The sequence below is a fragment of the Paenimyroides tangerinum genome (assembly GCF_003865405.1).
GTDB lineage: Bacteria > Bacteroidota > Bacteroidia > Flavobacteriales > Flavobacteriaceae > Flavobacterium > Flavobacterium tangerinum.
The window spans coordinates 57,672-115,342 of sequence record NZ_RQVQ01000005.1; the positions used below are offsets into that span (position 1 = coordinate 57,672).

The window sequence follows — 57,671 nt, forward strand, 5'->3', positions numbered from 1 at the left end:
ATATGCAACAGAAATACAACGAACTGCTATAAATGCAGATGAATTATTTAATAAATAAACTGATTTAAAAATAAGAAAAACATTAAAATACGAAAAACGTATATCCAATTAATTTGTATGGTTTTTATTCTGATAATAAAGACAAATTCGAAGAACGAACGAATAAAGTCAAAAAAGCAATTTCTTTTTTAATACTTGCTTTATGCCTATTCTTGATGTTTATGCATGGTGTTATTCCATTTTCAAGTCTTGTAGTACGAATAGTTGCTGGAATTGGAATTGTTATTTCAGGATTAGCTGCTTTATACGGAGGAACAGAATTTTATAACAAAATGAGTGGTGGGAAAATCAAAAGTATTGCCATTAAAAAATTTGATAGTAGTGCAATTTCAGAAAATGAATTGGCTTTAATGTTTGCAAATAGCGATTATGCGGGTTTGGTAAATGCAAGCAGTGCAGATAATCAACCTATTCAACTATATGTTGATGAAGATGAAACTGGAAAAGTATTTTACATTCAATTGATGAAATATTATTCAAAATCAGATTTTAGTGGAATGAGTGAAGTAAAAGTGATTTCTGAACCAGAATATTCACAAGTTTACAAAAACATAAAAAATATCAAATCAACATAATTGAAAGTTTTATGTTGATGAAAATACACAGCGAAACACACAAATTACTCAATTATTATTTATAAACAGTGTGTAAAAAATGTTATGAAAAAGAATTTTTTCGTTGTGCTAAAAGTTAGATTCGATACTGAATCTAACTTTTTTTGTTTAGCAGATTTTTATCCACCAATTTGAATGGCTTCAAAAATAGAATCCGCATTTTTATTTCTTTGAATCACGCGTTCAGCTCCTTTCATAATCAACCAAAGTTTTATAACGTCAGAAACTTGAAGGTTTTTTTCTTCAATTGTAATTCGGTTTCCGTAACAAGAAATCTTAATTTCGTATTTGGAATCGTTCTTTTTTGTGAGTTTCATTTTGGAAAAAACGGGCTTTTCTAAATCGAAAGTTTCATCATAAACGGTGATTTCATTTTTAGAATATTTTCCGATAATTTGTTCATAATCTGTGTCGATTTCATAAATGATACCATCTTCAAACCAATAATAATCATTTACGATTTTTTGTTTTTCTAAATCAATTTCACAAACACTTAAATCATTATAATAAACTTCTAGAATATTATCTGAGGCGATGTCATATTCAAAAACGCTTCCGTTCAAATATTGCGCATTTGCATTTTGAATCAGTAAAAAGAAGGTAAGTAAAAGATGTTTTTTCATTTCGAAATCCGTTTTGAATTTATCGGTATGTGAAATTAATAAATTTATCTTTGTAAAAAATTATCAAGTGCAAAATATTCAAGTAATATTATATACCGATGGTTCTTCTCGTGGAAATCCTGGTCCTGGCGGATATGGATTGATTTTGGAATGGGCGGGTAAAAATGTTTTTAAAGAAGTTTCTCAAGGTTATCGAAAAACCACTAACAATCGAATGGAACTTTTGGCTGTGATTACTGGTTTAGAAATGTTGAAAAATCCAGGAACTACAGTTTTGGTTGTGACTGATTCTAAATACGTGGTCGATGCGGTTGAGAAAAGTTGGGTTTTTGGTTGGGAAAAGAAAGCGTTTAAGGATAAAAAAAATCCGGATTTGTGGAAGCGTTTTCTGAAAATTTATCGTCAACATCAAGTTGCTTTCAAATGGATAAAAGGACATAACAATCACAAAATGAATGAACGTTGCGATGTTTTGGCTGTGAATGCTGCGACCAGTGGCGATTTTTTAATAGATGAATATTACGAAAATATTGAATGTAAATAATTTGTGAATTATTAACAATTTCAGACGTTTAAAAAAGTTGTAGAAATTTGAATTTTAAGTATATTTGCGTCTTCATTTAGAATAAAGAATATGAATAAATTATTGATTGTAGGAACGGTTGCTTTTGATGCTATTGAAACGCCATTTGGTAAAACAGATAAAATACTTGGTGGAGCAGGAACTTATATAGGTTTGTCGGCTTCTCACTTTAATGTTGCATCTGCTATTGTTTCGGTGGTTGGAGATGATTTTCCTCAAGAATATTTAGATCTTTTAACAAGTAAAAATATCGATACAACTGGTATCGAAGTAGTTCCAGGCGGAAAAACATTTTTCTGGAGTGGAAAATATCATAACGATTTAAATTCTCGTGATACATTAGATACACAATTGAATGTATTAGCAGATTTCAATCCGATTGTGCCTGAAAATTTTAAGGATGCTGATGTGGTTATGTTAGGAAATTTACATCCAAACATTCAAATTGGTGTTTTAGATCAAATGACAAGAAAACCAAAATTAGTTGTTTTAGATACAATGAACTTTTGGATGGATTGTGCTTTGTCAGAATTAAAAGAAGTAATGAAACGTATTGATGTAATTACAATTAATGACGAAGAAGCACGTCAATTATCTGGAGAATATTCATTAGTTAAAGCTGCTGAGGTAATTCATCAAATGGGGCCGAAATATGTGGTGATTAAAAAAGGTGAACACGGAGCATTGTTATTTAACGATGACCACGTGTTTTTTGCACCAGCTTTACCGTTAAAAGAAGTATTTGATCCAACAGGAGCTGGAGATACATTTGCTGGAGGATTCTCTGGTTATTTAGCTCAAAGCGAAAATATTTCTTTCAGTAATATGAAAAATGCCATTATTTATGGTTCAAATTTAGCTTCGTTCTGTGTTGAAAAATTCGGAACTGAGCGTATGGTCAACCTTTCTGAACAAGAAGTTGATGCTCGTTTACAACAATTTAAAATGTTAACGCAATTCGATATCGAATTAGCTGACTAACTATATACAAACTAAAGCCTCCTCGTGGGGCTTTTTTTCATCCAACAACACAACAACAAAAAATTATGAGTGACGCGATCAAACACGAATGCGGAATTGCACTTTTAAGGTTAAAGAAACCTTTAGAATATTATAAAGAAAAATACGGTTCTTCTTTTTATGCAATACAAAAAATGTATTTGCTTATGGAAAAACAGCACAATCGCGGTCAAGATGGAGCAGGTTTGGCGAGTATTAAATTGGATATGGAACCAGGTGAACGTTACATTAGTCGTGTACGTTCAAATAAAACGTCTCCAATTCAAGATATTTTTTCTCAAATTAACGGAAGAATCAATCAAGAATTAGAAGATCGTCCAGAATTAGTAAATGATGTTGCAGCCCAAAAAGCTGATTTGCCATACATTGGTGAGGTTTATTTAGGACACGTTCGTTATGGAACTTTCGGGAAAAATAACATCGAAAGTGTTCATCCATTTTTACGTCAAAACAATTGGATGCACCGTAATTTAATAGTTGCAGGAAATTTCAATCTTACGAATGTTAAGGAGTTATTTGCAGATTTAGTTCGTCTGGGACAACATCCAAAAGAAATGGCGGATACCGTAACAGTGATGGAAAAAATCGGTCATTTCTTAGATGATGAAGTTACTGATTTGTATTTCGATTGTAAAAATGAAGGTCTTTCAAAACGCGAAGCTTCTCCTGTTATTGGTGAACGTTTGGATATTGGAAGAATTTTAAAACGTGCATCTAAAAACTGGGATGGTGGATTTGCTATGGCTGGAATGATTGGTCACGGTGATGCTTTTGTTTTACGTGATCCAGCAGGAATTCGTCCAGCTTTCCATTATGAAGATGATGAAATTGTTGTTGTTGCCTCAGAACGTCCGGTTATTCAAACAGCTTTCAATGTTCCTTTAGAGAGTATAAAAGAGTTAAATCCTGGAGAAGCTATTATCATTAAGAAAAGTGGTAGTGTTTCTTTTGAGCAAATTTTAGATCCATTAGAAAAAAGATCGTGTTCATTTGAGCGTATTTATTTCTCAAGAGGAAATGATGCTTCTATTTACCAAGAGCGTAAAGCTTTAGGTAGATTGATGATGCCATATATTCTTGAAGAAATTAAAGGAGATACAGAAAATACGGTATTCTCTTATATTCCTAATACTGCTGAAACTTCTTTCTTTGGTATGATGGAAGGTGCTCAAGATTATTTGAATGAAAAGAAAATCGCTGCAATTCTTGCAAACCAAAACGATTTATCTGCTGAGAAATTAAGTGAGATTTTATCTACTACAATTCGTACAGAAAAAATCACAATTAAAGATGCAAAACTTCGTACGTTTATTACAGATGATAGTAGTCGTGATGATATGGTTGAGCATGTTTATGATGTAACTTATGGCGTTGTGAAACCTACAGATACTTTAGTTGTTATTGATGATAGTATTGTTCGTGGAACTACTTTAAAGAAATCGATCATTAAAATGTTAGATCGTTTAAATCCTAAAAAGATTATGGTTGTTTCTTCTGCGCCACAAATTCGTTATCCTGATTGTTACGGAATTGATATGGCTAAAATGGAAACGTTAATCGCATTTACTGCTTCTTTAGAGTTGTTGAAAGATCGTAATATGTATCATATCGTTGATGAGGTTTATACGAAATGTAAAGCGCAAGAAAACTTACCTGATGCTGAGGTTGTGAATTTTGTAAAAGAAATTTATGCTCCATTTACAGATCAAGAGATTTCTGATAAGATTTCTGAAATGTTACGACCTATTACTGTGAATGCAGAGGTAAAAATTGTTTTCCAAACGGTTGAGAATTTACATCAAGCTTGTCCTGAAAATTTAGGAGATTGGTATTTTACAGGAAATTATCCAACTAATGGAGGAAATAGAGTTGTAAATCGTGCATTTATGAATTTCTATGAAGGAAAAGACGCAAGAGCGTACTAGAAAAAAAATAAATATTTAAGTTAAAAGCATCAAGTTTTCTTGATGCTTTTTTTGTTTACCGCAATTTTTTATCGGTTTACCTATGTTTTGTTTTGATTTTTTGTTTTGGCACAAGTATTGAAATTACAAAATCAAATAACAATAAAATATATTTAAAATGAAAAAATTAATGACAATTGCAATGTTAGCTTTAACAGTTGGAGCTTTTGCACAATCAGGAAATAAAGTAAATAACCAAGAAGGTAAAAAACAATCTACAGAAATTAGAGCTAAAAAAGACGGCGATAAAAAAGAAGGTTGTAAGAAAGATGGGAAAAAAGGTGATAAAAAACGTGGAGATAAGAAAAAAGGTGGCGACAAATTTGCTGATTTGAATTTGACTGAAGCTCAAAAATCACAATTGAAAGCTTTGAAAGGTGAAAGAAAATCAAAAGGTGAATTGGCTCAAAATACAAAACCTTCAAAAGAAGAAATGCAGGCTAAAAGAGCAGAACGTGATGCAAAAATCAAAACGATTTTAACTCCAGAACAATATGCAAATTTTACTGCAAAAAAAGAAATGAAATCAAAAGATAAGAAACAAGTTAAAAGCTAATTTGAATTGTTTCGATAAGTAAAAATAAAACAACAAAATCAGAATAAAATAAAAAATCTAAATGTCCAAAACAATGAAAAAAATAATGACAATTGCAATGTTAGCTTTAACAGTTGGAGCTTTTGCACAATCAGGAAATAAAGTAAATAACCAAGAAGGTAAAAAACAATCTACCGAAATTAGAGCTAAAAAAGACGGCGATAAAAAAGAAGGTTGTAAGAAAGATGCTAAAAAAGGTGATAAAAAACGTGGAGATAAGAAAAAAGGTGGTGATAAATTTGCTGATTTGAATTTAACTGAAGCTCAAAAAACACAATTGAAAGCTTTGAAAGGTGAAAGAAAATCAAAAGGAGAATTGGCTCAAAATACAAAACCTTCAAAAGAAGAAATACAAACTAGAAGAGCAGAACGTGACGCAAAAATCAAAACGATTTTAACTCCAGAACAATATGCAAAGTTTACTGCAAAGAAAGAAATGAAACAGAAAAAGGTAAGTAGAAGTTAATCCTTCTGCTTACCAAATAAAAATAAAAATTATGAAAAGTTTATATGTAATCGCAATGATGGCTCTTTCATTCGGAGCTTCAGCACAGCAACGTTCGGTATATCAAGTTGGGCAGCCTCCAAAATACCAACAAGAAAGAAGAGAAGTAGGACGTGAACAACGTTACGATTCTTACAATCACAAATATGATTCGAAAGATTTTGATTACCGCGGATTGGATTTGTCTTACAGTCAGAAACGTGATTTAGATGATATTATGTTTCGAATGCATCAAGATATAAAAATTGCACAACGTAATTATCGTCGTCCTGAGGCGCAGATTAGAAAAATTGAAAAAGCTTATGATTTAAAAATCTCAAAAGTTTTAACTAAATATCAATATGATAAATTTATGAGAATGTATGCTTATCAATATCCAGGTTTCGGTTATGGAAGAGTATAATTGTAGATTTTTAAAGCTTAAATATTATTAAACCCAATAAACATCAATTTGTTTGTTGGGTTTTTTCTTGCTTTCTTTAAATCGATTTGTATTTTTACGATATTGTTTAAATTGATTATGAACTCAATTATGAAAAATATACTTACGCTTTTTTTGGTCTTTTTTGGGATTTCGACTTTTGCTCAAGAAGTAAAACCGTATCAAATATATAATTCAAAAGGAAAGAAAATATCATTTGAAAAAATGGTAAAAGAACTTCAAAAATCTGATTTGGTTTTGTTTGGAGAATTTCATGATAATTCAATTGTACATTGGTTGCAATTAAAAACTATAAAAGCTTTAGCTAATAAAAAACCTTTGATTTTAGGAATGGAAATGTTTGAAAGAGATAATCAGGTTTACCTGAATGAATATTTAAGCGGGAAGTTGTCTGAAGAAGATTTTGCAAAATCAGCTCGTTTGTGGAATAATTATAAAACCGATTATAAACCAATTGTTGATTTTGCAAAAGAAAATCAAATTGAGGTTATTGCTTCAAATGTCCCACGTAAATATGCAAGTTTGGTTTATAAACAAGGTGAAGAAGCTTTATTAGACTTACCAGAAGAAGAGAAAAATTGGATAGCGCCACTACCGTTTCCTTATGATGCGACTTTGCCTGCGTATGTAAAAATGATGGAAATGTTTAAAGATAGCGATCACGCAAATCCTAATTTTCCTAAAGCTCAAGCGATAAAAGATGCAACGATGGGATATTCGATTGTTTCTAATTTTAAACCTAATAATTTGTTTGTTCATTTCAATGGTTCGTATCATTCAAACGATTATGAAGGGATTTATTGGTATGTAAAAAAATATAATCCTGAGATAAAAATCGCAACAATCACTGTTTTAGAAAAAGCTAATATTTATGAGATTTCTTCAACAGAAAAGCAACTTGCTGATTATATTATTATTGTAGATGAAGATATGACGAAAACTTTTTAATATTTAAGGTTGATTTGCTTTTATTTATAATCATTTTAAATACACAATAATTAAAAGAATTTACTTTGGTATTATTTGTAATTAGCCTTACTTTTGTATGATTTTTTTAAGGAAAAAAACTACTAAAATTACATTATGGCAAAATCTGCACTTTTAAAGTCGTCAATCGGTAAGAAATACTGGATGGCGCTTACGGGTTTATTTTTATGCGTGTTTTTGTTAGGTCACTTAGCAGGTAACTTACAGTTGATTTTTGGAACTGATTTGCAGTTCAATCAATATGCTTACTTTATGACAACAAATCCAGCAGTAAAAGTTTTATCTTATGTTACTTACATCTCAATTTTATTCCACGCTATTGATGGAATTATGTTGGCTGTACAAAACAAAAAAGCAAGACCAATTGGTTATGCAAAAAACAATGCGGCAGCAAATAGTACTTGGGCATCAAGAAATATGGCTGTATTAGGAACATTGTTGTTGGTATTCATCGCTACTCACATGATGAATTTCTGGGCGAAAATGCATTTTGAAGAAATGCCATTACAAACCGAAGTTATCAAGATTGCAACTCCAATGGGAGAACAACAATTTGATATCCACAACACAACTGATGGTGCTTTTGTATTAATCCAAGTTGATCAAGAAGGAAAAACAGTTTATGGAGATCCAGCTTTAGGTCAATTAGAATTGCAAGATGGTAGAGATTTCTATTTAGGTGGTGTGAAAATCAAAGAAGGATATAAAGATTTATACAAAATCACAGTAGATTTCTTCAAAGATCCAACTTATGGATTAGTATTCACATTATTCTATGTGTTTTCTATGATAGTTTTAGCTTTCCACTTGTCTCATGGATTCCGTAGTGCTTTCCAATCATTAGGAGCTAATAATCCTAAATATAACGGATTAATTAATGTATTAGGTTTAGGTTTCGCTTATTTAGTTCCGGCTTTATTTGCAATTATTCCTCTTTACCTTCATTTTATTAAATAATCTACCAAAGTTAATTGATTATGAGTTTAGATAATAAAATACCTCAAGGTCCAATCGATACGAAATGGACAGATTATAAAGATCACATCAACTTAGTGAATCCAGCTAACAAACGTAATATTGATATTATTGTTGTTGGAACTGGTTTAGCAGGTGGTTCTGCTGCTGCTACTTTAGCTGAGTTAGGATATAACGTAAAAGCTTTTTGTTACCAAGATTCACCTCGTCGTGCACACTCAATCGCTGCTCAAGGTGGTATCAATGCAGCAAAAAACTATCAAGGTGACGGTGACTCTGTTTACAGATTATTTTATGATACTGTAAAAGGTGGAGATTACCGTGCTCGTGAAGCTAACGTTCACCGTTTAGCTGAGGTTTCTGTAAATATTATTGACCAATGTGTGGCTCAAGGTGTGCCTTTAGCTCGTGAATACGGAGGTTTATTAGATAACCGTTCTTTTGGAGGAACACAAGTTTCTCGTACTTTTTACGCAAAAGGACAAACAGGACAACAATTATTATTAGGAGCTTATTCTGCAATGAACCGTCAAATCGGTCGTGGAAAAATCAAAATGTACAACCGTCACGAAATGTTAGATGTTGTATTAGTTGGTGGTAAAGCTCGTGGTATTATTGCACGTAACTTAATTACTGGTGAAATTGAGCGTCATTCTGCTCACGCTGTTGTTGTTGCAACTGGTGGATACGGAAATGTTTTCTTTTTATCAACAAATGCAATGGGTTCTAACGTAACTGCTGCTTGGAAAATCCATAAAAAAGGAGCTTACTTTGCAAACCCTTGTTATACACAAATTCACCCAACTTGTATTCCGGTTACTGGAGATCACCAATCAAAATTAACTTTGATGTCTGAATCTTTACGTAATGATGGACGTATTTGGGTTCCTGCAAAATTAGAAGATGCTCAAGCTATTCGTGAAGGGAAAAAGAAACCTACTGATTTAGCTGAAGCAGATAGAGATTATTACTTAGAGCGTCGTTACCCATCTTTCGGAAACTTAGTGCCTCGTGACGTTGCTTCACGTGCTGCTAAAGAACGTTGTGATGCTGGTTTCGGTGTTAATGCAACAGGAGAAGCAGTTTACTTAGATTTCGCAGCAGCTATTGAGCGTTACGGAAAAGAGCAAGCTCGTATCAACCATTTAAATGAAAATGATGCTAAATTAGTTTATGATTTAGGTCAAAAAGTGGTTGAGAATAAATATGGTAACTTATTCCAAATGTACTACAAGATTGTAGATGAGGATCCATATACAACTCCAATGATGATTTATCCTGCAGTTCACTATACAATGGGTGGTGTTTGGGTTGATTATAACTTAATGACAACTATCGAAGGATGTTACTGTATTGGTGAAGCTAACTTCTCTGATCACGGAGCAAACCGTTTAGGAGCTTCTGCTTTAATGCAAGGTTTAGCTGATGGTTATTTCGTTTTACCTTATACAATCGGAAACTATTTAGCTGATGATATTCGTACAGGTAAAATTCCTACAGATACTCCAGAATTTGATGAAGCTGAGAAAAATGTAAAATCGTTAATTGATCATTTAATGAACTCTAACGGAACGCATTCAGTAGATTATTTCCATAAAAAACTTGGAAAAGTTATGTGGAATAAAGTAGGTATGGCTCGTAATGCAAAAGGTTTAACTGAAGCAATGGATGAAATTGCAGCAATTAGAGAAGACTTCTACAAAAATGTAAAAGTTTCTGGAACTGCAAATTCTTTCAACCAAGAATTAGAAAAAGCTTTACGTGTTGCTGATTTCCTTGAATTAGGTGAGTTATTTGCTAAAGATGCTTTACACCGTGAAGAATCTTGTGGTGGTCACTTCCGTGAAGAACACCAATCTTCTGAAGGAGAAGCAGAACGTGACGATGCAAATTTCGCTTACGTAGCTGCATGGGAGTATAAAGGAAACCCAAGAGAAGCTGTTCTTCATAAAGAAGACTTAGTTTACGAAAACATTAAAATGGTAACTCGTAGTTATAAATAATATTTGAAAGTCAGATTCGGCTTTTTATCAAGTCGAATCGATTTTCACTGTAAAAATTCTGTACACATGAATCTTACATTAAAAATTTGGCGTCAAAAAAACGCACAAGATAAAGGTCAAATGGTCGATTATAAAATCGGCGGTATTGAACCAGATATGTCTTTCTTAGAAATGCTTGATGTATTAAACAACGAGCTTGTTGAGAAAGGTGACGAACCTGTAGCTTTCGATCACGATTGTCGTGAAGGAATTTGTGGAATGTGTTCTTTATTCATCAATGGTGAAGCTCACGGACCAGATCGTGGAATTACAACTTGTCAATTGCACATGCGTAAATTCAAAGAAAATGATACAATTTATATAGAACCTTGGAGAGCTAAAGCATTTCCAGTAATTAAAGATTTAGTTGTTGACCGTTCTTCTTTTGATCGTATCCAACATGCAGGTGGATTTATTTCTGTGAATACTTCTGGAAATACGCAAGATGCAAACAATTTACCAGTTAACAAACATGATGCAGATCGTTCTTTTGATGCTGCAACATGTATTGGATGTGGTGCTTGTGTGGCAACTTGTAAAAACTCTTCAGCAATGTTATTTGTTTCTGCAAAAGTTTCTCAGTTTGCTTTGTTGCCACAAGGTAGAATCGAAGCTACTGAACGTGTATTAAACATGGTTGAAGCTATGGATAACGAAGGTTTCGGAAACTGTACAAATACTGGTGCATGTGAGGTTGAATGTCCTAAAGGTATTTCTTTAGAAAACATCGCTCGTATGAACCGTGAATATTTATCGGCTTCTATTAAATAAAACAGAATATTTGTTTATATATTTAGGCTCTCTATGAAAATAGGGAGCTTTTTTTAATTATAACCAAATTTATTTATGAAAAACCTTTACAAACTTTTACCACTTATTTTATTTTTCTTTGTTTTTAGTGCAAATGCACAGTTTTTACATTTGAGAGCTGGTCAAGAATCTAAAGATCCAGTTACTATTATTTTTGAAGATGGCTCTGAAAAAAATGGCTTTATTAAAAATAATGAGCCCAAAAATAAAGTTCTACGCGCAATTTCTTTTAATAGTAATACTAGTGCATTTTCGAACCCAGAATTAAGTATTGATTATATATTGTTTAAAGCATCTGAGGATGCTGTTGATTATTCTAATATTGATGTAACAACTATTAAACATGTTATATTCTCTAGAAACAATTCATTAGTTTATGATAGATTTGTCTTGTATGATATTAATGAAAAAACTCTTGAGATAGATTATTCAAACCCCAAACAGATTTTTTTTCAGGCGAATAATTTAAATGGTTTTAAACGTTATATTATTTTTACAAGAATGACGGAACGTGGAAAAACTGTTATGTACACTCCATATTATTATATTAAATCTCCAACTAAAAATGAATTGGTTGCGCTTAATCCTTGGAGTTTGATATCTTATAATCGTGTGATAAATTATTTTAAATTTTTAGGAAGTGATTGTAAGCCTTTCTTAGATTATCTTGTGAGATCAGAAGATAGGAACTCTGATGAATTTAAGGAGTTTAAAAAAATTCGAAAAGAATATAGACGTTCTTTTGATAAAGAAATAAAAAAAACCTTTAAAGAAAATAAGAAAAAGAAAATTGATAATGAATATATTTATCAAGAAAAGAGTACCAGAGATTTCGAGTTTTTATTCGATTATATGTATCAAAAGTATTTGGATTTTAATTGTAAATCATAATTTATTCTATTCAAAAAAATCTTTAGTATTTTTACGTTTTAAATTCTTACTATGAAAACCGTCTTGATTTAATACAGTCCACTTTGGGAAAATAGTAATGCTATTTTACAAACGCTTATTTTTAAAATAAGGCTTATTGATGTTTTTTATTTATATTTAGGCTCTCTATATTCATAGAGAGCCTTTTTTAATTTTAATAATTATGAAAAATTTCAAAATACATTTTTTTGTTATCTTATTTCTTTTTGCTTATAAGACAAATGCACAGTTTGCACATCTTAAAAATAATGAAGAAGATGATCAACAAGTTTTGGTTGTGTTTAATGATGGTGGTACAAAAACTGGATATATTAAGAACGATAAAACAAATGCTGCCCTAGGTCGTACTTTATCTTTGTTGACAACAGATCTTAATGCATTCAAGCACACAAATACCATAGCTGATCATATTTTATTTAGAGAAGAAGGTTCTAATGATTTTAATAAAATCGATGCGAAAAACATTAAGCAAGTTCGTTTTAATTCAAGCGATAGCCTTTCATACGACAGGATTACAGTCTATAGATTTAAAAGGAAAAATTTTGAATTAAAAAAGGATGAGCCCGAAATGATGTTTGCTATTTCGCAGGTAGATGATGTGTTTAAAATGTATTCTAAATACTATTTGTCCGAAGATTCAACTGGGAGAGAAAATGAACAATACTTTTTCTTTGTGAAATTAAGAGATAGCGATATGACCTATTTTTTCTCAAAGTCTAGTTTGGTTAATAGAGCTTATTTTTTAGAATATTTTAAAATTTTTGCGCCAGATAATGTTGAATATACGACTTATATCGATCGTTTAAAAAAAAAAGGAACTCCCGAGTTTAAAGAGTTTGAAGAAGCTGGTAAAGCTATTACAAGTAAGTTTTTGAAGGAAAATAATATTGATGAAAATAATTTGACTAATGAAATATTCGATATTGAATTTAGGGTGAAATCTATAAGCAATCATTATAATTTTATGTTTTATTATATGGGAAAAAAATATGAAGAAATTGTTTTAGGTAAATAACAGAAGACTGTTTTTTAATCTTTTGTATCAAAAATATGTTTCATTAGGTTGTGAATCTTGATTTTTTTGAATTAAAACTTTATTTTTTTAAGGTTTTATTTATTTCGTAATTTTACATCTTAAATAATTACTATGAAAATCGCCTTGATTCAATACAGCCCAGTTTGGGAAAATATTGATGCTAATTTACAAACGCTTACTTATAAAATAAACCAATTAGAATCTGATGTTGATTTAGTGGTTTTACCAGAAATGTTTTCGACTGGCTTTTCTATGAAACCCGAGCCAATTGCAGAAACCGAAAACGGTAAAGCGGTTCAATGGATGATTGAAATTGCAAAAAGTAAACAGGTTGCAATCACAGGAAGTTTGATTATCGAAGAAAATAAATCTTATTACAATCGTTTGTTTTTTGTTTTTCCTGACGGAAGTTATAAAACGTATAACAAGAAGCATTTGTTTTCATTAGCTGGAGAAGAAAAAATCTATGAACCTGGAAGTGAAAAATTAATTGTTAGCTATAAAGATTGGAATATTTGTCCACTTATTTGTTACGATTTACGCTTTCCTGTTTATTCTCGAATTGTCGATGAAGCTTATGATTTATTGATTTATGTTGCTTCTTGGCCAGACCAACGAATTTACGCTTGGGATTCGCTTTTAAAAGCACGTGCGATTGAAAATATGAGTTTTGTGATTGCAGTTAACAGAAGTGGAGAAGATGCTTTCAATAACAATTATTCAGGGCATTCTCAGGTTATTGATTATATGGGTCAATATCTTCAAGAACCGATGATTGATGAGCAATCGGTAATTCTAACTTTTGAAAAGGAAGGTTTGGTAAAAGCACGTAATCGATTTGCTTTTTTGAATGATGCTGATAAATTTAAACTATTATAAAATTAAATAAATCCGAGTTTCAAGCTCGGATTTATTGTTTTAATTCGGTATAACCAATGTTTCATTAACTTCCCAATTGGCTCGGACATCAATTGGTTTTTCAAAGAGATAAACTTTTTCTGGTTGTATTTTTTTCAAATAATTCCCAGTGTCAAATTTCCCATTTTTGTTTTCATCAACAATGATTCTTACAAAGTATTTGTTTGGTTTTAAATACGGAAATTCAATTGGTATGTTTTCTTCAATGGATTTAAATATGATAATTTTTCCCTTCTCATCTAATAATTCTATAATCAAAGGGAATTGCGACGTATTTCCTAAACTTATAGTAAGATTTCCGTATTTTGTATAAGCTTCAGTTTGAAACGACGTTGATAAACTATCGTTTGATTTGTTGTAAAAATCGATTATTGCACCTGGTAACATTTCAAATGAATATCTTTGATTTTCCAGCTTTTCAAAATCGATAAACATTTTCAAATTCAATTCATCATTTATGATGTTAAACGGAATCTGAACAGAATCTTTATCAATTAAGTTCATCTTTGTTTTGTCAAAAGTTGAAACTGGTGTGGTTGTTAAAAGTTCAATTTTATCTGTAAAATCAATTCCTCCCGATTTATTAAATGAAATACTAAGTGAATCAATTTCTTTTAATTTTCGAGATTTATTTACGTATGATTTTTCGTAATCTCCATTTTTAAAATTAAATTGAATCGAATCGTAAGCAACTTTTGGAACAAAAATATGAAGTGAATCTTTTTCTTGAATTTTAGAAAATCTTATATCAATAGGTTCATTGTTTGCTAAAGCTTCTATTTTTAGATTTTTATAATCTCCTTCAAACGGAACCAACCATTTATTTTGACTAACCATAGATGGTTTCACTGCATTCGGAAGTTTTTCTTCTTTGAATAAAACAAGTTCTCTTAAAGAATCGTTTGGTAATTGAATTGGAGTTGCATAAAAACCAATTTTCTCTGTTTTTGCTTCGAATTTATTGTTGTTATTTCGATCTTTCATTGCAACCAAATAATACGATCCTTCTTTTACGTTTTCAATCGAAAAAGTTGTCAAACTATCTAAAGTATTTGTAATATAGATTGGTTTTTCTTTGTAAACCGTAGAATCGTTAAACGTTGTTGCATCATACAGCATTACCGAAATAAAATTATCTTTCTTGAAATTATAACTTTCTTTAATTGAACCTTGAACTTTTAAAGAATCGATATAACTTCCTGTAGAAAAAATGTATTTAAAATCTGTTAAAACATTTCCTTCGTTATTATCTGCAATACTTTGACCGAAATTGAAGCTATAAGTTGTATTTGCTTTTAAAGAATCAAGAAGTTTTATTGTAACCGTTTTTGTAGCAGAACCTGCAGGAATAATTTCCGGTTGCGTATCAAATGGAGGAGAAATAATTAAGTTCTGATTGATTTTGTTTAATTTGATGTATTCATCAAATGTGATTTTAATTTCTTTTGCGTCAAAATTCGTTGAAAAATTTTCAGGAATACATTTCAAAACAACTGGTGGAAGTGTGTCAGCTAAACCTCCGGTAATATATCCGCGTTTTGCACAACTTGTTAGAAGTAAGCATGAAACAAAAAAGATTGCAAGTGTGTATGTTAGAAATTTCATTAATTACAAATTTCTACAAAGTAACTATTTTATTTTAGAGTTTGAAAATGTTTTAGCAACTTGTTATTTTGTAACTGCCATAAAAAAAGTGCTTATTTTACTGTTTGGGATTTTAAGTAATTCTTTTCCTAATATTTCTAAGGTTGAACCTGTTGTAACAACATCATCCAAAATCATAAAATGTTTTCCGTAATCAGATTCGTTGTAATTTACTGTGAATAAATCCGATTTTAAAGAACTACGTAAGAATAGATTTTTTTTCATCGCCTGTGGAGTTGTATAAAAATTCCGAGTTAATCTTTCTTTGTTATAAGGAATTCCCGTTAGTTCAGATAATCGTTTTCCAAACGAATCCAATTGATTGTATCCGCGTTCTTTTTCTTTTTTCTTATGAAGTGGAACTGCCACTAGTTCATCAACTTCTTTGAATGCGATGTGATTTTTGTATTTTTCAAAGGTCAATTCCGCAAATAAAATTCCAATATTCTGTTGGTCTTTATATTTTAATTCATGAATCAAGTTATGAGAAACTTCTTTTTTGTCATAATAAATCAATCCGTTTGCGCAAACTAAAGGAAGCTTTCCGAAGAAACGAGTTAACAAAGTAGGATTTGAATGGTTGCCGACCGTTACAAAATCTAAACTATGCAAACATTCAGGACATATATAATGCTTGGTGTTGATTATTGTTTCATTACAACCCAGACATTTTTTTGGAAAAACTAAATTGAAAAGATGTTGAAACATAAGCGTTTTTTTTTAGCAATGTTAAGTTACAAAAAATAGTTTAATTCAATTTTTAATTTTTTACAAAGAACAAATAATTATAAACTATTTGCTATTTTTGCATCATGGCAAAACAAGAAGATATTTTTAAGAATGTAGTTTCGCATGCAAAAGAGTATGGATATATTTTTCCATCTAGCGAAATTTACGATGGTTTGAGCGCGGTTTACGATTATGCTCAAAATGGAGTAGAATTAAAGAAAAACATCCGTGAATATTGGTGGAAATCAATGGTTCAAATGCATGAAAATATTGTAGGTATTGATGCTTCAATTTTTATGCATCCAACCACTTGGAAAGCATCGGGTCACGTTGATGCTTTTAACGATCCATTAATTGATAATAAAGATTCTAAGAAAAGATATAGAGCAGACGTTTTAATTGAAGATTATTGCGAAAAACTTTGGCAAAAAGCTCAAAAAGAAATCGAAAAAGCTCGTGGTCGTTTTGGTGAATCGTTTGATGAAGAACAATTTATTGCAACAAACGGAAGAGTTGTAGAATATCTTTCAAAAAAGAAAGAAATTTTAGAACGCATGGCTCATGGTTTAGAAACTGGAGATTTGGCAGATGTGAAATTGTTAATTGAAGAATTAGGAATTGCAGATCCAGAAACTGGTTCTAAAAACTGGACAGATGTTCGTCAGTTCAACTTAATGTTTGGTACAAAATTAGGAGCTTCTGCAGATACAGCAATGGATTTGTATTTACGTCCAGAAACGGCTCAAGGTATTTTTGTAAACTTCTTGAATGTTCAGAAAACAGGACGTATGAAAATTCCTTTTGGAATTGCACAAACCGGAAAAGCTTTCCGTAATGAAATCGTTGCACGTCAGTTTATTTTTCGTATGCGTGAATTCGAACAAATGGAGATGCAATTTTTTGTAAAACCAGGAGAAGAAATGAAATATTACGAGTATTGGAAAGAAACTCGTTTAAAATGGCATTTGTCTTTAGGTTTAGGAAAAGAAAATTATCGTTTCCACGATCATGAAAAATTAGCACATTATGCAAATGCTGCTGCAGATATTGAATTTAACTTCCCGTTCGGATTTAAAGAATTAGAAGGAATTCATTCTCGTACAGATTTCGATTTGAAAGCACATGAACAATTTTCAGGAAAGAAATTACAGTTTTTTGATAACGAAACAAATTCATCTTATGTTCCTTATGTTGTAGAAACATCAGTTGGTTTAGATCGTATGTTTTTGTCTGTTTTTTCAAAAGCTTTGCAAGAAGAAACTTTGGAAGATGGATCTACAAGAACTGTTCTGAAATTACCAGCAGTTTTAGCTCCAACAAAAGCTGCAGTGTTGCCTTTAGTGAAAAAAGATGGTTTACCAGATGTTGCTCGTGAAATTATCGAAGATCTAAAATGGGATTTCAATGTCGCTTATGACGAAAAAGATGCAGTTGGTCGTCGTTACCGTCGTCAAGATGCGTTGGGAACACCTTTTTGTATTACGGTTGATCATCAAACATTAGAAGATAAGACAGTTACCATTCGTCACAGAGATACGATGCAACAAGATCGTGTTGCGATTTCGGAATTAAGAAGTATTATTAACGAAGAAGTTTCTATGAGAAATTGGTTAATGAAAATGTAAAATAAAAAAAGTTGCTAAAAATAGCAACTTTTTCTTTTTTAATTAAAAAAAAGTTTTATATTTGAACTGTCGATGAAATATAAACTATTTCAGAGGCAAAAATGAATATTTGATTCATTTTATAAGTGGTTGGTTAGGTTGCTCATTTATGGGCAACCTTTTTTTTGTAAATAACATTTCTTTAAGAGTATTTGGAGTAGTTATTTCTAAATTAGTTTTTTAACTTTGTGCTATAACTTAATTTTATTATTATGTATCCAGAAGAAATGGTAAAACCAATGCGTGAAGAATTAACTTTAGCTGGTTTTCAAGAATTATATACAGCGGAAGATGTTGAACAAGCTTTAGCTAAATCAGGTACAACTTTAGTAGTTGTTAATTCGGTTTGTGGTTGTGCAGCACGTAACGCACGTCCAGGAGCTCGTTTTAGTTTAGATAACGACAAAAAACCAGATCAAATTGTAACTGTTTTTGCTGGAGTTGATAGAGAAGCTGTAAATGCAGCTCGCGAAAAGATGTTTCCTTTTCCTCCATCATCACCTTGTATGGCATTATTCAAAGATGGAGAATTGGTTCATATGTTAGAACGTCACCACATTGAAGGACATCCTGCGGAGGTTATTGCTGAAAATCTGAAAGAAGCTTATAACCAAAATTGTTAATCTTCTTTTTAAAAACAAAAACAAACCACCTTTTTTGAGGTGGTTTTTTTGTAAAATCGTATATTTGAACCAAAATATTCATTAAAGTGGAAAAAATTATTTCTTACCCAATAAGTGCGGTCTTTTATTTATTGCTTGGATTATGTTTGGTTGTTTTTCAACCTATTCAATGGATATGCTATAAATGTTTTGGATATCAGGCGCATAAGCAAAGTGTTGTGGTCTTGAATTGGTTTTTATTACGATGCGCTAATGTTTTAGGAACAACTATTACTGCTAAAAATGTAAATGTAATTCCAGAAAACAAACCTATCATTTTTGTATCTAACCATCAATCGATGTTTGATATTGCAGCAATGATTTGGTTTCTTAGAAAATCGCATCCTAAATTTGTTAGCAAAAAAGAATTAGGTAAAGGAATTCCAAGTGTTTCTTTTAATTTGAAATATGGAGGTTCTGTTTTGATTGATCGTAAAGATCCAAAACAAGCTTTACCTGCTATTAGAGGTTTAGGAGAATATATTCAGAAATACAATCGCTCGGCTGTGATTTTCCCTGAAGGAACACGTTCTAAAACAGGAGTGCCAAGAAGTTTTTCTGAAAACGGATTAAAAATGTTGGTAAAATATGCTCCAGATGCATATGTTGTACCTTTAACTATAAACAATTCTTGGAAATTATTCAAATTTGGAATGTTTCCGAATGGTTTAGGAGCAAAGATTTCTTTGTTCGTTCATGAACCAATGAAAGTATCGGATTATGATTTTAAAACACTGTTTGATAAAACACATGAAGCGATAATTTCAAAAATCGAATAAAATAATGTTATCATCGAGATAACGAATTAAAATGATTATATGTCAATAAAAAATGTGCGTTTAGAAGTAATGCAATTTCTGGAAAAAAACATAGATAGTTTTGTAGAAAACTATTTGATTCCAGTTGAGAAAATTTGGCAACCATCGGATTTATTACCTGATTCGGAAAGTGAAAATTTTTTAGAAGAAGTAAAAGAATTACGTGAGTATGCCAAAGAATTGCCTTACGATTTTTGGGTTGTTCTTGTTGGAGATACAATTACTGAAGAGGCTCTACCAACTTACGAATCTTGGTTGTTAGATGTTGAAGGTGTTGATCAAAGAGGTGGAGAAGATGGAAGTGGAAATGGATGGGCAAAATGGATTCGCCATTGGACAGGTGAAGAAAATCGTCATGGAGATTTGTTAAATAAATATTTATATTTATCAGGTCGTGTAAATATGAAAGAAGTTGAAATCACAACACATCATTTAATTAACGATGGTTTTGATCCAGGAACGGATAGTGATCCTTACAAAAATTTTGTATTTACGAGTTTCCAAGAATTGGCTACTTATGTTTCGCATAATCGTGTGGCACAATTAGCTAAAAAAGGAGGTGATCATAAATTATCTAAGATTTGTAAATTAATTGCTGGTGATGAAATGCGTCATCATCATGCATATTCTGAGTTCGTTGATCGTATTTTCAAAGTTGATCCATCTGAAATGATGTTAGCTTTTCATTATATGATGAAGAAAAAAATTACGATGCCAGCAAATTTAATCCGTGAATCGGGTGGTAAAATTGGAGATGCTTTTCATAATTTCTCAGATTCAGCTCAAAGAATTGGTGTTTATACTTCAATGGATTATGTTGATATTCTTGAAAAATTAATCAAGCGTTGGGAAATTGATAAGATTAATAATCTTACCGATGATGCTGAAAAAGCTCGTGATTATCTGATGAAATTACCAGATCGTATGGCGAAATTAGCAGACCGAATGAAAATTGCTGAAGAATCTCATGTTTTCAAATGGGTGACACCTGCGATTATAAAATAGTATAAATAAAGAGCTGATGAATTCATCGGCTTTTTTAATTTGATCGAATGAATAAGTTTGAACAAACGATTGCTTTTGTTAAGCAAGAACTTAAAAATGCCGAATCTGGTCATGATTGGTTTCATATAGAAAGAGTTTATAAAAACGCTTTAAATATTTTAAATTCTGAAGAAGGAAATAAAGAGATTGTTATTTATGGCGCATTATTGCATGATATTGCTGATAGTAAATTTCATGATGGAGATGAAACTATTGGTCCTAAAAAAGCAGCTGAATTTCTTAGAAGTATTTCTGTAGATGAATCGATTGTGGGACAAGTGGTTAAAATCATCGAAAATATCTCTTTTAAAGGAGGTAATTTTGAACGTAATTTCGAATCACCAGAATTGTTTATTGTTCAGGATGCTGATCGTTTAGATGCGATTGGAGCAATTGGAATTGCTCGGACATTCAATTATGGAGGATTTAAAAATAATTTGATTCATGATCCTGAAATTGCTCCTAAGATGCATATGTCAAAGGAAGAATATAAAAATCATAAAGGAACTACGATTAATCATTTTTACGAAAAGCTATTGTTGCTTAAAGATTTGATGAATACGCAAACAGGGAAAGAAATTGCTAAAAAAAGACATCAATATATGATAGGTTTTCTTTCTCAATTTTATTCAGAGTGGGACGGTGAATTATAATAAAAAAGGCGAACATTAGTTCGCCTTTTTTATTTAATTATTTTTTGATAATCTTCTTAGTTGATTGGTTTGAACCATCTTTGATTTTAACTAGATAGATTCCAGAATCGTAATGAGATAAATCAATTTCACTTGAGATTGTTCCGATGTTCTCGATATTAACAGATTTCAATTTACGACCTCTAATGTCAAAAACTTCCATGTTAATTTCATTTCCAGATGTTGATGTAAATGATATGGTAACGATGTCTGAAGTTGGATTAGGATATAATGAGAAATTGTCAAATTCAAAATTGTCATTAGTGGCTGTAACGCTAATTCCGATTGGTTTAGAAACGGTATAGAAAATATTTCCTACCGCTTCAATCTTTATACGTGCCGGTAAAGTTGCATCTGTCAAAGCAGGAACCGTAATAGATTGGCTACCGTCATTTGGTGTGTTTGCTGCTAAAACAAAAGGATAGGTTTGCCCGTTATCTTGAGACATTAAAATGTTTACTTGAGACGTATTTATTCCGTTTGCTGTTGTACCGGCCACATTCCATGTGATTGTTTTTTGTTGACCAACCGACCAGTTTGGTTCTGTAGTGGTAGTGATATTATTTGGATATGTGATCACAAATGGACCAACATTAGCAAAAGTTATATTAACTTCAGCTGATTTAGTTTGACCTCCATTAATACCATTATTATCTCTAACTGTTGTTGCAAATTTCATTGTTCTAGCTACTGTAGGGAGTCTTTCCCAAGTTGACGATACAATTCCGTTAGCATTTGTAGTTCCAGCTAAAACAGTTGCTGTTGAAGGGAATGATCTACTTGGATTTGATGTTGGTATAACAGATCTGAAATTAGGTCCTGTAGTTGCATTTGCTAAAGGTGGTTGTTCTGAAATATTATTGTTCATTTGCTCCCAAGTATATGTTAAGCTATTTGGGTTGTTAGTGTCAGTTGCATTTGTAGTTAAAATAAATGGAGTTCCATTAGGAATTGTTTTATTTCCAGATGTACTTGTGATTGTTGGTGAAGGATTTGCTGTAGATATAATTGTAGGACAATTGTTCCAGTTGGATTGTAAAAATTCAGAGATCTCTTGAATACTTATTTGGTGAAAATAGGCATCTGAATTATCTTGTATGTTTGGAGCGCAAATTCCCGCATATGCCATAATTGTTGTTCCACTACCTGGTTCTACAGCGGTTGCGTTGTTTCTGTTTCCAAAACATAAATTGTTGTAAGTATGACTTGCCCAAAATTGATGACCAACTTCGTGAGCTACATAATCAATGTCAAATGGATCTCCGACTGGAAAAAATACTCCAGTTATTCCACTTGCTTTTGAAGAAGCATCACATGGCGATGGAGAAGCTAATCCACCACCTTCAGTACTAACCGTATGGCCAATGTCAAAATTAGGTGTTCCGATAATATTTGTAATTACAGCTTGACTTTGATCAATTAATATTTCTGGATCATCGTTTGCAAAATTATCTGAATTGATAAAAATTATATTAGTATTGTTAGCTACTAAAACAAAACGAATTGAAAGATCACGTTCGTAAATTGAATTTAATCTATTGATAGTAACGTTCATCGCTGCCAAAACGATTTGCTTTTTTTGTGCTTCTGTAGTTTGCGGAACGTTGTTTGGTGCGGCGTTTACATGAAAAGCAGCATATTCAGTTGTACAAGCCATCGCAAAGCGGTATCTTCTAAACTTACTATCTGTGCTTAAAATTTGATTTTCTGAATTAATTTGATTGTCAGAAGTTAAATGATCTTCTGTATCTTCAACTAAACATTTGAACGATTTATTTGAATTCTCAATATTACTTCTTTTGTAAAAAATGTAAGTATTAAAATCTGTAGTATAAGTGTCAACGTAATACGTTGTTCCTTCTCCGTTATAACCCATAATATGCATTCCGAAAGCTGGAGTAATACTTATTTTGATTACGTTTGAAGGGTCTTTACGATTGATTCCTGTAAAGTTGTGGATGTTTGGATTTTGAGCTGCCAATTCTGGCTCTAACATTTGTGATTTAAAAATTTCAAAACTTGAAATATTTCCGTTTCCATCAGGGAAATTTACATAAGTTGTTGATGAATCCGTTGTTGTATCATCTGGGGCGATAATTAGTTTGCTAGTTAATTCTGTAAGATTAACATCAAACAATTGATAGGTGTGAGGTACATTACCTCGGTTCATTTTTTCTTTAATTAAAATCTGATTTTCATTAATTTCTTTCCATTGTGAGGATTGGGCGAAATTTGTAAAAATTGAAAATAATACAAAAATGAACGCGAATAAAATAGGCTTTTTAATCATTTTATTTTGTTTGTTGGATTATATCCATTAAAAATAATTTATTTTTTCCAAAATTGCGAATTTTTTATTTTATAAATAAATTTTTTAACGCTTAGATTTGTTAAATATTTTAAATTTGCCAAAAAAAACTTTGAAGGTATTTAATTCCATTTTTGATTTTAAATCAGATAAAAAAACAGTTGTAACCCTTGGTACGTTTGACGGTGTACATTTTGGTCATAAATCGATTTTAAATAAATTAATTGAGTCAACTATTAATTCTGACGAAGAAAGTCTTGTTTTGACTTTTTTTTCGCATCCAAGAATGATATTAGAGCAAGATTCTGATATCAAACTTTTAAATACAATCGAAGAAAAGGCTCAATTGCTAAAGGAACTTGGTATTCATAATTTGGTTATTCAAAAATTTGATAATTCTTTTTCTCAATTACTCCCAGAAGATTTTGTAAAACAAGTTTTAGTTGATATCTTTAATGTTAAAAAAATAATAATTGGTTACGACCATCGCTTTGGGAAAAATCGTGCTGCGGATATTAATGATTTAATTGCATTTGGTAAAAAATATAATTTTGAAGTGGAACAGATTTCTGCTGAAGAAATTGATAATGTTTCCATAAGTTCAACAAAAATTAGAACAGCTTTACAATCTGGAAATATAAAACTGGCAAATGAATATTTAGGATATCCTTATTTTATCAACGGAAAAGTTGTGAAAGGTAAGCAACTTGGTAGAACCATCGGATATCCAACAGCTAATATTGTTGTGAGTGATAAATATAAATTGATTCCTGCGATTGGAGTTTATGCTGCTTACGCTATTATAAACGATGTTAAATATTATGGAATGCTAAACATTGGTACAAATCCAACAATAGGCGATAATCCATTAACAATTGAGATGAATATTTTTGATTTCGATGAAGATATTTATGACCAAGAAATTGAAATTGGTTTTATTGATAAAATTCGAAATCAGCAAAAATTTAATTCTTTAGATGAGTTAAAACTGGCACTATCTAAAGATAAAGAATTTGCATTAAATGTAATAAAATAGAAAATATGGTACAAAGACTTTTTAAATCTGTAGATAATGCCCCTTTGGTTTTGTTCAGAATCTTTTTCGGGCTTGTTTTTGTTTTTGAAAGTTTTGGTGCGCTTTCAACAGGCTGGGTTAAACATAATCTTGTTGAGCCGCGTACAAATTTTACGTTTATCGGATTTGAGTTTCTTTTAAATTTGATGGGTGAATATATGTATGTTCATTTTGCGATAATGGGAGTTTTTGCCTTGTTTGTAACATTTGGTTTTAAATATCGTTTTAGTATTATTGCTATGACAATTATGTGGGCTGCAGTTTATTTTATGCAGAAAACATCATACAACAATCATTATTATTTGATGATGTTGGTTGGTTTGATAATGAGTTTCTTACCAGCACATAAATTTGCTTCAATTGACGCGAAGTTAAATCCATCTATTAAGAAAAATTTTATGCCAAATTGGATTCTTTTGGTATTTATAATTCAAATAACTTGTGTTTATTTTTATGCTACCGTTGCTAAGTTTTATCCAGATTGGTTAGATGGAACGGTAACTTCAAATATGTATGCATCAATGAAAAAGTTTCCTGCTTTTTCTGAGCTATTTAAGAATCATTATTTTCATTTAGCAATTGCTTATATTGGTATTGCATTTGACGGATTAATTGTACCCGCTCTTTTGTGGAAACGTACTCGTGTTTTTGCAGTTCTTTTATCTTTGGTTTTTCATATCAGTAATTCAATTACTTTAGAAATTGGAGTTTTTCCTTATTTTGCTTTGGCTTTGTGTGTTTTCTTTTTTCCTCCAGATCAAATTCGTCGTGTGTTTTTTAGAAGAAAACAACCTTTAAATAATGAAACTCCTGCGTTAGATTTTGAATCAAAAAAGATATTTCAATATTTCTTTGTTCCGTATTTGATAATCCAAATTTTATTACCAATTCGTCATTGGTTTATCAAAGGAGATGTGCTTTGGACAGAAGAAGGTCATCGTTTAAGTTGGCGAATGATGCTTAGAAGTCGTACTGGATATGCTAGATTTCATGTAGTTGATAAAGCAACTGGAGAAAGAGTGCTGTTTAAATTAGATGACTTTTATAATAAAAAGCAACGAAAACGTATTAATACACCAGATATGATTTGGCAAGCTGCACAATATATTAAAAGTGAATATGCAAAAGAAGGAAAAGATGTTTCTGTTTTTGCAGCTTCAAGTTATGTTTCTATTAATAAAAAGCCGGGTTGTCAATTAATTGACCCAGAAGTTGATTTAACTACGGTTGAATGGAGTCATTTTAAACATCATGACTGGATTTTGCTTTTAAAATGCACTGAAGATTCATCATCACGAAAATTCATTAACTCAAATTTACCATTAAAAGTTATAACTCCGTAAGTAAAATATTGAATCCAATCACCAAGATTTACGTAGGTTGTGTTATTTCCAATGTTTAAAGTCATTGGTAAATGGCGATGTCCAAAGATGAAATAATCGTTCGGATGCGTTTGCATTTTTTTCTTTGCGTAAAGAATTAGCCATTCTTTTTCTTCGCCTAGATATTTTGCATCCTCATCACCCGAAATTAATTTGTTTTTTACAGAAAGATATTGAGCTAATTTTACTCCTAAATCTGGATGAAACCAACGAAACAGCCATTTAGAAAACGGATTTGTAAAAACCTTTTTCATGCGTTTATATCCAAAATCACCTGGACCTAAACCATCTCCATGACCTATGAAGAATTTCTTATCGAAAAATTCAAATTCTTTTGGTTCGTGATAAACAGGGATGTTTAATTCGGTTTGGAAATAATCTTCCATCCATAAATCATGGTTACCTACAAAAAAGAAAATTTCAATTCCGTTGTCACGCATTTCGGCTAATTTCCCTAAAATACGAACGAAACCTTTAGGGACTACGGTTTTATATTCGAACCAAAAATCAAACAAATCTCCTACAATAAATAAAGCGGCAGCATCTTTTTCGATAAGTTGTAGCCATTTCAAAAATTTCTTTTCGCGTGGTAAACTTAGTTCACGAGTTGGTGCACCGAAATGATGGTCCGATGTGAAATATACTTTTTTATCTGTAGGAATGTTTAGTTTCAAATCTTATAAATTATCAGATTGATACCATTCTGCGTACGAACTTTCAGTTTCTTGAAGTCGTAAAGAAAATAACTTAATGTTTTGTGGTAAACGATTTTTAATTTTCTGTGCAAAATCAATAACCATGTTTTCACTTGTTGGTTGATAATCTACCAATATTACATGATGACCTCTTTCTTCAAGTTCTTTTGCTAGCTCAACATGTGGCGTGTTTTTGTTGAAAACTGTTGCATGGTCAAAAACTTCTACAATTTCTTCTCGTACAATTTTCTTTAAATCACTAAAATCAATCACCATTCCAAATTTTACATTGCTTGAATCTGTAATCGGAGAACCAATTACTGTAACTGAAAGTTTATAGCTATGTCCGTGAACGTTTCTGCATTTTCCATCGTAACCATATAAGGCATGACCAGTTTCAAATGTAAATTGTTTGGTGATTCTAATATTACTCATTGTGAAAAAATTTATGCAAAATTACTAAATAAAGCCGAACTAAATCTTAATGTAAACAAAAAAAGCACCATGAATAGATGCTTTTGTAAGTGTTATTTGTTTTTGAATGCATTTAGCGCATTTACTGTAAAATCAGAAAGAACTAATTTGCCTGAAATACCAGCGCGTTCTTTTAATAAAACATCCCAATGTTCGGTGTTTTTCCATAAAACTTTTTTCATTTCGGAAAGTGCTTCAGGGTTGTAGTTTGATAAGCGGTTTGCGAATTTTTCAATAGCTTCGTCCATTTCTTGAATAGAAGAAAAAACTTGCGTAAACAATTGTTTTTCTTTTGCCCATTGCGCTGATTTCCATGTTTCGGCTTCTAAAGTCATTTCGCTCATTGCTGGGAAACCAATTTTTCTTGTTACAGCTGGTTCAATCACAAATGGTCCGATTCCAATTGCTAATTCTGAAAGTTTAATTGAAGCATTTTCTGTTGCAAAACAATAATCACAAGCTGCAGCTAATCCAACACCGCCGCCAACTGTTTTTCCTTGAACACGTCCGATTATTAATTTGTTTGAAGTTCTCATCGCGTTGATAACATTTGCAAATCCACTGAAAAACTTAGTTCCGTTTTCTAAATCATTAATTTGTAAAAGTTCATCAAATGAAGCGCCTGCACAAAAAGCTTTTTCTCCTTCACTTGCTAAAATGATAAGTGTAACTTCTTTGTTGGAATTTAGTTCGTTTATTGCGTTTGTTAGCGCTTGTAATTGTTCACTTGGGAATGAATTACTAGCTGGATGATAAAAATTTATAGTTGCAATTTTTTCTGTAATTGTTGTGTTTATAGTACCTGTTGTTTGCATTTTGAGTTGTTTAATGCGACGAATTTAATCATTTTAAAATTAATGTTAAATTATTATCTATTTATTTAACTTTGTAATTAAAAAAAAATGCTGTTATGATTAAAGGTTTAGTTTCTATTGTGTTAGGATTGTTTTTTATAAATGCGAATTCTCAAAGTAATTTTGATTTTTACAAAGTTTATGAATTAAATATTTCTGACTTAAATACATTAACGACTAATGAGAATTATGATTTTGGATATAATTTCTCTGAAGATGCTTCTAAGTCTATTGAATTAGGTTATTATTTATGGATTGAAAATACGTGGTATAAAATTGCAAATGATAATGAAATTTTCAAAGTTGAGGATAAATCGCCATTGTATTTTAAAATTGATAAATCCAATCAAAAGGAATTACAGATTAAAGATTCTGTTGGGTCTGTGTATTCCTATAAGGTTCAATTATTGGAAAGTTATTTGGTTTCTGAATTGATTTATAAAACAAATTTAGATGTAATTAAAAATATAGCTCAAGCAGAATCAATACCTGTTTCTGTTTTAAATGAATCTAAAAAATCTGAAGAAATTAAGATTGCTTCGGTTGAGTTAAAGACAAAAAATAAAGATGAATTCGATACTAAAGATCAAATCACTTATACTGATAATGTTTCGGCTAACGAGATAAATATTGCAAATGCTGAAGCGATGTTGTTTCCGATGGATGAAGTTCAAAATAATAATGTTGTTGTCAAAGAGGAGGAGTTGGTCGTGGTTGAAGATGTTGTAATTGAAAATAATGTTGATGTCGTAGCTGTAGTTTCTGATAGAAAAGAATTGCCAAAATTGTTAACTGGTTTTTTTATTGCTCCTAATATTGAACTTGCTATTTCTGCTCGAAAAGGAAGAGTTTTAGATTTTGACTTGTTCGATTATTACGAGAAAAATTTTGCAAATGTTGTTGTTAGTAGTTCTAGTAATCCAACAAAAATTCAATTAACTAAATCTGATTTGGAATATCAATTAACTTCTTTTAATAAAGATGAAATCGAAATTATTGAAATATCTGAGCAAGGTGTTTTGAGGTATAAGATTTTAAAATCCGATTCATCTAAGGCTTCAAATATTAATGTTCGTTATATCTTAAATTAAAATATTCTATACAAAAGTATAAAACCAATCCGTAAAGGATTGGTTTTTTTTGTGTGATTTAAAATGTTGTTGTTTTATATGATCTATTTTTTAACTAAATTATTTAAATATAATCTATTTATTTTGTGTTTATTATGTTGATTTATTTGTTTTGTTGCAAATGTGTGGTTTTATTGATGGTTTCGGTGTTTTTTTTGTTAATGTAGTAATTGTTTTTTTTGTTTTTTTGTTAATTATTGCGAAAATAAAATTTATTTCAGTAATTTTTTTGTTAATAATTGGTTTTTACAGAAAGTTTTTCTTAATATTGTCTTAAATAACTAAAATACTTAGAAAAGATGAAAAAGATTACATTATTAGCTGCCTTATTAGGTACAGTTTATTTTTCAAATGCCCAAGTTGGAATCGGTACTGCAACGCCAAGTACTTCAGCAATGTTAGAAATCGCTGGAACAAATAAAGGGGTTTTAATTCCTCGAGTTAGTTTGACAGATTCCGAAACTGTTCTTGCAACAGGTGTAAATCAAGAGAATAGTTTATTGGTTTATAATGTTGGAGCGAGAGGTGCTACAGGAAAAGAAGTAAAAGATGGTTTTTATTATTGGAGTAATACTGGTAGTACAGCAAGTACCATAGGTAAATGGATTAGAATTGTTAATCAAGCAGATTTAGATACTATAGTTGCAGGACAAACAACAGATATAGCAAAAATTAAAGCATTATTGGATGCAGCATACGGTTCAAATAATTTAGGAAATTCACCTACAACAGGAACATTTGGAGGAATGGTATTTGCACCTGGTGCTACAGGTACTCCAGCGAAAATTGAATATGTAAAGTGGAATCCAACCTTGAATGGTCCTACTACAGGAGGTTATGAAAAAATTGATATTACATCCATAATTTCAAGTCTGATTAATGCTAATGAATCAAATACTTCTTTGATTAGCGATACTGATAAAAAATATCAATATTATATTTCGGAAGAATATATTAAAGCTATTAAACTTGCAGCAAATGGAGTTTACACAGCTCCAACACAAACTGCAATAGATGGATGGGATGCCACACCGCCAACAGGTGTTTTTATGATTGAGTTTGTTAAAGGAATTTCTAATAATTTCTTAGAACTTTCAACAACTGTTACTAATATACCAAAACCAGGAGGTGGTTTCTATAATGTTAAGGAATATATTGAGTTTTTAGCACAAAATACTAACGCTAACGGCGATACTAAGATTGTATTGACTGGTGCTGGTACTCCAGCAGATCCTTATGTAGCTAAACTTCAAAGGGGGGATACCACTTTAACTCCGGCAGCTTGGGTTGATGTTGATAATTCTGCTTTCAAAACAATAGTGAAAGACAATGAAACAAAAACTGTGGTAAAAACATTAGATGGAAGAACTTTCTATTTTTCTGAAACATCTTCTATAGTTCCTGCTGATACTACAACAGCAGCTCAAGCAACTGCAACAGGTGTTGTAGGTGTTTATGAATTACATATGGGTAATACAGGATATACAACGGCAATAATACCTGCTGCTCAGAATCCGAATGGGGATTTAATACCAGCAAATACATTATATTATATTACAACTGCAGGTGTTAAAATTGCAATTCCTATGAATGATATTGTTTATCAAGGTATAAGTCAGTTTACAGCAAACCAAATTAATAGTACTAAATTAAAACTAGGAGATAATCTATCAAGTACATCTTTTACTGGTGATACGATTACAGTTGGAGGTGATACTCATTATATTTATCGAGGTGTTTATTCTACTATAGTTACTGCAAATGAAGCAAATACTTCAGGTGTTACTTTAGGACAAAGTGGATCTAAAATACTATCTATTGATTTAAGATATGATGGAGGTATGGTGGCTTCTGTAACCGATGTGACTTTGACTGGAGCTACACTTGATTTTAAAATTGGTACTGGAAAAATGTATAATGTACTTGGAGCAGCTAATATAACTGCAGATGTTATTGTGGAATTTGCTTCGGCTACAGCTCCTGCTTTTGTTACACCATAAAAACAGTAATGAACAACACCGAAACGATTCTTTGTTTTGGTGTTGTTGTTTCATTAATATCTAACAAAACAATACTAACATAACCGCCCAAATTATGAATAAAATATACTTAACTCTATTGTTTTTTGTAATCGCTCTGAGGGTTCAAGCCCAGGTAGGTTATGGAACCGCCACACCCGATAAATCTGCGGCTATTGAAATTCAGGCTTCTGATAAGGGAATTTTGGTGCCGAGAATTAATTTAACTTCTGCAACTCAAAAATTAAATGCAACGGCAAATAACGCCAATGCATTATTGGTGTTTAATACTGGAACTGTTTTATCACAAGGATTTTATTATTGGAAAGCAAAAATTGAAAATGACATAGATAATGGTTCTTGGATCGCCTTAGGTTCTGAGGTTTCATCAATGCCGAAGTTTTTTTATATGCCGTCTGTAGTTTTACCAACGGTTTCAACAGATTCTAGAATTACAGCTAATGGTAATTATAGATATGCAGATGCAACTTTTTCTGTGAATTTATATGTCTTGTTTTCTTCTCAATTTACTACGCCTGTTACCTCAAGTACAGGAAGTACAGGTTTGGATGGATTTGTTTTTTCAGATGCAACACTTTATGAATATTTTATAACATTTGCCGACTCTGATGTTTTTACTAATGTTGCAGTTACTAATAGTGGACTTTTAACCTATAAAGTTAATACCAACTCAATAATCCGAAACGGATCTTTTATGAATATTGTATTGAAGGTTAAAAATTAACTTTCGTTAATTCTTTAATAATCTTTAAAAATAATACAATATGAAAAATATTATAAAATATATATTAATAGTTGTATTTGCTTTTGCACAAATACAAACTTTTGCGTTTAATAACTCTTCTGATTTATGGAAGAAAGTTTCTATGAAGGAAGAAGTGAATTGGTTATTTTCTAATTCCGATAAAAGTTTTTTTAAACCTGATTTTCTTGTCGAGGGTAATTATTTTTCTGTAAAAAGTGAAATAATTGGTGGTGAGTGTTATGCTAGTACAGTTAATGCAAATAGTAAGAAAATAAAATATACCTTAAAAAATATTTCTGGAAGTGCTATTACGCTTGTAGGTAGAAATTCAACAGGTAATAAACTTCAATTTAATTTCGATGGTATAAATTATTCTACATTAAATCCTTCGAATTCTTTGACAGATTCGGGAATTTTTGGAGCGGGTCCATATTTTCTTGCTTCTCAAACCATAGCAGCAAATGCTGAAATTGTCTTCGAAGTTAATCTTGCATCATCTTCATCGGACGCAATTCAAACAAAATTAACGATTACTTATGGTTCTAGTATTGGAGCGGTTTCTATTTCAGAAAGCAATACAATTGAAAATTTAATTGAAAGTAATACTATTTATAAAACCTTAAATGCTCCAGGTAGCTTGTCAAAACAATTAAACCAAGCAAGTTATTACACTCTTGCAACCGCATCTGGTTTAGCTAATGTTGAGAGATATAAATTTTATGATGCTTCAAATAATGTTTTGTCAGGTTCTTTACCAGTTAAAATGCAAAATGGTTTAATAGCTTTAGGAACCTATGTCAACGGAGTATTGACATTTGGTAATTATACTTCAGCTTTAAATTTACAATATGCTATAAGTAATGGACCTTGTGAAAGTAATAAATCTAGTTATACGTTAACAGCTTATACAGGAAGTGTTCCATCTAGTCCTGGTACAATTAAGGGTAGTCCTGCTTCAATTTGTTATGGTGATACTTTTGTTGTTGAGAATGTCGAATTGGCAATGCTAGCATCAGGACTTGGTTATAATGCTATTTTAAGTAATTATTCTTGGGAAATTAGCTATGATGATGGAGTTTCTTGGTTAGTTCCAACGAATACTTCATTAACTACTATAAGTGGAACTGATCCTACAAATTTTAAAATAACTTTTAATAATTTAACTCAAAAAGTTTCTGTACGAAGAAAATTCAATCCTACAGGAGCTGGGTCTTTAGAATATTCATATTCAAATGTGGTTAGTGTAGAAGTTGTTCATAATAAAATTGATTTTCCTTTTGATTGGGATGTGTATTATGTACCAATGGGAGAAAATTTTACTTTGCCTACTGCAATTACTACTTATCCTTCAAGTGTTGTTATAAGAAATTCTGGAGGTTCAATTGTATCAAATAGTTTTATTGCACCGAACTCAATTGGGGAGCATAATTTTACTTATACAGCAACTCCTCAAAATCCAATAACCGTTTCTGGTGTAGTTTTAAATTGTGTTACTACTAGGGTTATAAAGGTTGTAGTTTATGACATTACTTCTTGTAACATGACTAAAAAACGAACTTTTGCTACAATTGCTAAGCCTTGGACTTCTGGTTTAAGTGGAGTCGCAAATCCTAATAATGCGGTGAATGGTAATAGAGCACAATATGCAACTATTACAGGTGGCGTTGTTATACTTGGTTTAGGAACTGTTGGTATTGATTTGTATTTTACTAAGCCTGACGGTTCGCTTTTTAGTGGAGCCGAATTGAAAGGTAAAAAAGTAGTGGTAAAAATGGGTGAGCAATATTCGGGTTTAAAACTTGCAGGAGGGATGTCTGTCAGAGGTAGGCTCACTAATTCGGGAGTTACAGCTGCAACAGTTACTTCTGCAAATGCAACAAATGTAGGGTCAACTTTTGCGGTTAAAGGAGGTGTTTTGGATTTATTAAAAGGAGATAACGTTTTTGAATATACTTTTACACCGGCCGATGGATTAGAAAATGGTACACCTGTGAATTTTAATGGAATACGATTTGAATTGAGTGCATTATTATCTGTAGCGGATTTAGCAACTGTTTTTTATGCATTTATCGAAGAAGACGTTTTAATCGACTCTTCCAATAATCCTTGCAATGATTTAACTAACCAAATTAAAGTAACTCCGCCTACATCTTTACAATATCCATCTTTGCAAAAAGGTATTTCAATTCAAAATGTAGATTTTCCTTTGAATCCTTTTGTTGAAGATATTTTTTGGGGTAATTATACTGAAGTTTTAAATGTAGCTTCTGGATTATCTTCTGTAACATTTCCTTATTATTCAGTAGATAATAATTATAATAGCTATGCTATTTTTAATACAACAGTAGGAGTACTTAATAAGCAATTTATAAATGTAAAACTTAGGCGAGATGCAAGACCAGGAGATAAAGTACAAATTGTTTTAGGGACAGAGGCTATTAATGTTTTGAACTTATCTTTATTAAATTTGGTTGATTATAAAGTAAAGTTTTTTAAAGGAGATACTGAGGTTGGTTCAATAACACTTGATCGTTTTAAAGTGTTGGATTTAGGTCTGTTAGGTTTTACTGGAAGTCAAAAAGCAATAATTTCTGCTCCAGTTTCTGGTGTCTTTGATCGAGTTCAATTGGAACAATGGAATACCGTAAGTGCAAATCTTGGAAACCAATTATATGTTTATGATATACGCGTTAATCCGACTAGTAATTTTCCTGGTGAAGTTGAATCAAAAAAGGTTACAGCATTATGTGCTACTGATTTTATTAAAATACAAAAATCAGATTTTTGTACAGATTTTGAAGTCTCTTTTTCAGAAGCGACTTTTAATACAAATCTTCAATTAAGAGATGAGTTGGGAAACCCGTTGTTAGATTTAGATGGTAATCCTATTTATAGTATATCAGCTGTAACAGATATTTCTAATTCTAGTTTGGGTAATCCTAAGCAAGTGAAAGATAATATTGCATATTATGAAGTTAATAGATTGTTCACAGAAGTTGGAAATAGATTATTGTTAAAAATTCAGACCAAACGAAATGGTTGTAATTATGGTGATCCGCAATATTTACGTGTTCGCTTAACAAATTGCGAAAGTGCAATTGTAAATCCTGTGATAAAATCTGGAACTAATTATTAATAAGTGTAAGTATGAAAAATAGAATCTCAAAAGCTATTGGAATATCACTTTTACTTATTAGTGGTATAACTTTAGGACAGACAAATCAAAATATTACCGTCAACAACGGAGATATGTATATTTTACCAAATACATTAATTTCAACACATTCTAATTTTGAAAATTCAACTTCTGGTATCGTGTTCAATGATGGAGAATTTCAGTTCTATAAGAATTATAAAAATGATGGCATGTTCACGCATACCACAAATTCAACTACTGGTTATACCGTTTTTCAAGGAAATAATCCACAAATAATTTCGGGTTCACTGCCTTCTAGACATTTCGATATCTTGTTTAATAATAATTCAACGGCTTACGCTTTTCAATTAAACAACGATTTTATGATTGACGGAACAGCCAATTTTGCAAATGGTATCGTAAAAATCAATCGTAATCAAGAAGGAGCAATGTTGTTTACAGAAAACTCAAAACACATCAATACTTCTGATAAAAGTTATGCAGAAGGAATGGTAGAGAAAGTAGGAAATAAACCTTTTGGTTTTCCTGTTGGGAAAAGTGAATTATATCGTCCAGCTTCAATTAGTGCTCCAAAAGAAATTTTGACTTTAATCAAAACCGAATATTTTTTAGAAAATTCAAATCGCGTTCATCCTCATACAAATAAAAGTCAAGAAGTTGTTGGTATTAACGATAAAGAATATTGGTTTATTACAAGAGATGAATCTAACAGCAGTGTGATTTTGACTTTAAGTTGGAACGAAAATACAACACCTCAAGAGTTTACCGATGATGCTCAAAATTTAGTAATTGTTCGTTGGGACGATGCTCAAAATTCTTGGATAAATGAAGGTGGAATTGTTGATTTTGCTAATAAAACGGTTACTTCTCCGGTCGAAATTTCGAAATATGGTGTGTTTACTTTTGGAAAATTGAAAGGTGCTGTAGCTCCAGAATTTGAAGTTATTGTATATAATTATATGACTACAAATGACAATGGTAAAAACGATTATTTAATTATTGAAAACATTGAACGTTTTCCTGAAAATAATTTAGAAATATATAACAGATATGGAGTTAGAGTTTATAAAACGGATGGTTATGGTATAAACGGAAATGTTTTTACAGGATATTCTCAAGCTAAAGTAACCGTAGATAAGAATGAAAAACTTCCAACAGGAACTTATTATTATATTCTTAATTATACAAAGCATGATAAATCTGGGCAAACTCAAGTGATTAAAAAAGTAGGATATATTCATTTAGAAAATCATTAAACATGAAAATAGATTTTAAACTAATTATGTTCATATTGGGTATTTCTACTGCTTCTGTTTTCGCACAACAAGAAGCTAATTTTAGTCAATATATGTACAATTCTTCGATAATAAATCCTGCTTATTCTGGCTCGCGAGAAGATTTGACGATTTATGGTCAATTTCGTTCGCAATGGGTTGGGATGGAAGGTGCTCCACAAACCGCCGCTTTGACGGTACATTCGCCATTTACATATTCCAAATTTGGTTATGGAGTTTCTGTAATTAGTGATAAGTTAGGAGCTATGAATGATAATACATTAGCTTTAGATTTAAGTTATTCTATTGATTTTAATCAAGATTATAAATTAGCATTTGGGGTTAAAGTTTCAGGAAGTTTTTTAAGTGTTGATTATAATAAACTTGATATTTACGATGAAACCGAAGGAACATATAATCTAAAAAATCAATTCAATCCGAATATTGGTGCAGGACTTTATCTATATTCTGAACGAACTTATTTCGGGATTTCTGCTCCAAACATGTTAGAATACGATCGTGGAGGAGATCAAATATATGCAACAATGAAACGAACTATGCATTTTTATGGAACCTTCGGACACGTTTTCGATCTTTCAAGAGATGTTAAGTTTAAACCAACTTTGTTGACAAAAGTTGTACAAGGTGCACCTTTACAAGTAGATTTATCTGCAAGCTTCCTGTTTAGTGAACGTTTTACGGCTGGTGCGTCTTATCAATTTTCATCATCTGTAAGTGCATTGGTTGGATTTCAAATCACTGAACAACTCTTTGCTGGATATTCATACGATTCCAATGTAACCAAGTTAGCGAATTATAACAGTGGTTCTCACGAGATATTTTTACGTTTTGAATTGTTTAATAAATACAAGCGTTTTACAACTCCAAGATTCTTCTAAAATATGATGAAAAAAATAGCACTTTTGGTTTTCGGTTTTTGTGTGATGACATCAAATGCACAGCAACTTCAAGAGCTAAAAGCAAATCGAAATTACCAAGATTATGCGTATATCGATGCAATTTCTATTTATACAAAGCTTGCCAATAAAGGTTATAAATCCGAAAATATATTACGAAAATTAGGAAATGCTCATTATTTTTCGGCAAATTATCCAGAAGCAGCTAAATGGTATAACGAACTTTTTGAAATGACCACAAATGTTGAACCTGAAATTTATTTTAGATATTCGAATGCTTTAAAATCCATTGGACAAATTGAAAAAGCGAATCAATATTTAGATAAATTTATTCAATTAAGCGAAAATGATTCTCGTGCAGTCAAATTCAAAAACAATCCAAATTATTTAAAAGAAATAGAAAAACAAAAAGATAAATATTTGGTTGGATATGCAAACGTAAATTCTAAATATTCGGATTATGCAGTTACTTTTTGGAACGATAAATTAATTTTAAGTTCAAATCGTCCGGGTAGTTCAAAAGCTAGTAAAATCAATACTTGGGATGGACAACCTTTTGCATCTTTGTTTGTTTTGAACGGAAAAAAAATGGAAAGTTTTGACGCATTAGATTCGAAATATAATATTTCAACGCCAACATTTACAAAAGACGGAAACACGGTTTATTTTACTCAAAATAATTTGATAAAAAATAAAAATAATCACGGTTTTACATCAAATCTAAAAATTTTTAGAGCTGATTATGTTGACGAAAAATGGAAAAATATAACAGAACTTCCATTTAATAATGATGATTATAGTTGTGCGCATCCTATTTTAAGTCAAGATGAAAAAGCATTGTATTTTTCGTCTGATATGCCAGGAACTTATGGCGATAGCGATATTTATCGAGTAAAGATTTTTGGCAACAATCAATATAGTTTACCTGAGAATTTAGGTAAGAAAATCAATACAGAAGGTAAGGAAACTTTCCCATTTATGGGTTCAGATAATGTTTTGTATTTTGCGAGTAATGGGCATTTAGGATTAGGTGGTTTAGATATTTATAAAATCGATTTAAAAGACGAAAATGCTGAGGTTGTCAATCTTGGAGAACCAGTAAATAGTTCGTTTGATGATTTTGCGATTTATCTAAAAACGGATAATAAAACAGGATTTTTTGCTTCAAACAGACCTAAAGGTTTAGGGTATGATGATATTTATTCGATTAATGATATCGTTCGCACTCCCAAACCCGTTCCGTATTTGCACTCGTTCTCAGGAAACGTTATGGATAGATTAACCGAAGTTCCAATAAACAAGGTTAAAGTTTCTGTTTTAGATGCAAATTTCCATCCACTTTACGATGTGTTTTCTGTTGCTAATGGAACATTCCAACTTCCAAAAATAGCTGGTTCTCCTGGAGATGTTGTTTATGTTAAAGCAGAACATCCAGATTATATCACAGAAGAAAAACGAATGATTCTACCAGAAAAAGCAGGTGATACAAAAGTGATTATCAAAATGGATAAACGCATTGTTGAGGTCGGAAAAGGTGACGATTTAGCAAAAGTTTTTGAAATCGAAAATGTGATTTATTTTGATTATGATAAATCGAATATTCGTATGGATGCGGCTGTTGAACTAGCAAAAGTTTATGAAGTATTAGCTGAATATCCAAAAATGAAAATCGATGTGCGTTCACATACAGATAGCCGTGGTTCAGATAAATACAATCAGAAATTATCAGAACAACGTGCGCAAGGAACAATAAAATGGTTAATTGAACAAGGAGTTGATCCATCTCGATTATCAGGCAAAGGTTATGGTGAATCCATGTTGGTAAATGATTGCGAAGATGGTGTTAAATGTTCAGAAGAAGAACATCAAAAAAACCGACGAAGCGAATTTATCATCACTGATTTATAAAAAAATAAAAAAGGGCATTATACGTAAGATGTATAATGCCCTTTGAATTCAATTGTGTTTTTTTTGGCTGTCTTCTTTGGTTTTAAAGACATTTCAAAAATAGAACACTATTTTTTATTGAACATCAGGGTTTACCCTGAATCTTCTAATATGTACTGTTAATTTTTTATCTGTTATTTTTTAATTAAATGGATTTTTATTCTACATTTCCAATACAAATATACTTTAAATCAAGGTAATAATCCATTCCATATTTAGATCCTTCTCGTCCTTGACCGGATTGTTTTACACCTCCAAACGGAACCATTTCAGAAGAGATTAAACCATCATTAATTCCTACAATTCCATATTCTAAAGCTTCGCGAACACGCCAAGTTCTGTTTAAATCTTTTGTGTAGAAATAACTTGCTAAACCATAAATCGTATCATTAGCCATTTCAATAGCTTCTTCTTCGGTTTTGAATTTGAAAATAGGAGCAATAGGTCCAAAAATTTCGTTTTTAGCAAATAACATTTCACTGTTGGCATTTGCTATAATTGTAGGCTCAAAAAATTGTGGAGTAACAAAATTTCCTCCAAGTTTAATTTCTCCACCTTTCGATATTGCATCCTGAATCATTTCGTTCATTCGTTCAATTGCCTTTTGATTGATTAATGGACCAATCTGCGTTTCTGAATCTAATCCATTTCCTAATTTTAAATTCTTTGCAGCAGCCGTAAACTTTTCTACAAATGTATCATAAACATTTTCCTGAACTAAAATTCTGTTTACACAAACACAGGTTTGTCCGCTAAAACGAAACTTTCCTGATATTGCTCCTTTGACTGCTAAATCCAAATCGGCATCTTCAAAAACAATGAAAGGCGCATTTCCTCCAAGTTCTAAACTTAGTTTCTTTAACGAATCCGAACATTGTTGCATCAAGATTTTTCCAACAGTTGTTGAACCAGTAAATGATATTTTTGAAACTTTTGAATTCTCACAAAGTTCTTTTCCCATTTCCGAAGCATTTGTACCAACAACCGTATTGATTACTCCTTTAGGAAAACCAGCTTCATGTGCCAAATAATTTATTGCCAAAGCGGTTAGTGGCGTTTCTTCACTCGGTCTGATAACTACCGTACAACCAACTGCTAAAGCTGGTGCAATTTTTCGAGTAATCATTGCAATCGGGAAATTCCAAGGCGTAATTGCTCCAACAACTCCAACGGGCTCTTTTAAAACCATGATTCTTTTCTCTGATGTAAAACCTGGAATCACATCACCATAATTTCGTTTGGCTTCTTCAGCAAACCATTGAATATAATTGGCTCCATAATCTATTTCTCCTAAACTTTCTGCAAATGGTTTTCCAGATTCCAACGTCATGATAGTTGCAATTTCAATCTTGTTTTGCATGATTAAATCATACCATTTCATCATCAAAATGCTACGCTCTTTTACAGATGTTTTTTTCCAAGTTTTAAATGCTGAATGTGCTACATCAATTGCTTTCTTTACTAGTAAACGATCATCGTTATAAACTTGACCAATCACACTTAAATCAAAAGGATTTATAACTTCAAATTTAGAATCGCTTTCATTTATCCATTCGCCGTTTACAAACGATTTCTCAAAGATTAATTTGCTATAGTCATTCATCAGATTCAAATATTTAGATTCGTAAATCTACAAATAAAATCATTTTTAATTATCTAAATAGAAACAAAAAAGACCAACTATTCTGTCGGTCTTTTCGTAATTTCATTATGTTGTTCTTGCATCGCTTTGTAATAAGCTGCTCTACTTAAAGGTTCATATTCTTCTGTTTCGCCAAGCATAACAATGTCTTGATTTTGAGCTTTTCTAAAACTAAAATGGGCTAAATTTCCAGTTCGTGTACAAACCGCATGAACTTTGGTAACGTACTCCGCTGTTGCCATTAATGCGGGCATAGGACCAAATGGATTGCCTTTAAAATCCATATCTAAACCAGCAACAATAACACGAACGCCTGCGTTAGCTAAATCATTACAAACACGAACAATCTCATCGTCAAAAAATTGCGCTTCGTCAATACCAACAACATCACAGCCGTCTGCCAAAATACGAATATTTGCAGCAGCAGGAACTGGAGTAGAACGAATTGCATTTCCTTCATGTGAAACCACATCGACGTCATCGTAACGTGTGTCAACAGCAGGTTTAAAAATTTCAACGCGTTGTTTTGCAAATTGGGCACGTTTTAATCTGCGTATCAATTCTTCTGTTTTGCCAGAAAACATCGAACCACAGATGACTTCAATCCATCCAAATTGTTCTTTATGATTTACTGTATTTTCGAGAAACATTTTCTAAATTTCGGGTTGTGTAAAACAGAATTTTCTGTTACTTTGTAAAAGACAAATTTATCAAAAAAAGATTGGTATTATTTCAAATCTAAAAAAAGTTATGAAGAAAATAATTGAATCGGAATTAATCAGTATTGCACATCGAATTCTTAAATTGAAAGATAAAGCCGACATCGATGCTTTGTATAATGAATCTAAAAACGTATTTGAAAAAATCTCAGTTTTAAAGTTTTATGAAGATAATAAATTCAGAATAGATCCTTTGATTACTGAAGAAAATATCAAGAATGCTTTATTTAATGAACAAGTTGATAATTCTGATGCTGAAATAACTAGAGTAAAAAATATCGAAATGAGAGACACTTCGATGAATCTTGATTTGATAAATGAATTGATTGAAGATTCTGAAAATTCCGAAATTATATCTTTCGAAGATAATCTTAGTTTCGTTTCTGTAGAAGAAAATTCTATTAAACAAAATCGTGAAGTAGAAGTTTTTGAAATCCAAATTGAAACTGTTAAGATTTCTGAAGAATTAAAAGAAGAAATTCCACCAATTGAAAATATTCCAGCACAAGAAGTACAAAATGTAACTATTGAAACGGTTCAAATTGATCCTGTTTTTGATATGCCAATCGATGAGATTTTTTTCGAAAAAGTTCAATCGGAAACTGAAAGTCAAAATGTAATTCCAGAAGAAGAGAAGCATCCAAATTTTGAAAATCAACATTTGTTAGATGTCTTAGAAAAGAATGAAATTCCGTTTCATGAAATTCCATTAAACAAAACCATTAACGATGCTTTTTCGCACATGATTACCGTTGGTTTAAACGATCGAATCGCATTTGAGAAAAATCTATTTAACGGAAGTTCTGAAGATTTGAACCGTGTAATTTCGCAGTTAAATACCATTGAAACATTCCCCGAAGCTAAGGATTTTATTGAAGATTTGGTAAAGCCAGATTTCAATTATTGGAAAGGAAAAGAAGAATATGAAGAACGATTTATGGAGTTAATTCAAAAAAGATTTTAAGAGTGAGTAAATTATATTTAGTACCAACTCCAATCGGAAATTTAGACGATATGACTTTTAGAGCTATAAAAGTTCTAAATGAAGTTGATTTGATTTTGGCAGAAGATACAAGAACCAGTGCGAAGCTGTTAAAGCATTTTGAAATTGCGACCCAAATGCACAGTCATCACATGCACAACGAACATAAAACGGTTGAAAATATCATTCAGAAATTACAACAAGGAATGACGATTGCATTGATTTCAGATGCTGGAACACCTGCGATTTCTGACCCTGGTTTTTTACTTACACGCGCTTGTGTAGAACACGGAATTCCTGTGGAATGTTTACCTGGAGCAACAGCTTTTGTACCCGCTTTGGTGAATAGTGGTTTACCGAATGATAAGTTTGTTTTCGAAGGTTTTTTACCTGATAAAAAAGGACGTCAAACCCGTTTTTTGGCATTAGCAGAAGAAACTCGTACCATGATTTTATATGTTTCGCCGCATAAATTGGTAAAAACTTTAGCCGAATTTATTGAATATTTTGGGGCAGACAGACAAGTTTCTGTTTCGCGCGAATTATCTAAATTACACGAAGAAACGGTACGAGGAACAGCAACAGAAGTTTTAAAACATTTCGAAGAAAAACCACCAAAAGGTGAAATTGTTGTCATCGTTGGCGGAAAAGAAAAAGCTAAAAAAGAGAAAAATGGCAACACACAAGATTAGTACAACTTGGAAAGGCAACATGCAATTTGAATCTTCAAATCCTGGCGGTTCTTTACAGATTGATGTAGCTGAAGATTTAGGCGGAAATAGTAACGGGTTACGTCCCAAAGCATTGATGTTATCTGCACTTGCAGGGTGCTCAGGTTTAGATGTAGCTTCATTGATTAAGAAAATGCGTCTTGAAGTTTCTGATTTTAATATCGAAACAGAAGGTTTTTTAACCGATACAGAGCCAGCTGTTTATGAAAAAGTTATCGTTAGTTATAATTTTTCTGGAAATAATCTAAATGAAGAAAAATTAGCCCATGCAGTTGATTTATCAGTAGAAAAATATTGTGGAGTTATGCACATGTTCCGTTCATTTGCTGAGATAGAAATCAAAATAAATTTCAATAAATGAATTTTGGGCGTTCCCTCGCTCATTATATTTTTCTTAAAAACAATATTAAAGCCCAACCGCTCGGTCGGGCTTTTTGCTTTATCTTTTTTTACGCTTCGCTTAAAAAAAGGATATCGCTCCAATCCCTAACGCAATCCTCAAATCGTATAAAGTCCCGTTGTTTCTTCAATAGTTCAGATATTATATAAAACATTTTGAATTTTAAAAATTATCTAAATTTTGTATAGATACTAAATCTTTAATCTATTATTTAGTTTGTTGTTGGGCAAAATGTCTATTTTTTGTTTATTTCTTAATTTTTTAACTATAATAATATTTATTTTTTATTATAATTTAGTTTTTTAACATTAATTAGGTTATATTCGTTAGTTATAGAATAGAAAAAATTGTTAAACTTTTAAAAAATTGTAAAGATGAAAAAAATTTACTTACTGTATCTGATGCTCTTTTTGCCTCTGGTACATTATGGACAAATAAATCAATCCTATAATTGGGATACTGATTTGCAAGGATGGGTTACATCTGGGGATGCAACAATGGCAACGACTACTATTGGATGTGCAAGTTCGGGAGCTGTTAGAACTAATATATATTATGATTTTTGGGATGACTTAACTTATTCGCCTAATTTTTTTAGGTCTCCATTACTTTCTAATTCTAATGGGGATCCAGTAACAGTTGAATTTTTGTATCAGGCTGTTAATTTTAATTTTAATGCTCCAACTTCTGCGGCACTTGCTGGATCGTTTGAGATACAATTACAGTGGTCAAGTTCAACTTCTGGACCTTGGACAAATTTTGCTACTATAACAGCGCCTTCTCTTAGTTGTGCAAGTTATTCTGCAACTTTTACTCCTGGGATCAGTGATGTTTATATAAGATTTGTAACTAATCTACTCGATGATGACGAAGATCTTCAAATTTATTTTGATGAATTAAATATTTATCAAGGTCCACCTCCTACATGTATTAACCCAACGAATATTGTGATGACAGCAGTAACATCGAATTCTGCAACAATTAATTGGACAGCACCTTCAGTTTTGCCTAATAATGGTTATATTTATGAAGTGAGAACAGATACTAATCCTGGTACACCAGGTGCAGCATTGATTGCTTCAGGTGCAACTGGAGCTGGAGTGACATTAGCAAATGTGTCAACATTGTCTGCGAATACTCAATATAATGTTTATGTACGAGCTAATTGTGGAGCTGGTGATTTAAGTGGTTGGAGTAATGTTTCAACTTTTAGAACACTTTGTTTACCATTTACAGCACCTTATACTGAAAATTTTGATTCTTATACAGCAGGTGCCTTTCCAACTTGTTGGTTAAGACCGATATTGTATTCTGGTTACCCTTCAATTGTAGCCTCAAATTTTTCAACCTCACCAAATTCTTTAAGATTTCAGTCTTTAACTACTATTCCAACTTATGCGATTACTCCTGCTTTTTCTCAAAATATCGAGACTTTACGTGTTAAGTTTAATCTGAAAAGAGAAGGAGCGAGTTCAGGTCAAATTGAAGTTGGTTTAATGTCAGATCCAAGTGATTTATCTACTTTTGTTTTAATTCAAAGTATCAATCCGCCAGATAATATTTACCATGAATATGTTATTCCTTTTAATGGTTCTACGGTTACTGGAGCTAATAGATATATTGCCTTTAAACATGTTTCAGGTGCAAATAATTGGTATTATTGGTTAGATGATGTAATTGTTGAGCCAATTCCATTATGTCCTGATATGACAGGTGTAGCAGTTTCAAATATAACAAAAAACACGACAACAATTTCTTGGAATGGTTTAACACCAGAGCCAGCTAATGGATATGCTTATGAAATTAGAACTTCTGGTTTACCTGGTACTGCAGGTGCAATTCAATCAGGGACAGTTGCAGCGGGTATTCACTTTAAAGACTTAATTAATTTACTTCCTTCAACAGAATATTTTGTTTATGTAAGATCTGTTTGTAGTGCTACGCAATTTGGAATCTGGTCTGATGGACGCGCTTTTAAAACAATGTGTGATTACCCAGAATTGGTTTTGGCTACGCCTGCTTCAATATGCGGAGAAGGAACAGTTAATCTATCAGCTTCTTTTAATTCGGGAACTTTAAATTGGTATGGTTCACAAACTGGTGGGATTTCATTGGGTACAGGTAATAGTTTTACAACGCCTGTTATAAATTCAACGACAAGTTATTGGGTTGATTCAAGTTTACTAGGGACAAGTGTTTTTGGAGGGAAAGCTTTACCAGGCGATGTGTCTTCAACAACTGCATCAACTTATGGATTGGTGTTTGATGCTTATTCAGGTTTTATTTTAGAAACTGTAGATGTGTATTTAGCTTCTGCAACTGCTGGAAATATTGTGATTAATCTAACAAATAGTTCAGGTACAGTAATTGAAACTCGTACAGTTGCTGTTCCTGCAGGAAACGCTACAACTCCTGTTTTGCATACCATAACTTTAGATTTAAATGTTCCAGCTGGAGTTGGTTATAGATTACTGGCGATCACTTCACCTAGTTTAGTAAGAGATACGACTGGTAATACTTTTCCATATGTTTTAGGAAGTTTAGGTTCCATTACAGGTGGTTATCTAAGCGGAGCTTCAACGTCTTATTATTATTTCTATAATTGGTCAATTAAATCGAATTGTACTTCTCCACGAACAGAAGTAATTGCGACAGTTACTCCAGCTCCAGTGTTAACGTTATCTACTAATCAAGTTCAAATTTGTGAAGGAGATTCGTCTTTGGTTACTGTTACTGCGGGTGCTTCAGATTATAATACTTTTGTATGGTCGCCAACTACAGGAGTAACTGGAAATGCTACTACAGGTTGGACGTTTAATCCGACGGTATCAACACTTTATGTTTTGACAGCTTCACAAACAGGAGGTTCTCAATGTGTGTTTACAACAGGTGTAAATGTAGGTGTTAATTCATTGCCAGAGTTTACTCCGTTAGATACAACTTATGATGTATGTGCTAATGTAGTTCAAGAGTTAAATACAAATTTGGTTGCAATAAAAGAATATGTAATTGGTACAGGTACAACAACAACGTCAACATCTGATATTCCTACTGCGTTTATGAATCGTTGGCCTCAAACCAAACAACAATATATTTATACAAAAGATGAATTAAATGCGATTGGAATTTATGGTGGAAATATTGATTATTTAGCATTTAGAATTTCGTCTTTGGGTTCTGGTGCTACTAATAATAATTACACGATTAAGATGAAATCAGTAGCGGAGTCCAATTTTGCTAACTCAAACTTTTTGACTGTTGGATTTACGACCGTTTATGGACCTGTGACACATACGCATACTGCAACTGGTTGGCAAGAATTTAATTTAACAACACCATTTATTTGGAATGGAAATTCAAATGTTTTAATTGAATTGACTCATCTTGGTGCTGATTCTTCTAATAATGCAGAAACGTTTTATTCAGTAACAACTGATAATAAAGGGTTAGGTGCTCAAGGAGCTTCAGCGTTAAGTGCAGTTTCGGGTACTTTAACTACAAAACGATTAAATATAAGATTTAAACAAGATGGTTCTTCTACAGCAACTTGGTCTCCACAAACTAATTTGTATCTAGATCAAGCAGCAACTCAGCCTTATACAGGTGGTCATGCTACTAAAGTTTATGTTAAATCTTCGCAAACTGGTAGTACAGTTTATACTGTAAATATGGTTACTGATAAAGGTTGTTCAGCAAATCTTACAACTACAGTTAATGTTACAGAAGTGTCAACCCCTGTTGCTGCTGATCAGACTTTCTGTGATGAAACAGATGTGGCTGATATCGTTGTAACTGGTTTAGCAGGAGCAAATATGAAATGGTTTGATTCTGCAACAGCTACTTCGGAAATTACTTCTGTTGCTACATCAGGAACATATTTTGTAGAACAAGAGTTAAATGGTTGCGTGTCTGCTAGAGTTTCTGTAGATATAGATATTAATGGAGTTAATGTTGCTCCTGTGACAAACGCTACTCAAACATTTTGTGGTAGTTACACAGTTGCAGATTTAGTTGCTACTCCATTAACAGGAAATACAATTGGATGGTTTGATAGTGCAACATCTACTACGCCTTTAGCTGTAACTACAGTTTTAGCTACAGGTAATTATTATGTTTCACAATATAATGGGTCATGTTGGTCACCTAAGGCTGAGGTTTCAGTTACAGTAGGTTCTGTTCCTGCTGCTCCAGTTAATGTAGCTCAGGTTTTCTGTGGAAATAAATATTTAAGTGAAATTGATTTAGGGCAAGGTGCAAATGCAACTTTGAATTGGTATCAAACAGCTACTTCTATTAATGTATTGCCAATGACAACGCAACTTGTTACAGGAACACATGCATATTATGTTTCTCAGACAATCAATGGATGTGAATCTTCTCGTGTGGAAATTCAGGTGAATATACAACAACAATTACTAGTGCCAGTTGCTCCAGAGATGCAGTTGTATTGTGTTGTAATTCAGTTTTCTGATTTAGAAGTTACAGCTTCTGTAGGTGGAATAATCGGATGGTTTGCGTCTGATATATCAACAACGCCAATTGATGCTAATCAGGATGTTGTAACAGGAACATATTATGTAGCTCAATATAATGGAGCTTGTTGGTCAGATAAAACTACAGTTCAAGTTACTGTTGGAAATAAGCCATCTGCACCAAGTAGTGATAATGTACAGTTATGCGGAAACTATAATTTTGGACAAGTATCGATTGGTCAGATATCAGGTGCTACTTTAAAATGGTATGAGACATCAACTTCAACAACGCCTCTAGGGTCATCAACAAATGTTGTAGGAGGTACATATTTTGTGTCACAAACAGTTGGTGGATGTGAGTCAGATCGTGCGATGGTTGTAATTTCTCAAACAGATGCTTTAAATAATCCAACGGTAGTTTCTCAGTCATTCTGTGGGTCTGCAACTGTTGCTGATTTAGTAGCTCAAGGTACAGCTGGAGCAACAATTGTTTGGTATAATTCATCAGTAGCGTTGAATCCATTGTCTTCAAATGCAGCTTTAGCTACAGGGACATATTATGCGGCTCAAACTGTAAATGGATGTATATCTTCTAGAGTTCCAATTTCAGTGTTTGTAGTGTCTATTGCAGCTCCAAATGTAGATACATTTAATTTCTGTGGAGGTGCTACGGTTGCTAATTTAGTATTGCCTACACCAACAGGAGTTGTTTATAAATGGTTTGATTCTCCTTCAAATCCGACTCAATTAGATGCTAATATCGCTTTAGTGTCGGGAACTTATTTTGTTTCTCGTACGCAATACGGATGTGAATCTTTAAGAACACCAGTTACTGTTAATATTAATTCAGTACCAGATGCTCCAACTGGAATTAGTCCGCAAGTGTTTATTGAAGGTTCTACAATCAATGATATTTTAATGGATCAGCCAAATGTGGTTTGGTATATGACGCAACAAAATGCTCAAAATGGAGTAAATCCATTAGTTCAAGGAATGCCTTTAGTTAATGGGACAACTTATTACGGTGTAATCATCGGAACTAACGGATGTCCAAGTTTGCCATTCGCATTAACTGTTGATGTTTATTTATCAGATGACAAATTTGTTAAAGAAGATTTGAAATATTATCCAAACCCTGTTGAAGATATTTTAAACGTTACTTATTCAGAAAGAATATTACAAATTGAAGTATTTGATTTATTAGGTAAACGAGTTAAAGTTAAATCAACAGATGATAAAGAAGTTAATATTGATTTATCAGATTTAGCAAGCGGAACTTATATGATTCAATTAAAAACAGAATCGAAGCAACAATTTATAAAAGTTGTGAAAAAATAATTCTAATTTTTTTTAAATAGTTTTTTAAATCCAGAGGGAAGTTTTTCTCTCTGGATTTTTTTGTTTAAATATCCGAAATTTCGTGAATTTATGTAAGGTGATAGGGCTTTTTCTAGTTTTATTATGGTATTTATAATTTGTTGTTAATTTTATTGTTTTTGATATGAAGTGTTTTTTTTAACGTATTTTTTTTGATATGTAAAAAAATAATCTATTTTTGTTAATTACTATAATTAATATTTAACCTTAAAAAATTATTTAAAATGAGGAAAATTTACTTACTCTTTTTGATGCTTATAGTGCCTTGGTTGCATTATGGGCAGATAAATGTCTCGTATACCTGGAATTCTGGGTTGGAGGGATGGACTACGTCTGGACCTGCTGAAATGGAAGCGACCACAATTGGATGTAATGGCTCTGCTGGAGCGGTTAGAACCAATTTATATTCTGATTGGTGGGATGTTCTATATTCTCCAAATAATTTTAGATCACCTTTATTAGCAAATTCAACAGCTGATATGGTGACGGTTTCATTATCTTATCGTGTAGTGGATTATGAGTATGAAGCACCTTCAAATGCTGCGTCTGCTGGATCGTTTAATTTGAAACTTCAGTGGTCTTCTTCTCCAACTGGGCCATGGACGGATTTTGGTACACCTATTACAACACCTGCATTACTATGTACACCTTATACAGCGACTTTTACTCCTGGTGTCGGGGATGTTTATGTTCGTATGGTTTCAGTACTTTTAGATGAGTTTGAAGATATTCAAGTGTATTTTGATGAATTAAGTATAACTCAAGGTCCGCCACCTTCTTGTCAGGTGCCAACAAATGGTGTTCTAACAGATGTTTCGTCATCTTCTGTTGCTTTTAGTTGGTCTGCTCCTTCTGTGGTTCCTTCAAATGGTTATCAGTATGAAGTGAGAACAGATACAAATCCAGGAGTTACTGGACCTGCTTTAGTAGGACAAGGAACAACCGCGGCAGGTGTTTTAAATGCTAGTGTCGCTACCTTGGCTCCAAGTACAGCATATAATGTTTATGTAAGATCAAATTGTGGAACTAATAGTTTTAGTCAATGGGTTAAAATTTTGAATTTTAATACTTTGTGTACTGCTCAGGATGTTCCATATTTGATGCCAATTGATGCAACAACAGGTTCTGCTTTACCTCAATGTGTTACTATTGAGAATTTAAATAATGATACTAAATTCTGGGAAACTACTTCAGCACAATCTGGTATTACAGACAGAGTAATGAAATATTCTTATAATTCAACTCAAGCTGCTAATGATTGGTTTTTTACTAAAGGATTGAATTTGACAGCGGGTCACGCTTATCGTTTGAAATTTAAATTCAAGACTTCTTCAACATCTGCAGTGGAGAAACTTAAAGTAATGTTAGGTACAGGGAATGTTAGTACTTCAATGCAAACAGAATTATTTAATGTTACAACTACGTCGGCAAATGCAAGTTCAACGGTTGAGTATACGATTCTTGATTTTGTGCCGGCTGCAACAGGGGTTTATTATGTAGGTTTCCAATGCTATTCTGCGGCGGATCAGTATACTTTATATGTTGGTGAGGTTTCAGTTGATTTATCTCCAACATGTTTAGTTCCAGGAAATTTACAAATTACGAATGTGACTAGATACGGAAGTAAAATTCAATGGCAAGCTCCAGTTGTTCAGCCTCAAAATGGATATGAATATGAAATAAGAACATCAGGTGAGCCAGGTTCTGGTGCGGTTGGATTGGCGCAAACGGGCATACTTCCTAATACCGATTTATTTAAAAATGTTACAGGTCTATTGCCTTTAACTCAATATTTTGTATACGTACGATCAGTTTGTGTTGGAACTGACGTCAGTGTATGGACACCTGTTAAGACATTTAAAACACTATGTGATTACTCTGAATTAACTTCAGTTACACCTGGTACTCGTTGTGGAACTGGTACTGTTGATTTATCAGCGGCTTCTAATTCAGGTCAAATAAAATGGTTTAGTACTCAAACTTCTAGTTTGCCAATTTATACAGGTAGTGCTTTTACAACTCCTATTATAGAAGGAACAACTTCTTATTGGGTTTCAAATTATTCGAGTACTCAATTGTTAGGAAGCGGAGGGATTTCTGCAAATACTAGTACTTCGGCTAGTTCATTAAATAATTATGGATTAGTTTTTAATCTTTCTCAAAATGTGTTACTAAAATCTACAAAAGTATATCGTACATCAACGGCTGCTTCTGGAACAATAAGTGTAAAGATCTTGAATTCTTCCGGGGATGAAGTATATAATACTGGTTTAATAACTTTAACACAAACGGGAGGAACAAATCCTATTGAGGTTCCATTGAATGTTAATTTGCCATCAGGAAATGGATATAGAATATTATTAAATTCTTACTCTTCAGCTGAATTAGTACGTCTTAGTTCAGGGGTTTCTTATCCTTATGTGGATACTAATGGGATTTTAAATGTTACTAGTGGAGCAACTGGTTTGACATCAGTTAGTGCAACATCATATTATTATTTCTTCGATTTACAATATGATGCTACTTGTGCTTCTCCACGAACAGAAGTAGTTGCTACAGTAACTGCACCTCCGGTTCTAGAATTATCTGAAACTGAGTTTGAAATCTGTGAAGGTGAATCTGTTTTAGTAACTGTAACAGAAGGTGTTTCAAACTACGATTCGTATGATTGGTCAATAAATGACGAGGAGGTTGAAGACGGAATTATTGGAAATCATACAACAGGATGGACATTTAGTCCTACGGTTTCGGGTGTTTATACTTTAACGGCTCATAATTTAACAAGTGATTGTACTTCAGTGATTGATGTAACTTTTAATGTTAATTCATTACCAGATTATACTCCTTTAGATGAAAATGCTACTATTTGTATTGACGTGCCTCTTGAATTGAATCCAAATATTTCTGGAAAAGATGAATTTATTGTTGGTACTGCAACAACGTTGACTGGAAATTTTGACAGTACAACTGCATTTAATAATCGTTTTTCAGGTTCTAGACAACAATATATTTTTACAAAAACAGAGTTAAATGCTTTAGGGTTTGATGCAGGAAATATAACTGGAATTTCTTTTGAGATCGCAACATTAGGTTCGGCGAATTCAAATTCAAATTATACAATTAAGATGAGACAAGTTTCACAAGAAAATTTTAGTACAACTTCTTTCTTGACGGGAACTTTTACTACGGTATTTGGACCGGTAAGTTATACTCATCAACCTAGTGGTTGGCATGATTTTGAATTTACGACTCCTTTTGTTTGGGATGGCTCTTCGAATATTTTGATTGAATTGACTCATGGCGGTGCAAATAGTACTAATAATGCGCAAACTTATTATACAGAAACTACTGATGACAAATCACTAGCGGCGATTAGTGTGACGGCAGCGACTGGTACGTTATCTAAGAAGAGATTAAATACAAAATTCTTAGTTAATGGTTTGGGTGAAACAGTATGGACACCTGCAACTAATTTGTATTTAGATGAAGGTGCAACTCAACCTTATGTTGGTGGAAATGCTAAGAAAGTATATTTTAAGTCTTCAACAGTTGGAGAGTATAATTATTCAGTAGTTTTAACTCCTCCTAATCAATGTGTGGTAAATCTTACAACAGCAATCTCGGTTATCGATGTAACTGAACCGATAGTTGCTGATCAATCTATTTGTTCTACTGAGGTATCTAATATTACTGTAACAGGTTTACAAACAGGTGGTACTGTAAAATGGTATGAAACTGAAACGTCAACAGAAGAGTTAGATGAAATTCCTGCTACAGGCACTTATTTTGTAGAGCAAGTGGTTGGTACTTGTAAATCAGCTCGTGTATCTGCAGTGATTACTTTAAATTTACAATTACCTGCTCCTGTAGCACTATTAGATCAAAAATTCTGTTTAGATACTGTGAATACAAGTTATACAGTAGCAGATTTAGACGCTACTGCAACTACAGGTACAATTGGTTGGTTCACGAATGTAGAGGATACTACGCCTTTGGAATTAACAACTGAATTGATAACGGGTACTTATTATGCTGCAGAATTTAATGGTACATGTTGGTCTCCAAGAACAGAGGTTGAAGTTGCTATTGGAACTATGCCTGCGGTGCCTAATGGAGCTAGCCAAGCATTTTGTTCTTCTTTAACTCTTGCTGATGTTGAAGTAGGGCAAGTTCCTGGGGCAACAGTTAATTGGTATGCTTCTGCTGATGCTACTGAAACTTTAGATACAGAAAACCCACTTACTGATGCTACTTATTACGTTTCACAAATAATAGGTTTCTGTGAATCAGAAAGAATTCCAATTCAAATTCAATTAATTCCTGTATTTGATGCACCTGTTGCGCCATCTCCAGTTTTATACTGTCAAGAAACTACTTTTGATGATTTAGAAGTGACTCTTCTGCCAGGTGGAACGAAAGGTTGGTTTACTTCTATAGCAACTGCTGAGCCTAATATACAGCTTACTGATATTGTTACTTCGGGTACGTATTATGTGGCTCAATATAATGGAGCTTGTTGGTCTAATAAAACACCGGTTGTTGTTACAGTGAATCCTACACCAGCTGCTTTAAATAATGTAGCTCAAACTTTATGTGGAACATTTACATTAGCTGATGCTCAGTTAGGTCAGGTTGCTAATGCTACAGTTAAGTTTTATACTTCAGTAACTTCAGACATTGTTTTACCAATGACTACTCCTTTGGTTACTGGTACTTATTATGTTTCTCAAACTCTTGGTGGTTGTGAATCTGATAGAGTTGCGGTTCAGTTTACAGTTCATGAAAAATTAACTGCTCCAGTAGCTCCTGCTACTCAGTTCTACTGTGGAACTAAAACATTTGCTGATTTAGATGCTACTCTTACTACAGGTACAATTGGTTGGTTTGCGATAGATGATACAACAACCGCTCCATTGAGTTTAACAGCAAATGTTTCTACAGGTACATATTATGTTGCTCAGTTAAATGGAACTTGTTGGTCTCCTACATCTGAGGTTGAAGTTACTATTAATCCAATTCCAGCAACTTTAAATGATGCGGATCAACAATTATGTGGTACGTTTACATTAGCAGATGCGGAGTTAGATCAAGTTGATGGGGCTGAAGTTAGATTCTTTGCTTCTGAAGCTTCAACAACACCAATGGCACTGACATCACCTTTAGTTACAGGTACGTATTATGTAAGTCAAATGATTTTAGGTTGTGAGTCAGTTCGTGTACCAGTAAGTTTTGTAGTGAATGAAATTTTAACAGCGCCTCAAGCACCAGCTGTTCAGTTCTATTGTGGACCTACAACATTTGCTGACTTATCTGCGACTCCTACAACAGGAACAATCGGTTGGTTTGCAACAGATGATACAACAACTACTCCATTGAGTGCAACAACAACTGTTTCTACTGGTGTTTATTATGTTGCACAGCTTAATGGACAATGTTGGTCTCCTACTACACAAGTTACTGTATCGGTTAATCCAATTCCGGCTAGTTTAAATAATGCTTCTCAACAATTATGTGGAATATTTACTCTTGCGGATGCGGAATTAGGTCAAGCAGAAAATGCTGTTGTGTTTTTCTATGCAACTGCAACTTCATCAAATATTTTACCATCTACTAATTCGCTATTAACAGGTACTTATTATGTGAGTCAAATGGTTTTAGGTTGTGAGTCACCTCGTGTAGCAGTAAGTTTTGTGGTAAATGAAAATTTATCTGCTCCTCAAGCTCCAGCTGTCCAATCTTATTGTGGAACAACAACATTTGCAGATTTATCAGCAACTCCTACAACAGGAACAATTGGTTGGTTTACTTCTGCAGATGCAACTACACCGATGGCTTCTACAGCTTCTGTTGTTACAGGAACTTATTTTGTTGCTCAACTTAATGGACAGTGTTGGTCACCTAGAACAACTGTTAATGTAACAGTTAATCCAGTACCAACTGCACCAAGTAACGCAACAATTCAGTTGTGTGGTAATTATAATTTTGGTCAGGTTTCTATCGGTCAAGTTTCAGGAGCTACTATTAAGTGGTATGCAACAGAAACTTCAACAACACCTATAAATCCAGGTACAAATGTTGTTAGTGGTTCTTATTATGTTTCTCAAACCATTGGTGGTTGTGAGTCTGAACGTGTGATGGTTACTATTTTCCAAACAGATGCATTAAGTAATCCAACTGCTGTTTCTCAAACATTTTGTGGTTCTGCAACTGTAGCTGATTTAGTTGCTCAGGGAACGAATGGAACAATAGTTTGGTATAACTCTTCTGTTGCATTAAATCCATTGTCGTCTAATACAGCTTTAGCTACAGGTACATATTATGTGGCTCAAACATTAAATGGATGTTTCTCTAATAGAGTGCCGATTTCAGTGTTTGTTGTATCAATTACTGCTCCAAATGTTGATGCATTTAATCTATGTGGAAGTGCAACGGTTGCTGATTTAGTATTACCTACTCCGACAGGAGTTGTTTACAAATGGTTTGATTCACCTTCAAATCCAACTCAACTAGATGCTAATGTCGCTTTAGTTTCGGGTACTTATTTTGTGTCTCGTACACAATATGGATGTGAATCTTTAAGAACACCAGTTGCTGTTAATATCAATTCAGTTCCGGATGCTCCAACAGGAGTTAGTCCGCAAGTGTTTATTGAAGGTTCTACTATTAATGATATTGTAATGGATCAGCCAAATGTGGTTTGGTACATGACGCAACAAAATGCACAAAATGGAATAAATCCATTAGTACAAGGAATGCCTTTAGTAAACGGAACAACTTATTACGGTGTGATCATCGGAACTAACGGATGTCCAAGTTTACCATTCGCATTAACGGTTGATGTTTATTTATCAGATGATAAATTTGTAAAAGACGAATTGAAATATTATCCAAATCCAGTTGAAGATTTGTTAACGATTTCTTATTCAGATCGAATCTTATTAATTGAAGTTTTTGATTTATTAGGCAAACGAGTTAAAGTTAAATCAACAGATGATAAAGAGGTTAATATTGATTTATCTGATTTAGCAAGCGGAACTTATATGATTCAGTTAAAAACTGAGAATAAGTCACAGTTCTTGAAAATTATCAAAAAGTAATTTTAATTTATAATTGGTTTTTAAATCCAGAGGGAAATATTCTCTCTGGATTTTTTTATTAACAAAAAAAATATGATTTTTAATTTTTATAAATACTTATTTTTGGTCTATTTATTTATTTATTATGATGTTTTAGTTTATAATGTAAGATTTATGGATGTAAAATATTTATATAACTATTGTTTATGTTATTTTTTTGATTAATTTTAAAAAATATTATATTAACTATTTATTAAAACTTTTTAGTTTTTTTTACTAACTAACAATTAATTTATGAATGAAATTACTTTAAACAAATTAAGATGGGGCTATGGTAGCAGTGTCAAGCGATGGCTGCTACAAAAACTCCTAGTTTTAATGGTGTTGTTTGGAACAGTGTCATTAAATGCACAAATTCACATTGGTGCTAATGGAACAACAACTACCAGTTATTTTCCGCTCTATGGATTGTATAATTATAATTATTCGCAGCAAATTGTTTTAGCTAGTGAATATGCCGCCGCTGATGGAGTTGGAGGGCCGATTACTCAGATAAAATGGAAAATCACAACAAATGGAACAGGTTCTACAAATTGGAATAATTGGTCGGTTTTTATAGGGCATACTACTAAAACTTCATTTACAGGTACTACAGATTATGTGCCTCATGCGAATTTAGGTGCTGCTGTTTATTCTGGAATTGTTACTTTTGATGGGAATAATACATGGGTGACAATAAATTTGACGACACCATTTGTATATAATGGAACAGATAATATTTTAGTTGCTGTGATAGAAGATGCACCTGGATGGGGGTCGACTCCTTCTTTTGCTGCTTATAATAATTCAGCAACACATGCTTTTCCTACAACAAATAGAGGGGTTTATTATTATCAAGATCCACAGATTATTGATACA

At 32.3% G+C, this 57,671-nt stretch carries 44 protein-coding genes (2 of these 44 cut by a window edge); 35 read left to right on the forward strand and 9 right to left on the reverse strand.

Annotation, left to right across the window (positions count from 1 at the left end; all coding sequences use genetic code 11):
• Positions 1-58: the end of a LemA family protein gene (locus EG240_RS03075; protein ID WP_125017317.1), read on the forward strand. 506 nt of this gene lie to the left of the window's left edge; 58 of the gene's 564 nt are visible here — the last part of the coding sequence; the start codon falls outside the window, past its left edge; the stop codon is at positions 56-58.
• Positions 59-113: 55 nt separating this feature from the next.
• Positions 114-635 (forward strand): hypothetical protein, encoded by a 522-nt coding sequence (locus EG240_RS03080; protein WP_125017319.1) that lies wholly within the window; start codon positions 114-116, stop codon positions 633-635.
• 158 nt (positions 636-793) lie between these two features.
• On the opposite strand, the gene EG240_RS03085 is transcribed toward EG240_RS03080, so the two are convergent.
• The gene (locus tag EG240_RS03085; protein ID WP_125017321.1) at positions 794-1,297 is read right to left on the reverse strand and encodes a hypothetical protein; all 504 of its coding nucleotides are present in this window, start codon (positions 1,295-1,297) and stop codon (positions 794-796) included.
• 67 nt (positions 1,298-1,364) lie between these two features.
• On the opposite strand from EG240_RS03085, the gene rnhA reads away from it, so the two are divergent.
• The 13 genes from rnhA (at position 1,365) to EG240_RS03150 (ending at position 14,065) form a co-directional block, all read left to right on the forward strand.
• The gene (gene rnhA, locus EG240_RS03090) at positions 1,365-1,841 is read left to right on the forward strand and encodes a ribonuclease HI (protein WP_125017323.1); all 477 of its coding nucleotides are present in this window, start codon (positions 1,365-1,367) and stop codon (positions 1,839-1,841) included.
• A gap of 90 nt (positions 1,842-1,931) precedes the next feature.
• Positions 1,932-2,861, forward strand: coding sequence for a PfkB family carbohydrate kinase (locus EG240_RS03095; RefSeq protein ID WP_125017325.1), 930 nt, complete (start codon positions 1,932-1,934; stop codon positions 2,859-2,861).
• 65 nt (positions 2,862-2,926) lie between these two features.
• Entirely contained in the window at positions 2,927-4,825 is a 1,899-nt protein-coding gene (locus tag EG240_RS03100; RefSeq protein WP_125017327.1) for an amidophosphoribosyltransferase, read from the forward strand.
• Positions 4,826-4,982: 157 nt separating this feature from the next.
• Entirely contained in the window at positions 4,983-5,420 is a 438-nt protein-coding gene (locus EG240_RS03105; RefSeq protein WP_125017329.1) for a hypothetical protein, read from the forward strand.
• A gap of 73 nt (positions 5,421-5,493) precedes the next feature.
• Positions 5,494-5,925: a hypothetical protein gene (locus EG240_RS03110; RefSeq protein WP_125017330.1), complete on the forward strand. Its 432-nt coding sequence runs from the start codon at positions 5,494-5,496 to the stop codon at positions 5,923-5,925.
• A 31-nt stretch (positions 5,926-5,956) separates the two neighbouring features.
• Positions 5,957-6,367, forward strand: a complete 411-nt coding sequence (locus EG240_RS03115) for a hypothetical protein (protein WP_125017332.1) — start codon at positions 5,957-5,959, stop codon at positions 6,365-6,367.
• Between the two features lie 129 nt (positions 6,368-6,496).
• Complete coding sequence (locus EG240_RS03120; RefSeq protein WP_125017333.1) at positions 6,497-7,354, forward strand: ChaN family lipoprotein; 858 nt, start codon at positions 6,497-6,499, stop codon at positions 7,352-7,354.
• A 135-nt stretch (positions 7,355-7,489) separates the two neighbouring features.
• A complete protein-coding gene (locus EG240_RS03125) occupies positions 7,490-8,350 on the forward strand; it encodes a succinate dehydrogenase cytochrome b subunit (protein WP_125017335.1) in 861 nt (286 codons plus the stop codon).
• A 20-nt stretch (positions 8,351-8,370) separates the two neighbouring features.
• Positions 8,371-10,371 (forward strand): fumarate reductase/succinate dehydrogenase flavoprotein subunit, encoded by a 2,001-nt coding sequence (locus tag EG240_RS03130; RefSeq protein ID WP_125017337.1) that lies wholly within the window; start codon positions 8,371-8,373, stop codon positions 10,369-10,371.
• Between the two features lie 66 nt (positions 10,372-10,437).
• Complete coding sequence (locus EG240_RS03135) at positions 10,438-11,181, forward strand: succinate dehydrogenase/fumarate reductase iron-sulfur subunit (protein ID WP_125017339.1); 744 nt, start codon at positions 10,438-10,440, stop codon at positions 11,179-11,181.
• Between the two features lie 75 nt (positions 11,182-11,256).
• On the forward strand, positions 11,257-12,111 hold the full coding sequence (locus EG240_RS03140) for a hypothetical protein (RefSeq protein WP_125017341.1): 855 nt from the start codon (positions 11,257-11,259) through the stop codon (positions 12,109-12,111).
• A 202-nt stretch (positions 12,112-12,313) separates the two neighbouring features.
• Positions 12,314-13,165 (forward strand): hypothetical protein, encoded by an 852-nt coding sequence (locus EG240_RS03145; RefSeq protein ID WP_125017343.1) that lies wholly within the window; start codon positions 12,314-12,316, stop codon positions 13,163-13,165.
• A 132-nt stretch (positions 13,166-13,297) separates the two neighbouring features.
• Entirely contained in the window at positions 13,298-14,065 is a 768-nt protein-coding gene (locus tag EG240_RS03150) for a nitrilase family protein (protein ID WP_125017345.1), read from the forward strand.
• Positions 14,066-14,104: 39 nt separating this feature from the next.
• Here EG240_RS03150 and EG240_RS03155 read toward each other — a convergent pair whose 3' ends face one another.
• Positions 14,105-15,709 carry an Ig-like domain-containing protein gene (locus EG240_RS03155; protein ID WP_125017347.1) on the reverse strand — a complete coding sequence of 535 codons (1,605 nt, stop codon included), beginning with the start codon at positions 15,707-15,709 and terminating at the stop codon, positions 14,105-14,107.
• Between the two features lie 63 nt (positions 15,710-15,772).
• A complete protein-coding gene (locus EG240_RS03160; RefSeq protein ID WP_125017349.1) occupies positions 15,773-16,456 on the reverse strand; it encodes a ComF family protein in 684 nt (227 codons plus the stop codon).
• 104 nt (positions 16,457-16,560) lie between these two features.
• Here EG240_RS03160 and EG240_RS03165 point away from each other — a divergent pair, with 104 nt between their 5' ends.
• The 5 genes from EG240_RS03165 (at position 16,561) to EG240_RS03185 (ending at position 21,318) form a co-directional block, all read left to right on the forward strand.
• Positions 16,561-18,102 (forward strand): glycine--tRNA ligase, encoded by a 1,542-nt coding sequence (locus tag EG240_RS03165; protein ID WP_125017351.1) that lies wholly within the window; start codon positions 16,561-16,563, stop codon positions 18,100-18,102.
• A gap of 251 nt (positions 18,103-18,353) precedes the next feature.
• The gene (locus EG240_RS03170; RefSeq protein ID WP_125017353.1) at positions 18,354-18,764 is read left to right on the forward strand and encodes a BrxA/BrxB family bacilliredoxin; all 411 of its coding nucleotides are present in this window, start codon (positions 18,354-18,356) and stop codon (positions 18,762-18,764) included.
• An 86-nt stretch (positions 18,765-18,850) separates the two neighbouring features.
• Entirely contained in the window at positions 18,851-19,582 is a 732-nt protein-coding gene (locus EG240_RS03175) for a lysophospholipid acyltransferase family protein (RefSeq protein WP_125017355.1), read from the forward strand.
• Between the two features lie 39 nt (positions 19,583-19,621).
• Entirely contained in the window at positions 19,622-20,626 is a 1,005-nt protein-coding gene (locus tag EG240_RS03180) for an acyl-ACP desaturase (protein ID WP_125017357.1), read from the forward strand.
• A gap of 47 nt (positions 20,627-20,673) precedes the next feature.
• Positions 20,674-21,318 carry an HD domain-containing protein gene (locus EG240_RS03185; RefSeq protein WP_125017359.1) on the forward strand — a complete coding sequence of 215 codons (645 nt, stop codon included), beginning with the start codon at positions 20,674-20,676 and terminating at the stop codon, positions 21,316-21,318.
• A gap of 37 nt (positions 21,319-21,355) precedes the next feature.
• On the opposite strand, the gene EG240_RS03190 is transcribed toward EG240_RS03185, so the two are convergent.
• Positions 21,356-23,527: a zinc-dependent metalloprotease gene (locus tag EG240_RS03190; protein WP_158611976.1), complete on the reverse strand. Its 2,172-nt coding sequence runs from the start codon at positions 23,525-23,527 to the stop codon at positions 21,356-21,358.
• 250 nt (positions 23,528-23,777) lie between these two features.
• Here EG240_RS03190 and EG240_RS03195 point away from each other — a divergent pair, with 250 nt between their 5' ends.
• Both EG240_RS03195 and EG240_RS03200 read left to right on the forward strand, forming a co-directional pair.
• Positions 23,778-24,701, forward strand: a complete 924-nt coding sequence (locus EG240_RS03195) for a bifunctional riboflavin kinase/FAD synthetase (protein WP_125017363.1) — start codon at positions 23,778-23,780, stop codon at positions 24,699-24,701.
• A gap of 5 nt (positions 24,702-24,706) precedes the next feature.
• Complete coding sequence (locus EG240_RS03200) at positions 24,707-26,083, forward strand: HTTM domain-containing protein (protein ID WP_125017365.1); 1,377 nt, start codon at positions 24,707-24,709, stop codon at positions 26,081-26,083.
• Here EG240_RS03200 and EG240_RS03205 read toward each other — a convergent pair.
• From EG240_RS03205 to EG240_RS03215, 3 genes are all read right to left on the reverse strand, one after another.
• Positions 25,990-26,796: a UDP-2,3-diacylglucosamine diphosphatase gene (locus EG240_RS03205; RefSeq protein ID WP_125017367.1), complete on the reverse strand. Its 807-nt coding sequence runs from the start codon at positions 26,794-26,796 to the stop codon at positions 25,990-25,992. The genes EG240_RS03200 and EG240_RS03205 overlap by 94 nt on opposite strands.
• Before the next feature lie 3 nt (positions 26,797-26,799).
• Positions 26,800-27,252 carry a 6-pyruvoyl trahydropterin synthase family protein gene (locus EG240_RS03210; RefSeq protein WP_125017369.1) on the reverse strand — a complete coding sequence of 151 codons (453 nt, stop codon included), beginning with the start codon at positions 27,250-27,252 and terminating at the stop codon, positions 26,800-26,802.
• 92 nt (positions 27,253-27,344) lie between these two features.
• Positions 27,345-28,106 (reverse strand): enoyl-CoA hydratase/isomerase family protein, encoded by a 762-nt coding sequence (locus EG240_RS03215; RefSeq protein WP_125017371.1) that lies wholly within the window; start codon positions 28,104-28,106, stop codon positions 27,345-27,347.
• Between the two features lie 95 nt (positions 28,107-28,201).
• Between EG240_RS03215 and EG240_RS03220 the strand changes: the two genes are divergently transcribed.
• The 7 genes from EG240_RS03220 (at position 28,202) to EG240_RS03250 (ending at position 39,315) form a co-directional block, all read left to right on the forward strand.
• A complete protein-coding gene (locus tag EG240_RS03220) occupies positions 28,202-29,236 on the forward strand; it encodes a hypothetical protein (protein ID WP_125017373.1) in 1,035 nt (344 codons plus the stop codon).
• A 338-nt stretch (positions 29,237-29,574) separates the two neighbouring features.
• On the forward strand, positions 29,575-31,275 hold the full coding sequence (locus EG240_RS03225; RefSeq protein ID WP_125017375.1) for a hypothetical protein: 1,701 nt from the start codon (positions 29,575-29,577) through the stop codon (positions 31,273-31,275).
• Between the two features lie 94 nt (positions 31,276-31,369).
• On the forward strand, positions 31,370-32,038 hold the full coding sequence (locus tag EG240_RS03230; protein WP_125017377.1) for a hypothetical protein: 669 nt from the start codon (positions 31,370-31,372) through the stop codon (positions 32,036-32,038).
• A 40-nt stretch (positions 32,039-32,078) separates the two neighbouring features.
• Entirely contained in the window at positions 32,079-35,195 is a 3,117-nt protein-coding gene (locus EG240_RS03235) for a hypothetical protein (protein WP_125017379.1), read from the forward strand.
• A gap of 11 nt (positions 35,196-35,206) precedes the next feature.
• Complete coding sequence (locus tag EG240_RS03240) at positions 35,207-36,472, forward strand: gliding motility-associated C-terminal domain-containing protein (protein ID WP_125017381.1); 1,266 nt, start codon at positions 35,207-35,209, stop codon at positions 36,470-36,472.
• A gap of 2 nt (positions 36,473-36,474) precedes the next feature.
• Positions 36,475-37,389 (forward strand): PorP/SprF family type IX secretion system membrane protein, encoded by a 915-nt coding sequence (locus EG240_RS03245; RefSeq protein ID WP_125017382.1) that lies wholly within the window; start codon positions 36,475-36,477, stop codon positions 37,387-37,389.
• Between the two features lie 3 nt (positions 37,390-37,392).
• The gene (locus EG240_RS03250; protein ID WP_125017384.1) at positions 37,393-39,315 is read left to right on the forward strand and encodes an OmpA family protein; all 1,923 of its coding nucleotides are present in this window, start codon (positions 37,393-37,395) and stop codon (positions 39,313-39,315) included.
• 196 nt (positions 39,316-39,511) lie between these two features.
• Here the strand turns inward: EG240_RS03250 and EG240_RS03255 are convergent, their stop codons facing one another.
• Together EG240_RS03255 and EG240_RS03260 are read right to left on the reverse strand one after the other, a co-directional pair.
• Positions 39,512-40,957: an NAD-dependent succinate-semialdehyde dehydrogenase gene (locus tag EG240_RS03255; RefSeq protein WP_125017386.1), complete on the reverse strand. Its 1,446-nt coding sequence runs from the start codon at positions 40,955-40,957 to the stop codon at positions 39,512-39,514.
• 77 nt (positions 40,958-41,034) lie between these two features.
• Positions 41,035-41,646, reverse strand: coding sequence for a thymidine kinase (locus EG240_RS03260; protein ID WP_125017388.1), 612 nt, complete (start codon positions 41,644-41,646; stop codon positions 41,035-41,037).
• A gap of 100 nt (positions 41,647-41,746) precedes the next feature.
• Between EG240_RS03260 and EG240_RS03265 the strand changes: the two genes are divergently transcribed.
• The 6 genes from EG240_RS03265 to EG240_RS03290 all read left to right on the forward strand — a co-directional run.
• A complete protein-coding gene (locus EG240_RS03265) occupies positions 41,747-42,679 on the forward strand; it encodes a hypothetical protein (protein ID WP_125017390.1) in 933 nt (310 codons plus the stop codon).
• Between the two features lie 2 nt (positions 42,680-42,681).
• Positions 42,682-43,389, forward strand: coding sequence for a 16S rRNA (cytidine(1402)-2'-O)-methyltransferase (gene rsmI / locus EG240_RS03270; protein ID WP_125017392.1), 708 nt, complete (start codon positions 42,682-42,684; stop codon positions 43,387-43,389).
• Positions 43,370-43,789, forward strand: a complete 420-nt coding sequence (locus tag EG240_RS03275) for an OsmC family protein (RefSeq protein WP_125017394.1) — start codon at positions 43,370-43,372, stop codon at positions 43,787-43,789. Before rsmI ends, EG240_RS03275 begins: the two co-directional genes overlap by 20 nt.
• A 413-nt stretch (positions 43,790-44,202) precedes the next feature.
• Complete coding sequence (locus tag EG240_RS03280) at positions 44,203-49,638, forward strand: Ig-like domain-containing protein (RefSeq protein ID WP_125017396.1); 5,436 nt, start codon at positions 44,203-44,205, stop codon at positions 49,636-49,638.
• A gap of 263 nt (positions 49,639-49,901) precedes the next feature.
• Complete coding sequence (locus tag EG240_RS03285; RefSeq protein ID WP_125017398.1) at positions 49,902-56,774, forward strand: Ig-like domain-containing protein; 6,873 nt, start codon at positions 49,902-49,904, stop codon at positions 56,772-56,774.
• 273 nt (positions 56,775-57,047) lie between these two features.
• On the forward strand, positions 57,048-57,671 hold the beginning of the coding sequence (locus tag EG240_RS03290) for a fibronectin type III domain-containing protein (RefSeq protein WP_125017400.1). The gene runs 4,998 nt beyond the window's last position; only the first 624 of its 5,622 coding nucleotides appear in the window; its start codon is at positions 57,048-57,050; the stop codon falls past the right edge of the window.

Excerpts from the sequence above, each read along its gene's own strand:
- EG240_RS03085 (WP_125017321.1), bottom strand. The coding sequence starts at position 1,297 with ATGAAAAAACATCTTTTACTTACCTTCTTTTTACTGATTCAAAATGCA.
- EG240_RS03095 (WP_125017325.1), top strand. The coding sequence starts at position 1,932 with ATGAATAAATTATTGATTGTAGGAACGGTTGCTTTTGATGCTATTGAA.
- EG240_RS03100 (WP_125017327.1), top strand. The coding sequence starts at position 2,927 with ATGAGTGACGCGATCAAACACGAATGCGGAATTGCACTTTTAAGGTTA.
- EG240_RS03105 (WP_125017329.1), top strand. The coding sequence starts at position 4,983 with ATGAAAAAATTAATGACAATTGCAATGTTAGCTTTAACAGTTGGAGCT.
- EG240_RS03110 (WP_125017330.1), top strand. The coding sequence starts at position 5,494 with ATGAAAAAAATAATGACAATTGCAATGTTAGCTTTAACAGTTGGAGCT.
- EG240_RS03115 (WP_125017332.1), top strand. The coding sequence starts at position 5,957 with ATGAAAAGTTTATATGTAATCGCAATGATGGCTCTTTCATTCGGAGCT.
- EG240_RS03120 (WP_125017333.1), top strand. The coding sequence starts at position 6,497 with ATGAAAAATATACTTACGCTTTTTTTGGTCTTTTTTGGGATTTCGACT.
- EG240_RS03125 (WP_125017335.1), top strand. The coding sequence starts at position 7,490 with ATGGCAAAATCTGCACTTTTAAAGTCGTCAATCGGTAAGAAATACTGG.
- EG240_RS03130 (WP_125017337.1), top strand. The coding sequence starts at position 8,371 with ATGAGTTTAGATAATAAAATACCTCAAGGTCCAATCGATACGAAATGG.
- EG240_RS03135 (WP_125017339.1), top strand. The coding sequence starts at position 10,438 with ATGAATCTTACATTAAAAATTTGGCGTCAAAAAAACGCACAAGATAAA.
- EG240_RS03140 (WP_125017341.1), top strand. The coding sequence starts at position 11,257 with ATGAAAAACCTTTACAAACTTTTACCACTTATTTTATTTTTCTTTGTT.
- EG240_RS03145 (WP_125017343.1), top strand. The coding sequence starts at position 12,314 with ATGAAAAATTTCAAAATACATTTTTTTGTTATCTTATTTCTTTTTGCT.
- EG240_RS03150 (WP_125017345.1), top strand. The coding sequence starts at position 13,298 with ATGAAAATCGCCTTGATTCAATACAGCCCAGTTTGGGAAAATATTGAT.
- EG240_RS03155 (WP_125017347.1), bottom strand. The coding sequence starts at position 15,709 with ATGAAATTTCTAACATACACACTTGCAATCTTTTTTGTTTCATGCTTA.
- EG240_RS03160 (WP_125017349.1), bottom strand. The coding sequence starts at position 16,456 with ATGTTTCAACATCTTTTCAATTTAGTTTTTCCAAAAAAATGTCTGGGT.
- EG240_RS03165 (WP_125017351.1), top strand. The coding sequence starts at position 16,561 with ATGGCAAAACAAGAAGATATTTTTAAGAATGTAGTTTCGCATGCAAAA.
- EG240_RS03170 (WP_125017353.1), top strand. The coding sequence starts at position 18,354 with ATGTATCCAGAAGAAATGGTAAAACCAATGCGTGAAGAATTAACTTTA.
- EG240_RS03180 (WP_125017357.1), top strand. The coding sequence starts at position 19,622 with ATGTCAATAAAAAATGTGCGTTTAGAAGTAATGCAATTTCTGGAAAAA.
- EG240_RS03185 (WP_125017359.1), top strand. The coding sequence starts at position 20,674 with ATGAATAAGTTTGAACAAACGATTGCTTTTGTTAAGCAAGAACTTAAA.
- EG240_RS03190 (WP_158611976.1), bottom strand. The coding sequence starts at position 23,527 with ATGAACCGAGGTAATGTACCTCACACCTATCAATTGTTTGATGTTAAT.
- EG240_RS03200 (WP_125017365.1), top strand. The coding sequence starts at position 24,707 with ATGGTACAAAGACTTTTTAAATCTGTAGATAATGCCCCTTTGGTTTTG.
- EG240_RS03210 (WP_125017369.1), bottom strand. The coding sequence starts at position 27,252 with ATGAGTAATATTAGAATCACCAAACAATTTACATTTGAAACTGGTCAT.
- EG240_RS03215 (WP_125017371.1), bottom strand. The coding sequence starts at position 28,106 with ATGCAAACAACAGGTACTATAAACACAACAATTACAGAAAAAATTGCA.
- EG240_RS03220 (WP_125017373.1), top strand. The coding sequence starts at position 28,202 with ATGATTAAAGGTTTAGTTTCTATTGTGTTAGGATTGTTTTTTATAAAT.
- EG240_RS03225 (WP_125017375.1), top strand. The coding sequence starts at position 29,575 with ATGAAAAAGATTACATTATTAGCTGCCTTATTAGGTACAGTTTATTTT.
- EG240_RS03230 (WP_125017377.1), top strand. The coding sequence starts at position 31,370 with ATGAATAAAATATACTTAACTCTATTGTTTTTTGTAATCGCTCTGAGG.
- EG240_RS03235 (WP_125017379.1), top strand. The coding sequence starts at position 32,079 with ATGAAAAATATTATAAAATATATATTAATAGTTGTATTTGCTTTTGCA.
- EG240_RS03240 (WP_125017381.1), top strand. The coding sequence starts at position 35,207 with ATGAAAAATAGAATCTCAAAAGCTATTGGAATATCACTTTTACTTATT.
- EG240_RS03245 (WP_125017382.1), top strand. The coding sequence starts at position 36,475 with ATGAAAATAGATTTTAAACTAATTATGTTCATATTGGGTATTTCTACT.
- EG240_RS03250 (WP_125017384.1), top strand. The coding sequence starts at position 37,393 with ATGATGAAAAAAATAGCACTTTTGGTTTTCGGTTTTTGTGTGATGACA.
- EG240_RS03255 (WP_125017386.1), bottom strand. The coding sequence starts at position 40,957 with ATGAATGACTATAGCAAATTAATCTTTGAGAAATCGTTTGTAAACGGC.
- EG240_RS03260 (WP_125017388.1), bottom strand. The coding sequence starts at position 41,646 with ATGTTTCTCGAAAATACAGTAAATCATAAAGAACAATTTGGATGGATT.
- EG240_RS03265 (WP_125017390.1), top strand. The coding sequence starts at position 41,747 with ATGAAGAAAATAATTGAATCGGAATTAATCAGTATTGCACATCGAATT.
- EG240_RS03275 (WP_125017394.1), top strand. The coding sequence starts at position 43,370 with ATGGCAACACACAAGATTAGTACAACTTGGAAAGGCAACATGCAATTT.
- EG240_RS03280 (WP_125017396.1), top strand. The coding sequence starts at position 44,203 with ATGAAAAAAATTTACTTACTGTATCTGATGCTCTTTTTGCCTCTGGTA.
- EG240_RS03285 (WP_125017398.1), top strand. The coding sequence starts at position 49,902 with ATGAGGAAAATTTACTTACTCTTTTTGATGCTTATAGTGCCTTGGTTG.